The sequence below is a fragment of the Actinoplanes flavus genome, assembly GCF_017592555.1.
GTDB classification, from domain to species: Bacteria; Actinomycetota; Actinomycetes; order Mycobacteriales; family Micromonosporaceae; genus Actinoplanes; species Actinoplanes flavus.
The window spans coordinates 56,109-111,757 of sequence record NZ_JAGFNS010000005.1; the positions used below are offsets into that span (position 1 = coordinate 56,109).

Below are 55,649 nucleotides of genomic sequence, written 5' to 3' on the forward strand. Positions count from 1 at the left end.
CAGCCCGGAGCGCTGCGCCGCGCGCAAAAGATTGCCGACGCCACGGTGTGGCCGCTACTGCTCGGGGGCTGCCGCACCAGCCGCGACACCGTCGCGGCCATCACCGCCGCCGGCTTCGCCCTCGACTGCCTCGACCGGTTTTCGTTCCCTCCGAACGGCCCGGCTAGCCCCGCCTCCCCGCACGTCAGGGGCGCCGCCACCCTGCCCGTCGGCGGCACGCCGTGAATCAGACCGAGGTGACCGTCTACAGCCGGCCCGGCTGCCCGTACTGCTACCTGCTGCGCCGCGGACTGCGCCACCGCGGCGTCACCTTCGCCGAGATCGACATCTGGCAGCACCCGGACGCTGCCGCCCAGGTCCGCGCCGTCGCCGACGGCAACGAAACTGTCCCCACCGTCCACGTCGCCGGCCGGTGGCTGGTCAACCCTCGCGCCGCCCACGTCCAGCGCCTCGCCACCACAGCGGATTAGCGCGCGGGTCCGCCCACCGGCAGGCCGGCTGGCAACGGTCCTCCTGTCGCGGAGGCGCACCTCTCTAACGTCACCTGCCGGGGCGGACTCCGCCAGCAAGACCCACAACATTCGCGGCGGCAACCTCCGCAAGCCATCGTGCTGCGTCGGCAGTGCTTGACGCCATGCTTGGTAAGTCGTAACTTACCGTTCGTGGCAACTTACCAACCAGGTGATGGGTGGGACGTACTCGCCGACCCGTCGCGGCGCTCCATCGTCACGTGCCTGGCTGAACGGCCACGGGCCGTCGGTGAACTAGCCGACGAACTGCCGATCAGCCGACCCGCGGTGTCGCAGCATCTGAAGGTGCTCAAAGACGCCGGTCTGGTCACCGACGAAGCCGCCGGCACCCGCCGCGTCTACCGGCTCAACCCCGCAGGCGTCGCGGCGCTACGCGACCAACTGGACACCTTCTGGAACCGTGCGCTGCGCGGCTACCAGGAGATCGCCGCCCGACCGGATCCCGACAGCACAGCAGGCGAGGAGACGTCATGACCGAGGCAACGGCCGTCGTGGTGCGACGGCAGATCATCATTCCGGCACCGATCGAACGCGCCTTCACGGTGTTCACCGAGCGGTTCGGCGACTTCAAACCGCCGGAGCACAACCTCCTCGGCGCACCGATTGCCGAGACCGTATTCGAGCCGAAGGTCGGCGGCCACATCTACGACCGCGCCACCGACGGCACCGAATGCCGCTGGGCTCGCGTCCTGGCCTACGAGCCGCCGGACCGGCTCGTGTTCAGCTGGGACATCAGCCCGCGATGGCAGGTCGAAACCAACCCGGACAACACCAGCGAGGTCGAGGTCCGCTTCACCGCCGAAGCTCCCGACCGTACTCGCGTAGAACTCGAACACCGCCACCTCGACCGGCACGGCCCCGGCTGGGAATCCGTCCGCGACGGCGTCGCCCACGACGAAGGGTGGCCTCTCTACCTGGACCGCTACGCCGCCCTGTTCACACAGGACAGCTGAGTCATGGCACCGATCACGGTCAGCACCGATATCGACCGCTGCGCACCGGAGGTCTTCGCCTACGCCACCGACCCGACCCGCTTCCACGAATGGCAGAGCGGCGTCGTCGACGGACACCTGGACTCGCCGGGCAACCCCGAGCCGGGCGCCCTCTGCCGCACCACCCGCCGCATCGGCGGCGCCAACCGGACCAGCACCTCCGAACTCACCCACATCAACCCGCCGGCGACCTGGGGCGTCCGCGGCATCGACGGCCCCATCCGCGCCATCGTCGACGTCACCGTGGAACCCCTGGGCACCACCGATCCCGGCTGACCATCACCGTCGACTTCGCCGGCCACGGCATCGGCAAGGTACTCGTCCCGCTGGTGGTACGCCCTGAGGCCCGCAAAGAGATGCCCGGCAACCTGGCGAAACTGAAACAGCATCTGGAAGCGGGCAGATAACAGACGTGATGGAACGCCTGCATGCCGTCGAACCCGCCGCTTGATCACCCGGACCGCCGTTGTCAGGTGGTGCTCGCGGTTCGGCCGAGCCCGGGCAGGAACCGGCCGGTATGGCGGGTGTACTCGGCGTACGCGGTGCCGTGCGTGGCCCGCAGGTAAGGCTCCTCGACGACGCGGACCTGCAGTTCGATCCCGGCGATCACGGCAGCCAGGGCCAGCAGTTGCGCCCAGGTCGGCGTCATGGCGGAGATTCCGGCCATGGCGGTGATGATGGCGGTGAAGACCGGGTTGCGGACCAGGCCGAAGACACCGGTAGTGACCAGGGCGGTGCGCTCTTCGGCGTCGACGCCGATGCGCCAGGAATTCCCCATCGCTTGTTGAGCGGCGAAGACGCCGAAGAATCCGATGAGGGCGACGACGGTGCCGATCACCTGGATGGGCGGGTGGTACAGGGCCAGCAGCGGGTCGAGGGTGCCGGTGGCGTCCAGTAGCGGGGCGATGAAACCGCCCAGGGTCCCTATGCCGAGTAGTGCCTGTGCCCACCAGGCGGCGCTGCCGGCGGGCGGATGGCTGTGCCGGTGGCCGCTGTCGCCGGTGCGGCGTTTGTGCAGCCAGGTGCGCAGGACGAAGGCGACGAGGATGCCGGTCAGGTAGAGGGTGAACGCGATCCAGGCCATGGCGCATCTCCTTCGGGAAGGCTTCGGCTGGCGACAGTACAGCATTCGATGTACTGTCAGGCAGTGGAGATCCTGACTCACGGCTCGGTGCTGGCCCGCTTCGGGCATGCCCTGTCGGACCCGACCCGGGCCCGGTTGCTGCTCGCCCTACGCGAGGGGCCGGGCTACCCGGCCGAACTGGCTGACCTGATGGGCTGCACCCGGCAGAAGTTGTCGAATCACCTGACCTGTCTGCGCGGCTGTGGTCTGGTGGTGACGGTGCCGGAGGGCCGTCGGGTCCGTTATGAGCTGGCCGATCCGCGGCTGGCGCACGCGCTGGGTGATCTGCTCGGGGTGGTGCTGGCCGTGGACCCTTTGGCGTGCCCGGACTCGGCCGAGAAGGGTTGCTGCTGATGGCCGGCCCGCTGATTCAGATCACTCCGGTGGGGCCGTCGCCGCAGCGCCGCAGCGTGCTCAGTCGCCGCGTGCGGCTGCTGGTGGCTGCGACGATCACCTACAACGTGATCGAGGCGATCGTTGCGATCACCGCGGGCACGATCGCGTCGTCGACCGCGTTGATCGGCTTCGGCCTCGACTCGATCATTGAGGTGTCCTCGGCCGCCGCCGTGGCGTGGCAGTTCGCCGGTAAGGATCCCGAGGCCCGCGAGAAGATCGCGCTGCGGATCATCGCCGTGTCGTTCTTCGCCCTGGCCGCCTACGTCACCGTCGAGTCGGTGCGTGCTCTGATCAGCGGCGCAGAAGCCGAGCACTCCAGCGTCGGCCTGGTTCTGCCCGCGCTGTCGCTGGCGATCATGCCGGGCCTGTCCTACGCCCAGCGACGTGCCGGGCGGGAACTCGGGTCGCGGTCGGCGGTCGCCGACTCGAAGCAGACGCTGCTGTGCACCTACCTGTCCGCGGTGCTGCTGGTGGGCCTTGCGGTCAACAGCCTGTTCGGCTGGTCCTGGGCTGACCCGATCGCCGCCCTGGTAATCGCCGCCGTCGCGGTGAAAGAAGGCCGTGAGGCATGGCGCGGCGACGCCTGCTGCGCCGTACCGATCACCGGTGCCTCAGCGCAACCGGCTGCCGTCGCCCACGGTGAGGTGGATGCGTGCGGATGCCAGCCCGGCTGCTCCTGCTGCTCTGGCGAAAAGTCGTGACCGGCTCCGCCGGCGGTGGGCGATGAGCGGGGACTGCTGCGGCGGTGACCGCAATGATGACGACGCCACCTCACCGCGAACCGTGTGGATCATCCTCGCCGTGGTGATGATCGGTGGCTGGGGAGCGCTGGCCGCGGTCCTGTTCTCCCGGTGATCCGCCCACGACTGGAGCTTTCACAGGAAACCGGCGTGCGGTTCGGGGGCTGCTGGCAGAACCTGCGGTAACGAACCACCGGCAGCAGGATCCACGGGTGGCGACCGGCATTCGGAATCAACACACCGACTCCTGCCGTCGGCTCTCGGATGTCCCGGCCGGGTGGCTTGTCACACGAACGGCGGGGCCGGTTCACCGCTGGCGCTGGTTAACTGGAGGGTATGACCGCGCGCCCGTACGGGATGGCCCGGCCCTGCCGTTCCTGGCCGGGCGGGCTCGTCGCCGTGGTCATGATCGTGGTGCTTGTCGCCGCAGCCGCCCTGTTCTCCGCCGCGAGCGCCCACCATGCCGGTGATCATGTGTACGCGGGGCATACGGCGGTCGCACCCGTCGTGGCGCACCACGATGAAACCGCGCATGAGCACCAGCACGGCAACGAGTGGACCCCGCATCCCGTCAAGCGTCTGCGGGTGGCTGCGGATGTCGTGGCCGTCGCCGTGCTCCCGGTCGTTGCGCCGCCACTCGATCGTGATGTCGTCAGGGCCGGGACGGTGGTCGCCTCGGATCCTGATCTCAGTCTTCTGGGTGTCCTGCGCATATAGGACTGCGTCTTTCCTCGTATCTCTTCGAGCACGTCATCGCGCCCGCGGCTTGACGCCGATGATGCGCGCCCGCGTATCCGCAGATCAGGAAGACGATTCACCGTGCCTCCGCAGCCGCCTCGCCGTACGACCCATGCGTACGGAACACCGAAGAACCTGCTCGTCTACGACCGCTGGGGCCGCTACGGCCGTCCCGTCGTGTTTCTGCACGGCCTCGGCTACGACCGCACGATGTGGTGGCCGGCCGCCGCCGATCTCGGTGGCGACGTCGCCGCCGTCGCCATCGACCTGCCCGGTCACGGCCAGTCCGCGGCCCGCCACGACTGCGGCCTGCCGTCGCTGGTCCACGACCTCATCATGCTGATCGGCGGGCTCGACCTGCGCCGGGCTCCGATCCTGGTCGGCCACGCCGAGGCAGCACTGCTCGCGGCGGCGTTCGCCGAGCGGTGCGCTACCCACGCGGTGCTCGCCGTCGACGAGGTCCCGGCCGGAACCGACGAGCCGGACCTGGCGGGAGTACCCGAGTGGTACCGGCCGTTCGCGATACGACGAACAGACCCGGCGCTGCAACAGGCCTACCAGAGCTGGCACACCGGCCCGTCAGCTCGGCGCGCGATCACGCCCGCCCCCGTCCTCGTCGGGACGGCGTCCCACGCCGGCAGCGAAAGGTGCCTGCCGCATTTGCGTGACCCCGCAGGCTTCGCCGGCCTGTTGCAAACCCTGCACGAAGCCCTGGGCCGGCGAGGAAAGGGACGTCCATGAGGACGGTCACGTCTCCACTCGGCGAGCCCGGATTCGGCCTCCGCCGTTGGCTGCTTCTGGCGCTGGGAGCGGTGGTCGTGGTGGGCGCCGGGCTGTTCGCTCTGCAGGACAGGAGACCGCCGGTCTCCGCAGCCGCAACCCCACTGTGCTCGGCCGGTCGAAGTCCGGCCGGGTCGGTGACGGTACTGCCGGTGTCGCACTGGGAGAACCGGTACCTGCAGACGTGGGACTTCGAACGCACCGAGGCCCTGCCGGCGAGCCGCAGCGCCGACAGTTGGGAGCACTACACGCTCTCCTACGCGGTGGACGCCAACACGGCGGTCTTCCGTGCCACCGGACGCACCCGGTACCTGGACCGGGCTCTGGAGTACCTGAACGGTGTCGTCGACACCGCCCGGGCGTCGAAGTCGCTGCCGACCAGCCAGTACCGCGACGGCTACCTGGGCTGGGTGTCGAACCGGAAGGATCTGCAGCCGACCGGGGTCGAGGTGTCTCTGTACGAGAGCTACTTCTGGCGGCACGCCACCACGACGCTGCGGATCATGCGGCAGACCCCGGCCGTCTACGACGATCTCGGCTACCGTGCCCGGTACGAGAAGCTGCTGGCCTTCGCCGAGACGCACGTCTTCGACAAGTGGCACAGCCGCGGAGCCAACGACACCATCTACCGCAGCCGTACGCACATGGCGTCGCACTGGGCGACCATTGCTCTCAACCTGGCCGCGATCACCGAGGACCCGGCCCGCCGGGACCGCTACCGCAAGGTCGTCGACGACATCGATCGCAAGCTGCCGAATTACCCCACCGGCCTGCGCGGTCAGCTGCAACCGCATCCGGTGGACGCGTCGGCGTACTTCTGGAACGACGAGTGGGGCAGCACGCGGCGCCCGGGGCAGGACGTCAGCCATGCCAACGGCGTCATGTCGTACGTCGTCGAAGCCGAAGGCCAGGGCGACTTCTGGACCGCCGCGGACATGACCCGGTTCGGCAACCTGCTGACGAAGGTCATCTGGCCCGGCGAACGCCGCTACGCCGCATTCGTCGACGGCAGCGGCAACGACAACGGCTGGTTCTCCGACGGCCTGGTCAAACTGGGCCGCTACGACCCCGCCGTACAGCAGCGGCTGGAACGGCACGAGGTGGTCAACGGCCAGTTCGCCGCGAACATGGCCCTCAACGCCATGCTCCTGCAGCAAGCCCCATCCGCGGAGTCGTCGTCTTGTCCGCCGTGACCGGGAGACAGTCGGCAGTCCAGACGATCACCTTCGCAACCTCCGGGCGCGGACTCCACCCAGGCCCAGGCCCTGGACCGGGCCTCCCGGCGCCCGCCACTACCGCTGCTCTGTCCGCCGGGGTACGGACTTTCGGCCCACATGAGGCGCCCTTAGGCAGGTGCTCGGCCCTGCATACGGGAGGACGGTGAGAGGTACAGCGTCACCGGCGGCAGCCCGCCCGTGCAGGACCAGAGGAGATCGCGATGATGTACAACGGCTACGGCATGGGCGGCTGGGGCATGGTCCTGATGACCGTGAGCAGTGTGCTGTTCTGGGCGGCGGTGATCGCCGGCATCGTCGCCGTGGTCCGCTACATCGGACGCGCCGCGCAGTGCAATCAGCCCGTGACGCATGGACCGACACTGCAGCAGTTGCTCGCCGCGCGGTTCGCCCGCGGCGACATCGACAACGAGCAGGACACCCGGGACCTGCAGGTGCTCAGCGCGACAGCACCGCCATACGGGCACGGCGACTGACACGAACACCGCCGTGGTCATGCCGCTCGCCACCGGCTTCTTCCGCCCGTGCGCCGGCCGCGGCCGGCACGGCGATCAGCCCGGACACCCGCGTTGCCGGGTGACGCTGTCCACCGAGACGCGCTCACCGGCCGTCCGGTCCGGTGCGTCTTGGGCGGCGTTCCGGGGTGACGCTACGGGCCTGGCCGAGGCTGCACGATCCTGACCGTCACCGCCCCTGCCGGGGAGCAGTGCAGGGGCTGCGGGCCCCTGTGAGGGTAGGTAACCGCTGCCCGATGCGTTTAACACCGCCGAAGATGGTTGTACCGTCGAACTTATTAGTTGTATCGTCGAACCATGTTGGAGGATGAGCTCGATCAGGCTGTTGCCCTGCAGGGGCGGATCACCGCGTTCGTGCGGGCCTTCGGATTGCATCAGCCTGACCGCACCCCGTGCGGGACGCCGGTGCCGAGCTCCGAGGCGCACGCGGTGGGCGAACTGGATCGAGACGGCCCGCTGACACAGACCGTGCTGGGTGAGCGGTTGCGGCTGGAGAAGAGCACGGTCAGCCGCATCGTCTCCCAACTGACCAGCCGTGGCTGGGTCTGCCGGGCCAACCGTGGTGGTGACGGGCGCCTGGTGTGGCTGGAGCTGACCCCGGACGGCCGCCGCGCTGCCGGCGAGCTGGCGGTTGCCCGTGCGGCGAGGTTCGCCGACCTGCTGCGCAACATTCCCGCTGAACAGCGCCCAGCAGTCATCGAGGCGTTGACGACCCTGGTCGACGCCGCCGGTGGGCAGCCGGCCACGGCCGAGGTGCGCGGAGCGGCACGTGACTGAGGCTCACGCAGTGTCTGCCGACGGTGCGGCGCGGCTGCGTCGTGAGGTGGCCGCGTTCTTCGATCCGTCGCGGTGGCGCAGTTCCCTGTCCGGCTTCGAGCACAGCGGATACGCCCTGGTCGAACAGGTCCGATCCTGGCAGCCGCGGTTCGTGGTCGACGTGGGATGCGGCGCCAACCCGTTCAAGGGCAAGATCGGCAACCTGATCGGGATCGAACTGGTCAACCCGGCCGCCGATCTGGTCTCGGACCTGCTCGACGCGCCCATCCGGCCCGGGTCAGTCGACGTGGTCTTCGCCCTGGGCTGCATCAACTTCGGCGGCCAGCAGGTCATCGAGCAGCAGTTGCGACACGTCGCGTCCTGGCTCACACCGCAGGGGCGCCTCGTCATGCGCGCCAACCCGGGCCTGCCCACGGGCCCCGGCCTGACCTTCTTCGCCTGGTCGCAGGCGAACCTGGACACGATAGGCGCTGTCGCCGGGCTGCACCGCGACGGACCGGTGCGCAACGACACGTACCGCAACCCCCACAGCGAGCCGGAGCCCCGCCTGGTGTGGCACTACCGGACCCGCCCTGAGACAGGCTCGCGGTGACCGCCTCATCGCCCGGCGCCACGCAGAACACGCCGCGTCGTCGCGCCGGCCGGTGGAGCGCCGGTGCGGTCCTCGGCGCGGCGATGGGCCTGGCCCCGCACCTGCTGCACCACATCGGACTGTTCGCCGGCGCGGCACTGCTGGCGGGGCTCGGTGGCACCGTGCTGTTCGCCGTCCTCGGGCTGGCCATGATGACACCGATGCTGCTGCGACTGCGCCGCCGGTTCGGCACCTGGTGGGCGCCCGGTATCGCGGTGCTGCTGTTCGCCGCCATGTTCGCCGGGTCGACCCTGGTGATCGGTCCCGCACTGCGCGGCGCCGTGAACGACCCGCCGCAGCCCGGCCCCACCCACTCGACCCCCGCCGGGGAACACACCCGCCACCACAGCTGACACCCGCCCAGCGCCACCAGCATGCGTGTGGCGGCGGTGACCGCGACGGCCGGGCGTCAGGCGGGCGGGCCGGCATCGTGCGTCGGCGGTAGCGCGAGGACCGACAGCACCGTAGCGGTGACGAGGTCGGCGGTGCTCGCCGGATCGAGACGGCCGAGGCGGGTCTCTTCCGCGGCTGCGCTGAGCAGGTAGCCGGACGCTCGCGTTGCGGTACGGCGTCAGCCGCACCAGGCTCGACGGGGGCGACGGCCGGCCTGTCCACCGTCGCAGCTCCCCGTCAACGAAAGTCGTGGCTTGGCCGTGAGGATTCTCTGGCGTTCCGGCCTTCGCTCCTCGTGATGGCGAATGTGAGCGACCACCGCGCGGTGGCCGCCGAACATACCCAACCAGTGGCATGCTCGGCGGCCGGCGACGGTGACCAGATGCGGTCGCGGTCGGGGCAAACCACGGCGTCGGTGAAGAGGTTTCGGTGTGACATCGGTGGCCATCACCACCCTTGCCATATACCCCTAGGGGGTATACCTTCGGGTATTGGAGGTGGTCGACATGCCGACCCACGACGAGCACGACAACACCCATTCTCACGGCCGCGAGCGCCACCAGGTCGCTGTGGCTCTCGACCACGCCGGCTCACACGACAACGTCCATCAGGCCACAGCCGGCCACGATCACCATGCGCGCGGACCCAGTGGCGGACCTCATGGCGGCCATGGGCACGAGGGTCACGACAAGCATGCCGGTCACGACCCGGAGGTCTTCCGTCGCAAGTTCTGGCTCAGCCTTGCTCTGACGATCCCGATCGTCGTGACCAGCCACATGATCATGGACTGGTTCGGCTACAGCCTCGACTTCCCCGGCATGGCCTGGGTCGGCCCCGTCCTCGGCACGGCGGTGTTCTTCTACGGCGGCTGGCCGTTCCTGGCCGGCGCGGTCAGCGAGGTCCGGGATCGGGCGCCCGGCATGATGCTGCTGATCTCGATGGCGATCACGGTCGCGTACGCGGCGTCGCTGGCCACCAGCCTCGGGCTGTTCGACCTGGACTTCTGGTGGGAACTGGCGGCGCTGGTGACCATCATGCTGCTCGGGCACTGGCAGGAGATGAAAGCGATCGGCCAGGCCCAGGGCGCGCTGGCAGCGCTGGCCGCGCTGCTGCCCGACGACGCCGAACGCGTCACCGGCACTGGCGGCGTCGAGAAGGTCGCATTGGCCGACCTGGCAGTCGGCGACACCGTGCTGGTGCGCTCCGGCGCCCGCGTTCCGGCCGACGGGCGAATCGTCGACGGAGCGGCCGAACTCGACGAGTCGATGATCACGGGCGAGTCACGGCCGGTGTCTCGCGGTGAGGGCGACCGGGTGGTGGCCGGGACGGTCGCAACCGACTCGGCGATCCGGGTGCGGGTCGAGGCGGTGGGGGAGAACACCGCCCTGGCCGGCATCGGCCGGCTGGTCGCGCAAGCGCAGGCCGCCGGCGGGCGGGCACAGGTGCTGGCCGACCGGTTCGCGGCGATGCTGTTCTACATCGCCTCCGCAGCCGCGGTGGTGACCTTTATCGTCTGGTGGCTGCTCGGCGACCTGGACCAGGCCGTCGTGCGGACGGTGACGGTGCTGGTGATCGCGTGCCCGCACGCTCTCGGTCTGGCGATCCCACTGGTGATCGCCCTGTCGACGGCGTTGTCGGCCAGAGCGGGCATCCTGGTCAAGGACCGGCTCGCCCTGGAGCGGATGCGCACCGTCGACACGGTGCTGTTCGACAAGACCGGCACCCTGACCAAGGGCGCGCACACCGTGACCGGCACCGCCGCCGCCGACGGGTTCACCGACACCGACGTGCTGCGCATCGCCGCAGCCGTCGAGGCCGACAGCGAACACCCGCTGGCGCGGGCGCTGACCGCGGTCGCCCACGACCGGGGCCTGCACGCCCGGGCCGCCGGGTTCCGGTCGCTGACCGGCCGTGGGGTGCAGGCGGTCGTCGATGCCCACACCTACGCCGTCGGCGGACCGGCTCTGCTGCGCGAGCTCGGCGCCGACGTTCCCGCCGGTCTGCAGGAGACGGCCGGGCAGTGGTCGGCGCGGGGCGCGGCGGTGCTGCACCTGCTGCGCGTACCCGACGGCGGCACGCCGGAGGTGATCGGCGTTTTCGCGTTGGAGGACGAGGTACGCCCGGAAGCCCGGCAGGCCATCGAACAGCTGCGCCGGGCCGGCATCAGCAAGATCGTGATGATCACCGGGGATGCCCGGCCGGTGGCCGAGGCCGTCGCAGCTGATCTCGGGTTCGTCCCTGGCGTCGATGAGGTGTTCGCCGAGGTGCTACCGGCCGACAAAAATCGCACGGTCGCGGAGTTGCAGGCCCGCGGGTTGCGGGTGGCGATGGTCGGTGACGGCGTCAACGACGCGCCGGCGCTGGCCCGCGCCGACGTCGGCCTGGCGATCGGGGCGGGCACGGACGTGGCGATCGAGTCCGCAGGTGTAGTGCTGGCCTCCTCCGACCCCCGCGCGGTGACCGGCGTGATCCGGCTATCGAAGGCCTCCTACCGCAAGATGATCCAGAACCTGGCCTGGGCGGCCGGCTACAACGTCGTCGCCATCCCCCTCGCGGCCGGGGTGCTGGCCTGGGCCGGGATCACGTTGAGCCCGGCTATCGGAGCGGTCCTCATGAGCGCCTCGACGATCGTGGTCGCGGTGAACGCCCAACTCTTGCGCCGGGTGAACCTGACCCCACAACAACAGTGACCACCAGCCCGCTGGCGCGGCCCCGGCAGCGAACGTTTGCCGGGGCCACGCCGGCGGTAACGGCGAGGCCGGTGGACAACGCACCACGACTACTCCCTACGACGCCGAAACCCGGCGGCCCCGGGCGCCGATCTCACGACCGTCGGCTTTGTCGGAAGGTGGTTGTCAGGGTGTCGGGTTCATCGGCGGCGGGTTACCTGCTGAGCGCGGCTGCGGTGCTCGGCCTGGCAGGTGCGGGCGCCGCGGCGGACATCGCCGGCGTGATCGGTTCCCCACCACCGGCCGCCACGGCGACGGCTCGCGACGCGGCGCCGGCCGGCACGTCGTTCGTCACCGTGATCCGTCACGAGTCCACCCCCTCCCCGGATGCCGGACACGAGAACGCCGGACCAGCGGATCCCGGCCCTGCAGCGTCGCGCCGGGCCGTCGCAGCGCCCTGTGCGGGCGGGCGGTGGCAGCGCGCCATCGAGGAGAACCTTGCGCAACTGGGTTCGATCGGCGCGGTGAGCGTCGACGGCCTGCAGTCACCGGCGGACTGCGCCGCCATCCGTGGCTTCCAGCAACGGTTCGGTATCGAACCCGCCGCCGGGCAGGCCGACGCGACGACCGCTGATGTCGCCCGCCGGATCGCCACGAGTTCCCAACCGGCGAATCTGGCTCGCTGCGCCACCGGTCAGGGGGTCACCGCCTGCGTCGATCTCACGTTGCAGACCGCATGGGTGATGCGCGACGGCGCCGTCGTGGCGGGGCCGACGGTCGCGCGGACCGGCTTCGCCGGCCACGCGACCCCGGCCGGTACCTACCGGATCAACAAGCGCGCCGAGAAGGAATGGTCGGATCCGTACGAGGTGTGGCTGCCGTACTGGCAGCGATTCATCGGCGGCATCGGTTTCCACGAGACGACCACGTATCTACACGACACCGCCCGCGGCTCGCACGGCTGCGTCAATCTGCTGCACCGTGACGCTGTGGCCATGTGGGACCACCTGGAGACCGGTGCCCGGGTGCATACCTTCGGGCGCCGTCCCGGGACCTGACCTGCCCGGCCAGGCATCGAGTTCCCGGGCCGGGCGCGAATATGGGGTCACCGCGGCGGTAGCAGCCCGGCCCAGGTGACCTCGAGCAGGCGCTCATGGCTGCCGGGTGACGGCAGCGCCGCCGCGGCGGCCAGCGCGTGCAGGCAGTAGGTGGCCAGTTCGTCGGTCGGTACGTCGGTGCGGGCGACACCCGCGTCGGCGGCACCGGCGATCACTGCGGTGACGAGCTCACGCAGCCGCTGGTGAGCTGCCGGCATGTGCGAAGCCTGATGCAGCGCTGTCGCGAGCTGCGCGGCCGGCCCGCCGCCGTGGTTGCCGTGCCCGGTATGCGTGCCGGTGCTGGACAGCCGTAGATAGGTGGACAGCACGGTGCGCAGCCGTTCGCCCGGATCCTGGTGCTGGGCGGCGACGCTGGTGAGGTGGTCGAGGTGGGCGGTGACCTGACGCTCGTGCCAGGCGGCCACGATGGCCTGCACGTCGGGGAAGTATTTGTACAGGGTGGCCCGGCCGATGCCGACGTGCGCGGCGATCTGCGACATGTTCACCGCCAGCCCGTGTTCGGCGATGAGCGCGGCGGTGGCGTCCAGGATGGCGGCGTGCACGGTGTGGCGGTGTTGTTCGACGGTCGAGTTCCACAACTTCGGCACCCCTGCATCGTACGCATTGCCCACCCCACGTCACTCTGTCACTATCAAAACACTCTGTATCGAAAAAGTTGGAGGTGGTGGAGTGATGTCACGTCGAGAGCCGATCCCGGAGGAAGGCATGCCACGCTGGGTGAAGGGTTTCCTGGTCGTCGGCGCGCTCCTGCTCGTGCTGATCGTGGCGGCGGCGCTGACCGGGCACGGCCCCGGCCGCCATCTGGGCTCCGAGTCGGTCCCGGCGGTCGTCCGCAGCGAGCGGGGATGACGCTGCCCGTGGGGTGGCGCCGGGCGGGGCTGCTGGTGCACATCGCCGCGTCCGTCGGATGGCTCGGCGCCGTCGCGGCCTCGCTCGTGCTGGCCGGCCTGGCCGTCACCGCCGCCGACCCGCGCACGGTCAACGCCGTCTACCTGATCCTGGAGCTGCTCGGCTGGTACGTGCTGGTCCCGTTCGGGATCGCGAGTCTGATCACCGGGCTGGCCCAGTCCATGATCACGGTGTGGGGCCTGGTCCGGCACTACTGGGTGGTCGTCAAACTCGTGCTCACCGCGTTCGCCGTCGCCGTCCTGCTGCTGTACACGCGGACTCTCGACGCTCTCGCCGATACCGCGCGCCTCGCCGCCGACGGTGGACCGCCGATGACCGCGACCGCGTCACCGCTGGTTCATGCGTCCGGTGCCGCGATCCTGCTGTTGATCGCATTGGCGCTCTCGGTGTACAAGCCCCGTGGGCTGACCCCGGCCGGACACCGCCGGCGCCGTTCCGCCGGGACCGGCTGAGGCGCGAAGAGTGGGGCATCGGTCCGGTCGTCGGCGACGGCCATCAGATCGCGCGCTACCGTGGACGCCGTGACGACGACAGCAGTGACAACGGTGGGCCGTACGGCCCGCCTTGCGCTGCTGCTGGCGACCGCACTCGGGCTGGCGCTCATGCACACCCTCGGCCACACCGGTGTCCGTGACGACCCGCACCCGGCGATCACCGGCATGAGCACGACTGCGGCGGGTGCCGCCGGGATGCTGTCCGCGGTGGCCACTGCGGTACAGCCGTGTCCGGACGGGCACTGCGACGGCCACGGCGGGCACGGCTCCGGCGCCTGGAGCGCCTGCCTGGCGATCCTCACCGGCCTTGCCGTGATCGTGATGCTGCTCTGGCTGCTCACCGTGGTCCGGGGCCACCGTCTGCTGCCCGTGCCCGCGGTGCTGCGGGCGATGTCCCCGCGGGCGCCGCCGGACCGCCCCACCGGGCTCACCCTCGCCTCGGCAGCGGTACTGCGCATATAGCAACGCCACCTCCACGACCGGCTACCGGTCGTGTCGAGGCGTTCGCGCGTACCTACCTCCTGCCGAAAGGTCATGAACCGCAATGATGCGTACTTCCCGCCTGCCCGCCACCGTGCTGCGCCGCGGCCTGCTCGCCGGCGCCGCCGTCACCGCCACCCTCGTGCTGTCGGCCTGCGGCGGCAGCGACCACTCGTCGTCCGGCACTGGCATGAACCACGGCGCCACCACCGCCGCGTCGCCGGCCGCGTCGGCGGTCGGCACGTTCAACGACGCCGACGTCACGTTCGCCCAGGCGATGATCCCGCACCACCAGCAGGCCGTGCAGATGGCCGATATGGCCGACGGCCGCGCCGCCGACGCCGAGGTCAAAGCACTCGCCGGCAAGATCCAGGCCGCGCAGCAGCCCGAGATCGACACCATGACCGGCTGGCTGACCGCCTGGGGCAAACCCGCCCCCGCACCGCACATGAGCAAGGGCTCCGGCATGGGCCACGGCTCGATGCCCGGCATGATGACCGACGCCGACATGAAAAAGCTCATGGACGCCAAGGGCGCGGCGTTCGACAAGCAGTTCCTGACCATGATGATCGGCCACCACGAGGGCGCGATCGAGATGGCCCAGACCGAGGTGGCGCAGGGCTCCAACCCGGAGGCCAAGGCCCTCGCCCAGAAGATCATCACCGATCAGCAGGCCGAGATCGCCACGATGAATACCATTCTCGAACGTCTCTGATCACGTCGATCCGGGGGGGGGGCCGGGGGGGGGCGCCAGGGCGCCCCCCCCCCCCCCGGGGGGGGGGGGGGGGGCCGGGGGGGGGCCCCCCCCCCCCCCCCCCGGCCCGCGTTCGGGGTCGCACACGGTGTGCGGGAGACGGCGTGGCGATTCCGCGAAACCCGGCGGAACGAAACGAGTCTTTGGTACTTTTGCCGCTCGGCTTTCTTGGAATGCTGAGCGGGAAGGGCCATGTTCCAGCTGATCGTGCGGATGACCACCATGGCGTTGCTGCTGCTCTGCGGCGTCATGCTGCATCACGTGCCGCAGCATGCGCACCACGGCCATCCTCCGACCGCAGCAGGCCCGACAGCGGTCGTCTCCGCATCGGGTCAGGACGCCGAGTGCACCGCGGTAACGGCGGACCAACAGCACCTCGCGCATCCCTGCACCCCGATGGCGCTGCTACAACAAACCTCCATCGACGATGTCGATCTGCCGCCGGCCCCGGCGCCGCCCACCGCCGACGACGCCCTCACCGCTGCCGCCGCTGCGGCTGACGCGGCCCATCCTCCCGGCAGACAACGGCACACCGTGCTGTCGCTGACGAGCGTGTACCGGAGCTGACAGGTCCCGCACACCGCCGCCCCGTGCCCGACCCTGCCGCTGCGCAGGATCCGGCTTCGGTCGGCGACGTGCCTTCGTGACCTCTGCTCACCTCCGCACCCGACGTCTGCTCGCCGTGGACGCCGGGCGGCGGACCACGTCTGCGAAAGCGGCTACGCACATGATCGACGTGACGTTTCCCCGGCTCCAGCGCCGGCCACTTCCCGCCCAACTCGTCTCCGCCTCCACCTGCCACCATCTCGACCAGCTCGTCGGCAACACCCCCGTCCTCTGGACGCCGGATATCACCGCCACCACCGACCGTGGGTTCTGGGCCAAACTCGAAGGCCACAACCCAGGCGGCATCAAAGACCGGCCCGGCCTGCACCTGATCCAGCGCGCCCGCGAACGCGGCGACCTGCCCGACGGCGCACCGATCGTGGAGTCCACCTCCGGCACCCTCGGCCTCGGCCTGGCCCTGGCCGGACTGATCCACGGCCATCCGGTCACCCTGGTCACCGACCCCGGCATGGAACCACCACTGAGAAACCTTTTGACCGCCTACGGCGCCCGCATCGACCTGGTCGACACCGCGCACCCGACAGGCGGCTGGCAACAGGCCCGCCGCGACCGCGTCAACCAGCTCCTGGACGAGCAGGGCGGGTTCTGCCCGGACCAGTACAACAACCCCGACAACATCGACGCCTACCAGAGCCTCGCCCTGGAGCTGGCCGCACAGCTCGGCCGCATCGACGTGCTGGTCTGCAGCGTCGGCACCGGCGGGCACAGCGCCGGCACCGCCCGGGTGCTGCGCGAGTTCTTCCCCGACCTGCGCCTGGTCGGCGTCGACGCGTGCGGCTCCACCATCTTCGGCCAGCCCGCCCGGACCCGGCTCATGCGCGGGCTCGGCAGCAGCATCCACCCCCGCAACGTCGACTACCCGGCCTTCGACGAAGTCCACTGGGTCGCCGCCCCGGAGTCGGTGTGGGCCTGCCGACGCCTGGCCGCCGCCAGCTATGTCAGCGGCGGGTGGAGCGTCGGCGCGGTCGCCCTGGTCGCCTCCTGGCTGTCGCGGACCCTGCCCGACGACACCCGCATCGCCGCGATCTTCCCCGACGGGCCGCACCGCTACGCCGACACCGTCTACAGCGACGACTACTGCCGTCACCACAACCTGCTCGGATCGGCTCCGGCTGCCGACCCCGACGAGATCAGTCATCCGCACGAGCGGGAGGTGCGGCGCTGGACGCGCTGCACCCGGGTGATCGACCCCACCATCGAGGGCACCCCGTGACCGGCACCCTGGGCCAGGTCCGGTCCTTCAACCGGCCGGTGCAACTGCTGCTGGTCAACCAGCTGACCATCAACATCGGCTTCTATATGCTCATGCCCTACCTGGCGGGCTACCTCACCGGCGACCTGGCCATGGCCGCCTGGGCGGTCGGTCTGATCCTGGGCGTGCGCAACCTCAGCCAGCAGGGCATGTTCCTGCTCGGTGGCACCCTCGCCGACCGGTACGGCTACAAACCGCTGATCCTGGCCGGCCTCGGCCTGCGCGTGGCCGGGTTCGCCCTGCTCGGCTTCGCAACGAGCCTGCCCGTGCTCATCGCCGCGTCGGTGCTGACCGGGCTGGCCGGAGCGTTGTTCAACCCTGCGGTCCGCGCGTATCTGGCCGCCGAATCAGGCGAACGCAAGACCGAGGCGTTCGCCGTGTTCAACGTCTTCTACCAGGCCGGCATCCTCGCCGGGCCCCTGATCGGTCTCGCCCTGCTGACCGCATCGTTCCGGTGGGTCTGTGCGGTCGCGGCGCTGCTGTTCCTGCTGCTGATGATCGCCCAGGCCCGGGCACTGCCCGCCAGACACGCCCCGGCCGGCCCGGACGACCGCGGCGCTGCGGCGGATTGGCGGCAGGTGCTGCGCCACCGCGGCTTCCTGCTGTTCTCCACCGCGATGATCGGCTCCTACGTGCTGAACTTCCAGGTCTACCTCGGCCTGCCGATCGAGGTCCGCCGGGCGACGGGCTCGGAGACTCCGGTGGCGATCCTGTTCGCCGTCTCCGGCCTGCTCACCGTGGCCGGGCAGGTCCGTGTCACCGCCTGGGCCAAACGCCGCTGGAGCCCACCACAGGCCATCGTCCGTGGCCTGGCATTGATGGCCGTCGCGTTCCTGCCGCTCGCCGCCACCGCCGCGATCAGCCCAGCGATCGGCGCGGGCCCGTGGCGCACGGCACTGGCGCTGACGCCGGCGTTGGTGAGCACGGTGCTGCTGACGGTCGCGACGATGATCGTGTACCCGTTCGAGATGGCCACCATCGTCGAGTTCGCCGGACAGCGCCTGGTCGGCACCTATTACGGCCTGTACAACACCCTCGCCGGTGTCGGCATCGCCGCCGGGAATCTGCTGACCGGGGCGGCCCTCGACACCGCCGTGACGTTGGGGTGGCCGGCGCTGCCGTGGCTGCTGCTGACCGTCACCGGATTGCTGGGTACCGCGGCGGTCGGCTACCTGTCCCATGCCGGACTGTTGACGACCACGACGGGCGCGGCGGCCGGCGACCGGCGCAGGACCGCGAAGGCGTAACCCTTCGATCGCCGCGGTCTCGGGTGGCGATGACGGCAGTGCGGGCCGGTTTGGAAGATGTGTGGAACTTTCCCGGGCCGGGTGACGACTTACCGATGCCGACCGGTGACCCCGTACGGTCTGCTTGTCGTCAGTGGTTGAGGTGGAGGTCCGGGCGCGATGGCGTTAGGCAAGCGTACGGTCGGTGCCCTGCCGACAGGGGTGGCGGCGGCCGCGCTGCTCGGAGCTCCGGCCTTCGCCCACGTGGAGGTGGAGGCCGACAAGGCGCAGGCCGGCGCCACCAACGTCACGCTGACCTTCCACGGCGAAGCCGAATCACAGAGCGCCGGCATCGTGTCGGAGCGGGTGGTGCTGCCGCAGGGCATCGCGCCGACTGACGTGACCTTGGTAAAGGCCCCCCGGGGCTGGACGTTCACCAGCAGCGCCGACGGGTTCACCATCGCCGGCCCGGCGCTGAAGGTGGGCCAAGACGCCGAATTCGCCGTCAAGGTGACGCAGCTGCCCACCGACGCCACCACGCTGTCGTTCAAGACGGTGGAGACCTACAGCGACGGCAAGGTGTCGCGTTGGATCGACCTACCTGAACAGGGCCAGCCCGAACCCGAGAGCCCCGCACCCACCATCAACCTCAAGCCCGCCGCCGCCAGCGCCGGTATCACGTCCACCAGCGCCCCGGGCGCCGCCGCGTCACCTGTCACCTCGGCGGCCACCCCGGCCACCAGTGCGGCGGCCGTGCCTGCCGCCGGCACCACCGGTTCCGGCGGCTCGAGCGTGGCCTGGTGGATCGCCCTGGCTGTGGCGGTCATCGCCGGCGCTGGTGGCCTGCTGCTCTGGCGACAGCGCAGCGGCAACCAGGCTCAGTGACCTTCGCTGGGTGACGCTGCGTCAGCGGTCGGCGCTCCGCCGGCACGGCAAGGGTCAACCGTCGGGCTTCTGCCTGCCAGGTCGCCGTCACGGAGGCGGCACGACGGCCCGTTCTGGTCCTGAACCGCGCCCGACCAACCGTGCAACTGACTACCGATGGAGAATCGTCAGCATGAAACGGCTCGTCGTTGTGGGTGCGGTGTTGGTTCTGACGATGGCCGGGTGCACCGGTACCGGCGGTTCTTCCCCCGTCGCCGGACCGGCCAGCGCGACTGTGGCGTCGTCGTCGGCTGAGGCGCAGCCGCTGCTGGCGCGCTATGGCCTGTCGGGCAAGAGCACGGTGGAGGTCATCGATCAGCTCGACCGGTTAGACCTGCACCAGCGCCCCGCCGGGCTGAAGGCGTCCGTGCGGGCTGGCGAGCTGCTGATCTCCGACGGCGGGCAGGAGTACAGCCTGCCCATCCCCGCCGACCGGTTCTACCTGTCGGCCGGCCCGTACCTGCAGCAGACCCACGACTGTTTCTTCCACGCGCCCACCGGCTGCAAAGGCGAACTGGCCGGCAAGCAGGTCCAGGTCAAGATCGTGAACGACGCCGACGGCACGGTCCTGGTGGACGAGCCGCGAACCACCTTCGCCAACGGCTTCGTCGGATTCTGGCTGCCGCGCGACATCACCGCCACCCTGCGGATCACCTCTGACGGCAAGACCGCCGAGTCGAAGATCAGCACCGGCGCAGACGCCCCGACCTGCCTGACCACGCTCCGGCTCGCCTGACCGGCACGTGGCCCGAGGCCGGCCTCGGACAACGTCCGCCCGCTGACCCGCCTCGCCGGCGAAAGTGTCGCCGACGCAGGCGACCGACCTTTCGGGCGTCGACGCCATCCGGATCCGGTCCGTGCGGCGTGCCCGTCGACGCGTTCGGCCAGGCGGGCATGGATCGCCACCGTCGCCGACGATGCGGACCCGGCTGACCATCGCGCCAACAGACGGTGGAACCGTACCGGTGCGCTGCCGGTTAGCCACCGGGCCGGCGGGAACCTCCATGAACGGGCACTTCGTGGTGCAACCGTCGTAAGCGTGCAGCGGGTCACCACCCCACCTCTTGATACCCTAGGGGGGTATGGGTATGGTTGGTCGTGGGCGGTGACGTCCCGCCGCTCACCACCAACGGCAAGGAGATCGTGATGGCTACCCAGACCTACACCGTCACCGGCATGACCTGCTCGCACTGCGTCAACTCCGTCAGCGCCGAAGTCGGCGCGATCCCCGGTGTCACCGACGTCCAGGTCGACCTCGCCTCCGGCACGGTCACCGTCACCAGTGACCAGCCCGTCGACGAGACCGCGGTGGCCGCGGCCGTCGACGAGGCCGGCTACGAACTCGCGAGGTAGTCATGAACACCGCCATCAAGCTGGGCGGCTTCGGGATCGCTCTGGCGGCCGTGTTCACGGCCGCCCTCGGCCTCGGCAGCCTCTTCCCGGCAGCCGCACCCACCACCCCGGCCGCCCACGACGGCGGCCACACCGGCACACCACCCGAGCAGAACACCCCGGCAGCGGTGCTGCCGGCCGGGCTGCAGATCAGCCAGGACGGCTACCGGCTCACCCCGCTCACCAGCAGCCTGTCGACCGGTGCACCGCAGCCGTTCCGGTTCCAGATCACCGGGCCCGGCGGCCGGCTGGTCACCGATTACACGACCAGCCACGACAAGGACCTGCACCTGATCGTGGTCCGCCGGGACCTGTCCGGGTTCCAGCATGTGCACCCCGAGCTCGGCAGCGACGGCACCTGGTCCATCCCCCTCGCCGTGGCCGCCGCCGGGCAGTACCGGGTCTTCGCCGACTTCCAGCCGGCCGGCCACGACGGTCTCACCCTCGGCGCCGACGTCCCCGCAGCCGGCGACTACCAGCCCGCGCCGCTACCGGCGACCGCCCGGACCGCGACGGTCGACGGCTACACGGTCACCCTCACCGGCGACCTCACGCCCGGCGCGTCGTCGAAGCTGACCCTGTCGGTCAGCAAGGACGGCGAGCCGGTCACCGACTTGCAGTCCTACCTCGGCGCGTACGGCCACCTGGTCGCGCTGCGCGACGGTGACCTGGCCTACCTGCACGTGCACCCGGACGGCGCCCCCGGCGACGGCCGCACCACGCCCGGCCCGGACGTCGCCTTCCACGCCGAGGTCCCGTCAACCGGCGCCTACCGGCTCTACCTGGACTTCCAGCACGACGGGAAGGTCCGTACCGCCGAGTTCACCGCCGTCGCCGGAACCGCCACCCCGCCGAGCCCCGCGCCGCCGGCCGCCTCCGCCGCGCCGAGCCCGTCCGGGCACGGCGCCGACGGCCACACCCACGACTAGGAGGAGCGTCATGGCAACCGTCGCCGGGCCGCTGCCCGTGGCCCCGAACCAGATCGAGCTGGCGATCGGCGGCATGACCTGCGCCTCCTGCGCCGCGCGGATCGAGAAGAAACTCAACCGCATGGACGGCGTGGTCGCGACCGTCAACTACGCCACCGAGAAGGCCAGCGTCGCCTATCCCGACGGGGTGAGCGCCGAGGACCTGATCGCCACCGTCGAGAAGACCGGCTACACCGCGAAGCTCCCGCCGCCACCGCAACAGCCCGGCGACGACCCGGCCGAGCAGACGCAGCCGGTCGACGAACTCCAGACTTTGCGGACCCGGCTGTTCACCTCGATCGTGCTCAGCGTGCCGGTGGTGCTGCTGGCGATGGTGCCGGCCTGGCAGTTCACCTACTGGCAGTGGCTGTCGCTGACCCTGGCCGCGCCGGTCGTGGTCTGGGGCGGGCTGCCGTTCCACAAGGCCGCGTGGACCAACCTGCGCCACGGCGCCGCGACCATGGACACCCTCATCTCCATGGGCACGATCGCCGCGTTCGGCTGGTCGCTGTGGGCACTGTTCTTCGGTACCGCCGGCATCCCGGGGATGACGCACCCGTTCAGCCTCGACATCGGCACCACCGCCGGCGCCGGCGCCATCTACCTGGAAGCCGCCGCCGGAGTCACCACCTTCATCCTCGCCGGCCGCTACTTCGAGGCCCGCTCCAAACGCCGGGCCGGCGCCGCCATGCGCGCACTGCTGGAACTCGGCGCCAAGGACGTCGCGGTGCTGCGCGACGGCACCGAACGGCGGATCCCAGTCACCGACCTGACCGTGGGGGACCGGTTCGTCGTGCGGCCGGGCGAGAAGATCGCCACCGACGGCGTCATCGAGGACGGCACCTCAGCCGTGGACGCGAGCATGCTCACCGGTGAGTCCGTGCCGGTCGAAGTCGCCCCCGGCGATCCGGTCGTCGGCGCGACCGTCAACGCCGGTGGCCGGCTGATCGTGCGTGCCACCCGGATCGGCGCCGACACCCAGCTCGCGCAGATGGCGAAACTCGTTGAGCAGGCTCAGACCGGTAAAGCCGCCGTTCAGCGGCTTGCGGACCGGATCTCCGGTGTGTTCGTGCCGATCGTGATCGCCCTCGCCGTCGCGACGCTCGGCTGGTGGGTGGGCACCGGTTCCGGCTGGACGGCCGCGTTCACCGCCGCGGTCGCCGTGCTGATCATCGCCTGCCCCTGCGCGCTCGGCCTGGCCACGCCGACGGCGCTGTTGGTCGGCACCGGCCGCGGCGCGCAGCTCGGGATCCTGATCAAAGGCCCCGAGACCCTCGAGTCGACCCGGACCGTGGACACCGTCGTGCTCGACAAGACCGGCACCGTCACCACCGGCCGGATGAGCCTGGTCGACGTCGTCCCCGCCGACGGCGTGAACCGTGACGAGTTGCTGCGCCTGGCCGGGGCAGTCGAGGCCGCCTCCGAGCACCCGATCGCCCAGGCCATCGCCGCAGCAGCCGCCGACGAAGCACCGCTGCCGCCGACCACCGGGTTCGCCAGCACCGAAGGACTCGGCGTCACCGGCACGGTCGACGGATACTCCGTGCACGTCGGCCGCCCGGCACTGCTGCGCCAGGCCGGGTTGGCCGTGCCCGCCGACGTCGAGCAGGCCGTCGCCACCGCGCACGCGGCGGGACAGACCGCCGTCGTCGCGGGCTGGGACGGTCAGGCCCGCGGCGTGCTGGCCGTCGCCGACACCGTGAAGCCGACCAGCCGCGCCGCCGTCGCCCAGCTACGGGCGCTGGGCCTGTCACCGGTGCTGCTCACCGGCGACAACGAGACCGTCGCCCGGGCCGTGGCCGCGCAGGTCGGCATCGACGAGGTGATCGCCGAGGTCCTGCCGGCCGACAAGGTCGACGTCGTCAAACGCCTGCAGGAACAGGGCAAGGTCGTGGCGATGGTCGGCGATGGCGTCAACGATGCCGCCGCGCTGGCCCAGGCCGACCTCGGGTTGGCCATGGGTACCGGCACCGACGCCGCCATCGAGGCGTCCGACCTGACCCTGGTCCGCGGTGACCTGATGGCCGCCGCCGACGCGATCCGCCTGTCGCGGCGAACTCTGCGCATCATCAAGAGCAACCTGTTCTGGGCGTTCGCCTACAACGTGGCCGCCCTCCCGCTGGCCGCTGCCGGACTGCTCAACCCGATGATCGCCGGAGCGGCGATGGCGTTCAGTTCGGTGTTCGTCGTCGCCAACAGCCTCCGGTTGCGCCGTTTCGCCAGCATCACGAAGTAGGCGTACGACAGCGCCGCCTGCACCCCCGCCAAGGACGGGTGCAGGCGGCGCTGCGTGGAGCCCTGACGCCAAGAGCGATCAGCAGGGGGAACCGACTCAGACCAGGCGCCGGACGACGTAGTTCTTGCTCCAGATCTTCTGCTTGGTGACCGTCTTGCCGGTCCGCGGCGACGCCCACATCTTGCCGCCGCCGGCGTAGATGCCGGCATGGGTGCCCTTGGTACCCTTGCGGATGACGATCAGGTCACCGGGGCGGGCGTTGGACTTGGCGACGGCCTTGCCGTACCGCTGCTGCAGATGGGCCTTGTGCGGAAGTTTCTTGCCCGCCGCCTTCTTGTAGACGTACATCGTGTAGCCCGAGCAGTCGAACCGTTTGGGCCCGGCCGCGCCGAACTTGTACTTCTTGCCCTTGTGCTTCGCCGCCTCGGTCAGCACACGGTTCGCGGCCGCCTTGGACCTGGCGGCCTGGGACGCTGCCGCCTTGACGGTGATGCCGGTCTGGCTGAACGCCACGCTGGTCTGCGAGGACACCTGTGTGGTGGCGACCGCCGAGGATGGCGGCGCGGCGGAGGCTGACTGCGGTGTGCCGAGTCCGCCGGTCAGAAGACCGAGACCCACGGACAGGGCGAGAGTGCCGACTCCCAGGGTACGGGCGGGCCGGCTCAGGGTGCTTACGCGCACGGTGAAGGAATCCCTCCGGCACGCCTGCGAGGTTAGCTGTCGGGTTCGGGCGCGAAGGTTGCCCGGCCGCACGCTGGCGGCTTCACCCCGAGGCCCTCATGTCCCGGCCACCGCAGTGCGGTGTGCCGGTCGAGGACCGATAGTGGTTCCCCCGTCCCTGCCCCCGATTGCCTCATGACTCGTCATGTGGGCGCGTGCCGCCGGACCGGGGCAGGGCTCGGCGTGGTCCAGGTCGGCACGACCGGCGAGCCTGTGCCCGCCGCCTCTCCTTGATAGCCCAGCCCGCGCCGACCCTCGACCCGCGAATTGCTCACCCACAGTGATGGCATCACGGGACGGAGTCCGGTTTGTAGGGCAGCTGCGAGGTTTGTCAATACCCTGTGCTGATATGTGATTGACGTGGAGTGATGTTGATCTGTGAAAGGGAACACGCGGACCCGAACGTGGTGGCTGTGCGTGGCCCGGCGGGGTCACCCGTTGCGTCGTGTCCACGGTGACTTCCGGCCCGCCGATCGTGACCGGATGTCCGCGCCTCATCGCCCGAACCGGCCACCTGCAGTCGAGGGTGACCGCATGCCGCGCGTCCCGCGCTGACCGGTTACGGCGGCGATGCAACGCAGACGCAACCGCAGGACTGATCAACCGGCCGTGCCGTCGAGCGATGAGGCAGACCCGACCGATGGCATCGCCGGTTGATGCCGTCGCATCTGACGGGTGGTCCAGCGGCGTTTCGGGAAGCGGTGAGGAGGCAGGCTGTGAGCAATCGTTTCGTCCTGGCTGCCCAAGGTTCGGGCAGTTCGTCTAGCGGCAGGCGTGCCGGAATCCTGATCGTCGCGCTCCTGGCGCTGACCCTTGCCGGGGGCGCGAGTGTCGGTGCCGGGCCCGCGTATGCGGGCGCCGCGTCGGCGCAGCGGAAGGCGATCACGGGTGCCTCCACCGTCACGCGAGGCTCCGGCAGCGGCTTGCTCCGCGTGGCGCCCGGCACTGATGCCACCACCGCGGCCTTTCAGGACCGGATGGAAGCCGCCGTGCAGCACCTGCTGGACACCGTGCTCGGCCCTGGCCGCTCGACGGTCGCCACCACCGTGGAGCTCGACCTCGACCAGGTCACGACATCCAGCAGCACCTACCGGCGGAGCCCGTTCGCCGGTGCCCTGTCCGAGCGGATCAGCGGGCGCTCCTACGTCGGTGACAACGGCGGCACCCGTTACGACAGCAGCAACGTGGCGCGCGTCAACGCCCTTGACGAACTGCACGAGACCCGCCGTAACGCACCCGGCGGCATCATCAAACTGAGCGTCGCCGTCCTCGTCGACGAAGCCGCCGCGACGAAAGTCGACCTGGCTCAGGTTCGTGAACTGGTCGCCGTGGCCGCCGGTATCGAGGCGGGCCGTGGTGATCGCGTGACGGTCGCCGCGATGCCGATGCGCATCGCTACGGCCATCCCCGCCGACACGGCTGTCGCGCAGCCCGATACCGAATCTGCAGTCCGGCTGCGGACCTCGCTCATCGCCGTGGTTCTGATCCTGCTGACCTGTGCCACGCTGCTGGCCATCCGGAGGCGACGGCGAGGGGCCGCAGTGGCCTCGGCGGCAGCCGACCACCGAGAGCTGCTCCGTGCCCAGCTGCACATCCAGCGCACTGCAGTCCCGGCTGCGGCCGTGCCGATCGCTACCGCACCTGACGAGGGCAGGCTGCGGCAGCGCGCGATCGGGTCGGTCGACCCGGCGCAGACCGCACAGCACTTGCGAGACTGGATCGGCTCCGGCCGGTAGGAACGGGCGGCCGGCTCAGGACTTCACGAGCCGGGCGATCGCTGCGCTCGCATCCTTGATCTTCGCGTCCACGTCGCCTTCGGCGGCGGCGTGGACCACGCAGTGGCGCAGATGATCCTCGAGCAGGCCGACGGCGACCGCGTGCAAGGCGCTCTTCGCGGCTGAGATCTGGGTCAGGATGTCGATGCAGTAGGTGTCCTCGTCGACCATCCGCTGCAGTCCGCGGATCTGCCCCTCGACCCGCTTCAGCCGGGCCATCAGCGCTTGTTTCTCCGCCGAGTACCCGTGCGGCCCGGCCGGTTTCGCCTCACTCATGCCGTGCAAGATACCCGGCACCGGTATCCACCGGCGGCGGCCGCGGCACACCTTTTCGGCGGCGCCGCGCCCGCCCGCGGTGACCACGCGGCCGTCGCACCTACGATGTCGTAACCTGGCCCGGTGATGCGACCCCACCAGCCGACGGCCTCATGGCTGCTGCGCTGGCTGCTGGTCGTGGTCACCCTGGCCGGCGTCGGGCTCGTGCAAAGCACACACTGCACCACCGGCCCGCACGAGACGAGCCTTGCCGCAGCTGCAGGCCATCACCACGAAAGCCCGGCAGCCGGGCAGCACCGTACGACGAGCCGGCCGGCAGACACCACAGCCGGGCACTGCGACGTGAACGCCCCCATCGCCGAACCCGCTGTACGGGCCGGCGTCGTCACGCTCCCGGCGATGACCGCCTGCGCCGACACCAGCGCCCCGGCCGCAGCGCTGCCGCTGATCGCGTTGCGGGCACCGGCCGTCACCTTGACCCAAATCGGTATAAGCCGCATATAGGACACCGGTCGTGAACACGTATCCCCGGGCACGGGGATACGCGTTCCTCGCAGCCGATGGCCACAACACACGTGAAGCGCCACGCCCGCCCGGCGATGGCGCCCACCTGTCTTCTGCGCGAAAGCCGAACCTTCGTGAACCGTCACGCCGTTATCACCAGTCAGTATCGATCGCACCGCGCGAGCGACCGCAGCCCTCTGCCGTACGCGAGGCCGCAGCCGTGACCGAGATCCTGCCGCCGTTACGCACCACCCACCGATTCGACGCCGCCGGTGGACGGTGGTGCTTCGATCTGTGGGCCGGGACCGGCCGGCCGGTCGTGCTCATCCCCGCGGTGTTGTTCGACCGGACCTGCTGGTGGCCGGCCGCCGCCGACCTGCGCCCGTACGCCACCGTCGTCGCCGTCGACCTGCCCGGCCACGGCGGCTCACCCGGCCGGGACCACTACGACCCCGGCGACCTCGTCGACGACCTGGCCACGCTCATCGCCAGCCTGCAACTGCGCCGCGCCCCCGTCGTCGTCGGGCACGGCCCGTCGGCGGCGCTGGCCGCCCTGTTCGCCGCGCGCTACGCCACCCACGCCGTGGTGGCCGTCGACCCGATTCCCACGGAGGGACTGTGCGTCGACGTCGACACCTATCTGCGGGACCTGCAGATCACCGAACTCCCCGAGCAGTACCGCGGCCTGGTGCGAACCTCCACCGACCCGCGCCTACTCTCCGGCTATGCAGCCGGGCTGCGGCACTGCCGCCCGGCAACCACCCCGTCCGGGGTCACGGCGGCCCGGCTCGCCGTCTACAGTCGGCCACCGTTCGGGCCCGAGACGCATCCGCAGGCCGCTGACAGGTGGAGGCAGGAGATCTACGACGTTCCGGGCCGATTCGCGGCCCTCGCCGCCGGCCGCCGGTTCATCACCGACCTGCGGACACTGCTGTGAGACGCCAGCGTGCGGTATGCCGGTCAGTCGTCATTCGTAGAACGCCTCGCCTCGCCGGAGACGACGGGGCCCTTGCGGGTGCGGGCGGGAACGGGCTGGATTCGGTACCCGGTGCCGTCGCGGTGCAGATGGCCGCCGGTGGGAAGGTGGCTGGCGAGCATCAGGGTGTTGGTGTCGGCGTAGCGGTCCAGGATGGCTCGCCGGGTCTGGCCGGCCTGGTCGGCGTCGGTGCACAGCGAGGTGCCGAGGTCGGGGCGGCGAAGCTGTAGCGGGTGGTGGATCAGGTCGCCGGCCAGTACGAGCCGCTCATCGTGGCTGGTGATCTCGACGAGGGTGTGGCCGGGGGTGTGTCCTGGCGCGGGCACGAGACGGACCTCGTCGTCGAGGCGATACCCGGGCGGGCAGCGGTGCAACTGGCCGGCGGCGTCGAGGGGCAGGACGCTGTCGTGGACGTGTCGCTGTGGCCGGGCGGTCGCATGGACGTACTCGGGCGCGGTGTTCAGATACTGCGCGGCGGGGAACGTCGGCCGGAGCCGGGTGCCGGTCATGGTGGTGTTCCATCCGACGTGGTCGTGATGCAGGTGGGTGTTGATGACGGTGTCGACGTCGGCCGGGTCGATGCCCGCCTGCGCCGCGGTGTGCAGCCAGCGGGAGTCCAGGCCCGGGCGAGGACGCGGGCGTCCGGGCTTGGGGCCGCCGAGTCCGGTGTCGACGATGATGATCCGGCCGGCCCCGAGGATGGCGAAGCCCTGCGAGGCCATGTGCAGGTAGGGCGTCGATGTGGCGGGGGAGCCGGTGGCGGCGAGCAAGGCGGTGAGGCTGTCGGCGTCCAGGCCGGGGTAGGTGGCCCGGGCGGGCAGTGCCGGCCCGACGGCCTCGACGAGCGCGACGACACGACGGCGGCCGACCCGGATCGCCTGCGGTTCGCCGACGGGAATGGTTAACGGTGGCGGACTCGGATGGGTCATGTGCCTGCTCCTGTTGACGGACAGTGCGTTCATTTCTGAACATCGTGTCCATCAGCGTGGCCCCCCTGATCGGCTGCGGCCAGGATCAGTCAGCGGCGACGCGTTCACAACGGGACAGTGCGGGAGCGGTTGTCCCGGAACGGGGAGTGATGATGGCCACGGTCGTTGATCGGCGGGTGCGGCGTACCCGGCCGGCCTTGCGGGCCGCGCTGCTGGACCTCATGGCCGAGCGTCGCTATGAGTCGGTGACCGTGCAGGACGTCATCGATCGCGCCGACGTGGGCCGGTCGACGTTCTACAACCACTACACCGACAAGGACGCGCTGCTGCGTGACTGCCTTGCCGGGCTGAACGCGATCATCACCGCGCTGCCCACCACGCAGGCGGAGCGTCGGCTGCTCGGGTTCGCCGTGCCCCTGCTGCGCCATGTCCACCAGCAGCGCAGCCTCGCTGCCGCACTGCTCGGTGAGAGTGGCAATACGGTGCTGCGCCAGATCGAGCGGATGCTCACCGACACGGTGCGTGACGCGTTCACGGTAGGGGAGGCTACGCCGCGGGTGCCGGTGTCGGCGCGAGCACGATTCGTCGTCGGCGCCTTCCTGGGGCTGGTCGACTGGTGGCTGTCCGAACAGCCCGAGTTGTCGCCGGAGCAGGTCGGCGTCATGTTCCACACCTTGGCCGGTAACTCGGACGACCGCCCGTGAATCGCGGGGCATGGCCGCGGGCTCTCCGGGTGCTCACCGGGCGGGCGTGACGGTGATCGGGGAACGCTCCGTAGCCATGGCCGCGTTCTGCGAGCCGAAGATCGGCTGCAAGTTCCCAGACGCTGACGGTGTCCTGCCGCCGGTGTAGTTGCCTGCCGGCCCGGCGAAAGGGGGGCACCCTTCCGCCGGGCCGCATCTCGTGCGGACGGCGGGCCCGCGGCTCCGGTCAGGTCAGCGCACGAGCTGGTAGCCGGCTGCGGCGACGGCCGCGGCCACGCTGTCGTCGTCGAGCGCCGCGGCGCTGGTCACCGTGACCGCGCCGGTGGCGACATCGACGCTGACGTCACGCACGCCGGGAACGTCGGTGAGCTGCTTACTGACCCGGCCGGCGCAGCCGCCGCAAGTCATCCCGGCGACCTGGTACACCGTTCGGGTGCCGTCCGGCGCCGACGCCGGCTCGGTGACGGGGGTCGTGGTGGCGCAGGCGCATGCGGTATCGCTGCCGCACATCGGCTTCTCCTTGCTGTCGGTGTTGACGGGGTGCTGCGCTGGGGGAGCGGGTCACGCCCGCACGAGGCGGGCGATGGCGTCGGAGGCCTCCTTCAGCTTCGCGTCGGCGTCGGGCCCGCCGTCGCGGGCCGCGTCGACGACGCAGTGCGCGAGGTGGTCGTCGAGCAGCCCGAGTGCCACGGTCTGCAGCGCCTTGGTCGCGGCGGACACCTGCGTGAGGATGTCGATGCAGTACGTCTCGTCGTCGACCATGCGTTGCAGTCCGCGGATCTGGCCCTCGATCCGGCGCAGCCGCTTCAGGTAGTCGTCCTTGTCCGTGATGTAGCCATGAGCCATGACCCGGCACCCTCCAGCCGTCGCTACCGTACCCCCCTAGGGTATCTCGGTAAAGCCGCACGTCCAATGCTGTGACGCGGAAGTCAATCGACACGCACCCTTGACCGCTTATACCCCCTGGGGGTAACAATGACGCCGAACGCAGATACCCCCTGGGGGTACTAAGGAGGTTCGGTCATGTCCCGCAGTCCGCACCGGTGGTGGGCGCTCGCGCTCATCGCCCTCGCCCAGTTCATGGTCATCATGGACACCTCGATCATCGGCGTCGCCCTGCCGAAGATGCAGAACGACCTCGGCTTCACCCCGAGCAATCTGTCCTGGGTCTTCAACGCCTACGTCGTCGCCTTCGGCGGCCTGCTGCTGCTCGGAGGGCGGCTGTCCGACCTGTACGGCGCCCGCCGCATCTTCGCCACCGGCTGGGCCGTCCTGCTCGCCGGCTCCGCCGCCGCCGGCCTCGCCGGCACCGTCGAACTCGAACTCGCCGCCCGCGCCGTCCAGGGCGCCGGCTCCGCCCTGATCGCGCCGTCAGCGCTGACACTGCTGATGATGCTGTTCGGCGACCGGCCTGCCGAGCTCACCAAGGCTCTGGCGCTGTACGGGGCGGCTGCCCCGGCCGGCGGCACCGCAGGAGTGTTCCTCGGTGGCGTGATCACCGAATACGTCAGCTGGCCGTGGGTGTTCTACCTCAACATCCCGATCGCCGTGCTGGCCCTGATCGCCACCCCGGCGCTCATGCCCGCCGGGGGCAACCGGCCCGGCAGTCTCGACCTGGCCGGCGCAGTGACGGTTACCGGCGGTCTGGCCGCCGCCGTCTACGCCATCGTCCGCGCCCCGGAGGCCGGCTGGAACAGCGCCTCCACCTGGCTCACGCTCGCCGGATCCGCGATCCTGCTCGCCGCCTTCCTGATCATCCAGGCCCGCCGCCGGCAGCCGCTGATGCGGCTGGGCATCTTCACCAGCCGCAACCTGTCCGCGGCGAACCTCGCCCAGTTGCTGCTCGGCGCGGCCTGGATTCCGATGTGGTTCTTCCTCAACCTCTACCTGCAGCAGGTCCTCGGCTTCAGCGCCTTCCCCAGCGGCGCCGCGCTGCTGCCGATGACCGTGCTCATCATGGCCGGCATGATCGTCCTCGCCCCGCGCGTCATCGCGCGGTTCGGCACCAAGACCACCCTGGTCGCGGGTCTGACGGTGCTGGCGGCCGGTCTGGGCTGGCTCGCCCTGATCCGCCCCGACGGCAGCTACCTGACCGACGTGCTGCCCGCCTCGCTGGTCGCCGCGCTCGGCATGGCGCTGGCCTTCATCCCGTCCCTGGGCACCGCTTTGTCCAGCGCCCGCCCGCAGGAGGGCGGACTCGCCTCCGGCATCGTCAACACCAGCTACCAGATCGGCTCCGCCCTCGGCCTGGCCGCCATGACGGCACTGGCCGCCGCCCACGGCGCCGATGAACTCGGCGACCCGGCGGCGCTCACCGGCGGCTACTCGGCAGCCCTGCTCGGCGCCGCCGGCGTAGCGCTCGCCGCCGCCGTCCTCGCCGCGATCACCCTCACCAACCGCACACCCGCCACCACGCCAACCGAGAACACCCCGGCCACCCGATGACCACCGGGTGCTGTCCCAGCGCTCCGCCGGAGCCGACCGGCCCCGGCAGAGCACCGGACCCGCCCACCCTCACCCGCTACGCACCATGAGAGAGGCGATCGAGATGCGCACGCTCCCGACCGACACCAGCGCCCACCCGGCCCACGTCACCGCATCCAGCAGCAGGGCGAGACGAGCCGCCCGCGCCGGACTGTGGGCCCTGCCGGCCTACGGATCACTACTCGGCTTGAGTACCTGGACCCATCAACCGCCGATCGATGACTTCGACGCCTACGCCCGCTACATCACCACCGACGTGTTCCTGATCAGCCACCTCGGCGCCAGCATCCTCGGCGCCGCCCTGGCCGTCCTCGGTGCCGTCGCCGTCACCGCGTTCCTCGTGCACGGCCGCGCCGCCCGCATGGCGATCACCGGCCTGGTGCTGACCACGATCACCAACGTGTTCCTGGCCTCGACCTTCGGCAGCGCCACCTTCGTCCAGCCGGGGATCGGCCGGGCCCACCTCGCCGGGACGCCGGGCATGCCGGCCCTCAACGCCGACACCGCCTACGGCCCGGCGTTCTTCGTCGTCGCCCTGACCGCCACGTTCTTCCTGATCGTGTCCGCGATCGTCCTCGGCACCGCGATCGCCCGCACCGACCGGCGGCTGCGCCGGCACGGCATCGCCTACGCCGTCCTGCTTCCGGCCTTCGCGATCACCGGCTTCGCCCTGCAAGCCGCACAACCGTGGACCGGCTTCGCCCTCGCCGCCGCCACCGCCGCCCTGGCCATGAAGCTGCCCCGCCTGAGCCGGTGACCCCGGCGCCCATGAGCCCGTCGCGCCGGATGGCGAGGCGGGCTTGGACGTTTCCTAACGCTGCGGCAGGCCGGTTCCTCCAGCCGGAACCGCCAGGATCGACTGCACCGTGGCGGTCACGACACCGGAAGCCCGCACCGGGTCGAGACGACCCAGACGGATCTCCTCCGCCGCACCGTGCAGGATGTACTGCACCGCGTTGACCAGCCACGTCACCGGCAGATCGGTCCGGAACGCGCCGTCGTCCTGCCCCCGGCCGATCAACTGCTGCACCCGGTCAGCGGCGCCGGTGTGCAACTCCCGCAGCCGCCCCTCGGGCAGCACCCGCTGCGCCGCCGACAGCAGCGCTGCCGACTCCGCGACCAGCGACCAGCTGGAGGCCAGCAGCCGGTTCATCGCCTGCCGCGCGTCACCGGTCAGATCCACGCCGGCGAGCGTCAGCTCACCGGCCCGCAACGCCTCGCCGAGGGCGGCCTCGACCAGCTCAGGCCGGGTGCGGAAATGCCCGTACACCGTCATCCGCCCGACCCCGGCCACCTTGGCGATGTCGTCCATGGTCGCGTCAGGATCGCGGCTGAGGCACTCCCGGGCGGCGGACACGATACGCGTGATGCTGCGCTCGGCGTCGGCGCGCCGCCGCGGGCGGGTGTCGGCGGAAACCATGCCACCCACTCTATCTCGTACGGGAATGTACGAGATAGCCTTCCGCTTGTAAGTCGTACACAGCAATACGAGTTAACGCGGAGGGTGTCATGACCACACACGAAACTCAGCAGGCCCTCACCAGCCATCCGCTGCGATGGCGCATCCTTGCCCTGCTCGGCATCGCCCAGCTGATGCTCATCCTCGACGTCACCGTCGTCGCCATCGCCCTGCCGCACATGGAGACCGACCTCGGCCTCAGCCGCGCCGCGATCACCTGGACCGTCAGCGCCTACACCCTCACCTTCGGCGGCCTCATGCTGCTCGGCGGGCGCATCGCCGACCTTATCGGCGCCAAACGCGTCGTACTCACCGGCCTTCTCATCTTCACCGCCGCGTCCCTGACGACCGGACTCGCCGGATCCGCCGAGATGCTCATCGGCGGCCGCATCGCCCAAGGCGTCGGCGCCGCCCTGCTGTCACCGGCCGCACTGTCCCTGGTCGTCACCCTGTTCACCGGCGACGAACGCAACAAAGCCCTCGGCGTCTGGTCCGCCCTCGGCGGCGGCGGCGCCGCCCTCGGCGTCCTGCTCGGCGGCCTCATCACCGCCGGCCCCGGCTGGCCCTGGGTGTTCTTCATCAACGTCCCGATCGGCTTGGCCGTGATCGCCGCGCTCACCGTCGTGCTGCCCGCCACCACCGGCCAGAACCCGCGCCCGCAACTCGACATCCTCGGCGCGGTCCTCGTCACCGCAGCGACAGCCACCCTCATCTACGCGCTCATCCGAGCCGGGGACCACGGCTGGCTCACCCTCACCACCGGCGGGCTCGTCCTGGCCGCCGCGATCGGCTACACCGCCTTCACCGCCTGGCAGAAGAAGGCCCGATCGCCCCTGATGGACGTCACGATGCTCGCCCGCCGCCCCGTCGCCGGCGGCGCGTTCCTCATCCTCATGGCCACCGCACTCATGGTCGCCGCCTTCTTCCTCGGCACCTTCTACTTCCAGCACGCCCGCGGCTACGGTGCCCTGCACACCGGACTGCTGTTCCTGCCCGTTGCCGTCATCACCATGCTCGGCGCCCACCTCACCGGCACCCTCATCGGCCGCCTCGGCGCCCGGCCCCTAGCCATCGCGGCCCTGCTCATCGCCGCCGCCGGAATGGCCGTCCCCGCCATCACCCTCCAGCCGCTCGCGGTCACCGCCGGTGTCTCCATCGCCGCCGCCGGAACCGGCGCCCTGTTCGTCGTCGCCTCCGCCACCGCCCTCGGCAACGTCGCCTGGCACGAGGCCGGTATCGCCTCCGGAATCGTGAGCACCTTCCACGAGTTCGGCGCCTCCATCGGCGCCGCCGTCGTCTCGAGCGTCGCCGCCGCGAGTTTCGCCAGCGACAGCCTCACCGGCTTCGGCAACGGCTTCCTCGTCGCCGCCATCGCCTCCGCCGTAGGCGCCGTCATCGCCGCTGTGCTGACACCCGGCCGCCCAGCCGACCACTGATCCGCGCCGTCACCGCACCCGCATCCGCGGCCGGCGCCAACACCGCAAGCCCCGTGCGACACCGGGGCTCGCGGACCCCCAGCAGCCAGAACGCTACCGGACCGGGCAAGGGCTACCCCCGATGAGCTCGACCACGTCCATCGCAACTGGGATCGTCAGGTGACCGTCGGCCTGGGCCTATCAGAGCCTCACCCCGGGCTCCAACTCAGAGCCGGGCGACATGTCCGGCTCCGGTTGTCACACGTTCGGCGGGACCGTCACGCCGCCGACCCTGATTTACTGGAGACGTGACCGCGGGCCCGTACGGGATCGCCCGTCCCGGCCGTATCCGGCCGGGCGGGTTCGTCGCCGTGGTCATGATCGTCCTGCTGCTCGCCGCGACCGTGCTGTTCTCCGCGGCCGCCGCTCACCACGCGGGCGATCCGCACACGCACGGCGACACGGTGGCGGGGGCGCCGGTGCTCGCCCACCATCACGAGGTCGTCCACGACCATCAGCACGGCAACGGCTGGGCGCCGCAACCGGCCCAGCGCATCCGGGTGCTGGCCGACACCGTCGCGGTAGCGGTGACCGCGATCATCGCGGCCCCGCCCGACACCGCCGTCGTCGTAGCCGGCACTGATGCCAGCACCGCCGGCACGCCGTTCAGTCTCCTGGGTGTCCTGCGCATATAGGACGTCGCTTTCTTCGCGTTCTCCCGAGCACGTCATCGCGCCCGCGGCTGCCTGCCGCCGGTGGCGCACTCGTGTACCCGCAGACCAGAGAGACGATCCAGCGTGCAACCACGCCGCATCACCCATGCCCATGGAACCCCGAAGAACCTGCTCGTCTACGACCGGTGGGGCCGTTTCGGCCGGCCCGTCGTGCTGCTGCACGGCCTCGGCCACGACCGCACTATGTGGTGGCCGGTCGCCGCCGACCTCGGCGACGACTGTGCCGCTGTCACGATCGACCTGCCCGGCCACGGCCAGTCCGCCGAACGCACCGACCACGACCTCGGCCGTCTGGCCCACGACCTGGCCATGCTGATCTCCGGCCTCAACCTCAACCGGGCACCGATCCTGGTCGGCCACGCCGAGGCGACGCTGCTCGCCGACGCGTTCGCCGGCCGGTACACAACCCACGCGGTGATCACCGTCGACCAGGCGGACACCGAACCTGACCTCGAAGCGCTGCCCGAGCTGTACCGCCAGTTCGCCGCCCGACAACCGGATCTCGACCTCCAGCCGATGCGGCACAGCTGGGCCGCCCATCTGCCGGCGCGGCGGCTCGCCGTCAATGCCTCACGCGTTCATGTCGGCGCCGCCTCCGCAGCGAACCCGGTGGGCGCCTGCCTGCCGCACCTGCGGGATCCGGCGGGCTTCGCGGACCTGCTGCGAGGCCTCACCTGAGCACCGGCCGTGTCGACAGGAGAGGAACGCCGACCGGGATGGACAACGCCCCGCCCCGCAGACCTGTAGTCATCCGCTACCGCTGGCAGCTGGCCGCGCTTGTAGCGGTGGCCGTCACGAGCACGACGACCCTGTTCGTGCTCACCGGCAGCAAACGCCCTGTCACCACGGCGGCGACCCCTGCCTGCTCGACAGTGCCGAGCCCGGCTGTGTCCGCGCAGGTGCCGGTGCTGCCGGTGTCGCACTGGGAGAAACGCTTCCTGGAGACGTGGGCGTTCGAGCGCACCGAGGCGCTGCCGGCCAGCCGGACCGGCGACAGTTGGAGACATTACGACCTGTCCTACTCCGTCGATGCCAACACCGCCATGTTCCGCGCCACCGGCAACCGCCGATACCTGGACCGGGCGCTGGAGTACATCACCGGCGTGACGGCCACCGCCAAACCGTCGAAGGACCTACCGACCTGCCAGTACCGCGACAACTGCCTAGGCTGGGTGTCGATGCGCGAGGATCTGCAACCGACCGGGGTCGAGGTGCCGCTCTACGAGAGCTACTTTTGGCGGCACGCCACCACGACCCTGCGGGTCATGCGGCAGACCCCGCGGGTGTACGACGATCCCGGCTACCGCAAGCAGTACGACACACTGCTCGCTTTCACGGAGAAGAACGTCTTCGACAAGTGGCACACCAGAGGCGCCAACGACAACATCTACCGCAGCCGTACGCACAGGGCGTCGCACTGGGCGGCCATCACCGTCAACCTGGCCGCGGTCACCGAGGACCCGGCACGCTACGACCCCGCGGTGCAGCAGCGCCTGGAACGACATCAGGTTGTCAACGGCCAGTTCGCCTCCGACCGCTACGACCTCACCGGCTCCGCCATCTGCCTGACGCCCTCGCTGTCATTATGTACACCCCGCGCTCCTGAGTCCGGTGGTGTACCCGGCCGAGAGCGCCACAACCTACCGGCTGCTGATCTCGGCGGAGCGGCCTGGTCAGGTGGCGGGCCATCACGAAGTGAGTTGTCAGCATCTCGGGACCAGGTGGTCCGAGGCTCAGCGCAGCTCGCGGGGCCTGACCGTTTCCTCAGTCTTGTAGAGGAAATAGTACGGCTGCTTCTCGATGTCACGTATCGCCTTGCGCCGTTCCTGGACCGCCTTCACCGCTGGTGCCGCCGCGGCAGCGCCGATCACGGCGGCGGCACCCATCCAGGTATCAACTCCGGCGGCGAAGCTGAGGCTGCCAAGTCCAGCGGCTGGTAACGCGGACTTGAGCGGGTCCACGACGCCGGCGGTGAACTTTGCGGTGAGCGCACGTAAGGACGCATCCTGCTGGATGCGTTCCTCGATTTCGTCGAGTGCGGGTTGCACCTCTTGAATCCAGCGGGCATTCAATACGGCGCTGAACTCGGCGTCTTCGGGAGGGACGTCGAGCCCCGAGGACAGACCGGACACTGCCTTTCGGAATCTGCCTAGCGGTGCACGCAGCTCCTGCCGGATGTCCAGAACCTCGGACATGTCCGCGAACGGGATGCTGGGGAGCCGGTCGATGAAGCCGGTTCCGGCCGCGGCGTTCTTGCTGCGGGCCAAGGTGGCTTCTGTCCTCGTGAAATAGCCTGCATCGATACCCAGGCGTGCGAGGTCTCCGGTGCTGGCGTCGAACAACGGGTAGTTCTGCCCGCCGGCCAGCGACCGGCGGACAATGTCGACGTATCTGCCGATTAGGACGTCCGTGGGAAGGTCGTCGAATTCCTCCTCGGCGTGGACCAAAGGTTCGAGTGTCAGAACGCCCTCCTGGATCGCGAGGATCAGTTCATCGCCACCGAGTTCTGAAATGCTTCGGCGAGCTGTCCCACGGAGGCCATCAAGGTCTTGGTCGAACCGCCGCAGAAGCGATGCCTTCTCGCGTCGCTGGGCAGGGTTCAGTTCATGGCGGCTGGGGAAGGCGTCCAGGACCTCACCGAGTTGGCGTGTGGATTCTGCGGCCTCCCGCATCGCGTCACCGCTGTCGCGAAGGGCGCGATTCATCACTTCTTGAAATGTCTGCGGCGTCACCGAAACGATGCCCAGCGCCGCCACCAGTGCAAACAGGCGCGGGCTCGCCAGAGTCACATGGTCCGCGTACAGCAAAGCCGATCGGCAGATGGCCAGTTCCTGATCGAGCTGGGCACCGCCGTGCCCGACGCCGAGTACGGCGACGATCTCCAGCTGGGGCGTCTTTGCTGCCGACGAGATCGGCCTACGATTGGCGCGCTTACCCACCCGCGTTGCCCTCCACCCCGGCGGCCCGGTAAACCCACCGCCTTAGGTCCGACATCCCGCGGCGATCGTAGCGACACTAAGAGCAGTCTGAGCACGTCCCGCGCATTGCTGGATAATCCGATCGAGTGACATCGACCGTCGCGGGCCCGGGAACTGAGATCCAAGGCGCACGGTGTCGCCTGCGCCGCTGACCTTCGGCCTAGGCGCGGTCCCGGCACCGGTGTGGACAGGTGAACGCTCTATGGATCTTGAAGTGAATAGCCTGGCCCGGAAAGCATGGCGACCTTCTCGCGTACGGCGAGGACCAGCGCGAGTACAGGGGTGAGTACCTCATCAGCGGCCAATTCGGCCTCGACCTTACCGAGCAGCGTCGGCCAGAGCAGCCGCGCAAGTTCAGTCTTGTCCTGGGCCACTCGCGACTGGCCCATAGGAACCTTGATGTCGTCGTGCCGCGAACGGGCAGCGGCGAGGCCGGCACGAAGCTGCGTCTGCCAGGCAGGGTCGTCCACGCCCAGCCGGTTCTGCTGGCGGGCAAGTTCGGTGATGGCCGGCACCAGCTCGTCATCGGTGAAATTGGCGAGTTCGTACTTGTCCTCGCCCCACACCCGTATCTCCACGAGATAGTCGAGATCCGCCTGCCCGATCCGGCCACCCTGCAGCCTGACTTCCTCCCGGATGGCGTTTTGCAGGTTGCGGCGTTCGGTGTCGCACTTCTCCTTGCTCGCGAACTTGTTCTCGGGATCCATCGCCAGGATCAGGGCTGTGGGAGTGCGGTCGATCAGTTGAGTGCCGTGGATCGTCTTGCCCAGCCGTGGCGCGATGCCGTAGCGGGCGATCAGATGCGCGTTGACCCGTGAGCCCTTGCCGAGTTGAACCCGTACCTGCTCGGGCCGCGACAGACCGAACTCGCTCAACAGCCGCGGCACGTGATCCAGTTCGGTCTCGCCCTCAACGATGAGCAGAACTCGGGGGTGCGGTGAGAGGCCGTAGGTGCCGAGAGCGCGTTCCAGAGAGTCGGCCTCTTCGGTGTGCGGGCCGATACGGTCGTGGAGCGGCTGCCACCATTCGGTGCCTTCAAGGCTCGGCAGCGGTTCCAGCTGACCGTCTGCGGCCAGGCTCTCGTGGGCGCGGAGTAGGACCTCGGCGCCGATGCGCAACCAGATGCAGTCGAGAGCGTCGCCCTTGAGTTTCGACCAGGCCCGGTAGCTGGCGTGCCGGACCAGCGGTAGCCAGTCGGCGAGTGGGTCTCGGTCTTTGGCGAGATGTAGCAGGGCTTCGGCTTCTCTGCGTAGATCGGCCGGGTCAAACCCTGCGAGTTGTAGCAGCTCCAGAGTGTTCGACTGGTGCCGGACCTGCCACAGCGTGTCTTCTTGAGAGCCCGGAGGCAGTCGGATCTGACCCAGGACGCCGGACAGAAACCGAGGGGACAACACCGCCAGGGCGTAGACGCGTCGGCGGGTCCGTTCGACGCGTTCCCGATCGGGGCCGTCTCGCCAGCCGGCCTTGATGATCTTGTACTGGTTGATGACCGAATGCAGATCGAGTAGCTGCCACGGCGAGTATGTGTACCCGTTCCACCAATGGCTGCCACTCCGGTGTGGGACGTCCGCCGGTCGGTGGTACGGCGGGACGTCAACGGTGTCATCCTTCTGCGGATCGCGCAGCTTGCCGTCCCGGGCCGCCTTGACAGTCCAGCCCCAGGGATTGTGGGCAGGCACCGGTGTTACCTCAATGCGCAGGTCCTCCCGCATGTCGTCGCATGCCCAGAACAGCGGAAGGAGCAACCCGAGCTCGTGATAGCGGCGAAGGCCGTCCACTGATACGTCGTGACCGCGTTGTTTCGCCTGCTTCACGAAGTCGTCGGTGCCGAGGAGTCCGTCTTGGGAGAAGACGAACGGAACCCGCAGCAACGCCAAAGGATCAGCGAGGGCCGGAGGTGCCTCGTCGGTGCTGGGCGGCGGAACATCGCTCATCAGGCTGCGAGGTTAGCAACACCTCAACCGGAAAGCGGCCCCATGGCCATCAAGTGCGCGACCAGACACCGGCTCAGGGCGCCGCCCCGGACGACCTGACCGCGAGCCCGTTGAGCGGCCCAGAAGCATTGCCGCCTGTTGGAGATTGCCGACTGGCTCAGCGACCGCCAGCTGTTCTGCGCCGTTCCGCCCTCCAACGGGGATGTAACGACCTGCCGCCGGCCCTTGAGCCAGTGCCACCCCGCCGGGTAGGGATGATCCGGGAGGTGGGGAGGTGACGGCCCTGCTGAACCGATGTCACCGTGAAGCCCAGGGCGCAGCCGTGCTTCGCCGTAGGCAGGCGGTCGGCCTCCAGAGTGTCACCGACGTCGCTGGGTGCCTGGATGGTTCGTCGACGGTCGCTGAACAGACGGAATCTGGAGTGGCGTTACCAACTCTCTACCCGCCTCGAACGTCCGTTCGATAGCCTGTTGAGCAGGGTTTTATGCCTGAGCTGACGCCTGACGTTACCGACTGTAGTGAGGTGAGTGCTGATTCGATTGTGCGCAAGGAGGCATTATGTACAACCATCGGATCATGCTCTCAGGGAGGACGCTAGATGGCTGGCCGTCACCACAGCGCGCCGGCAGTCTCCGTGAGCACTGATCCGCAGCTCACCATGGCAGCCGACGTTCTAGGCTGGCAGGGGCACCTGGTATCCGATGTCACGTTGCTGGGAACCGTCACCTCCATGGTGGTTTCGTTCGACCATCAAGCGCACGCGCGCCGACTAGAAACCGGTGCCGCCCAACCGGTCCTCGACGCCGACACGCTGGCTATGTGGGAGTGGCCGCAAGCCCAAGGAGACTTCCCGCCGAGCGTGACCTCAGTAGTCGGTGTGCTAGCCAATCATGGACAAGCCGTCACAGCCCGCGTCAGCACCGCCCGTAAATGGCGCGGCTTCAGCGCCAGCGCGATCCTGCTGCCGGCCCGCAAGGCGTTCTCCCGCCAGCAGCAGCTCGAATGTGCCTACTCCGGCATCGCCGTGCTGGCCCCCGCCCGCGGACACGTGGAGCTTCTACATCACGGCAATCCTGACCGACTACCGTCCTCGCGACGTTCGGTGGCGGACAGATGGGTCGAGGAGCATCTGTACGGGATGCTCCTGGCCCGCATGGAGTCAGCGGACGCGCTCCTTCCGGGCCACGGTCGATAGCGCCTCCTGCCACCGCCGAAGAAATTTCGGAGGCTCAAACCTGTCCGTTGTCGCTTCGACCTCCATGTGCCTGACCTGAGCCTGCTGGCAGTGAGCCTGCCAGCTCGCCAACCGCTGAGCGCGGGTGGACCCGGGTGTCAGAAGCTTCTCGCGAACCTTCAACAGGGCATTCACCGAGTGAACGAAGGCCAGTTCCTCTTGCCGTTCGTCAGCGTGCAGCGACAACAGGCTGATGGGAACGCGTAGGCACGCATCGCAGTCGCATTGCCAAAGAACATCGTCAGGATCGGCCTTCGCCGCAAAAAGGATCTTCTCCAAGTTGATGTAGGCCAGGCACTCCTTGATGACCGCCGCGATCATCGGCGACTCGTCGTGCCCACCACCACCGCCGCCTTCCTTGACGGGGTAGAGATGCCGCAATGCCGTGGTCGTGCCGACCGCGGCAGCGAGGGCTCCCGAACACAGCGAGCCCACTGCCGAGATGTCACACCGCAGCAGCAGCACCGGCGGCCCGGCCGAGATGATCTGCATCAGCGCCGCGGCCACCCCGACAAGACTGAACGGATCCTTCTCGTACTCCAGCACCAGCGCGACGGGGACCTCGACGTCGGCGAGCTTCGCGACCAGCATCTTCCTGGAGGCGGGATTGCGAAGCCACGACAAGTGCAACGGCAACAAGGCGATCGCATCACCAAGACCCGCGGCACGCTCCAGGATGCTGTCGATGCCGGCGCCGTCTCCTTCCGCCACGTATCCGGAATCGGTCAGCACAGGAAGCCCCAGCTCACGTTGACGCCCGATCCAGGTCGCGTCGAACTCGGCCGATGCCGGAATCCGGTTCTTTCCCGCATACCGCGAGGCATCCAGCAGCAGCGGACGCCCGAAGCCGAGCTTCTCCCGCAAGTGCCGCGCCGCACCGAACGCGTCGACCTGACCGGCATACCCGCGATGTCCCGCGGCCGTGATGACCAACCCGCAGTTGTCAGTGTCAGCAGTGTGCGCGGCGGGAAGCGCCTGCTGGCTCTCGCACTGGATCAACAACGCCTCATGCAAAGGCGCTACGAAGTCCGGAACCTGGCGTGCCTCGGCGGGGGAGTCGGAAGAAGTCACGCCACGGCACCTGCCGTGCTGGAGTCGCCCGCTCGGCGATGCCTCATGTAGTGGTGTTCGAACGGCTCCGGCAGCATCAGCGCCACACCGGCAACAGTCGGTACGGAACGCTGCAGTTTGTCGAGATGGGCGTCAACGGCGGTATCGATCAACTGTGGGTTCTCCTCGGGGAGGACGCCGGGCTCCACCAGGCGCCAGCCAAGCGTGTTCAGTCTCATCCGAAACGCCCGATGAGTTCCCTCATCGATGGTGCCAGAGCGTTTAGCGATCTCGATCAGGGCCGCTATCGACACACCCCAATGTAGTTTGAGGTTAATCAGCGGCCGAAAGTCACGTTCCGTCAATCCTGTCAGGAAGGGACGTATCGCGCTCTCGGGCGCGAGCAGTTCACGTGCGAAGTGATTCGCCTCGTCCTCGACGAGGTCCTCACCGGTTGACACCTGCCAGCCATGGAGGACCAGATGGCCGGCCTCATGCGCAACGCTGAAACGCTGCCGATCGACAGGCAACGCCGTGTTGATGACGATGATCGGTCGTCGACCCGGCACGCGCAAGCTCACACCATCCTGAGCATCCGTCCCGAGATCACGCCGGACAACGACGATACCGAAAGCCTCGACCAGCCGGATCACGTCCGGCACCGGCGCGTTGCGCCTGAGGCCGGCCTCTCCGCGGACACGCTGCGCCGCCTCCGCGGGATCGAATCTCTCCACCGGCAGATCCGGAAGCTCAACTTCCGGTGCGGAGGTCGCATCCTCCAGCAGGCGAGTAGCCGACAAGCTGACCAGCTGAGTTAATCCCTCTACGCGCCGTGCGCTTCCCGCGGTAAGTCGGCTGCGCCGGCGCCGATGATGCACGCACGAGACCCCCGTGCCGAAGTGCGGATCACGGACCGCAAGCAGGTCGACCGGCACCTCCAGCGCGGAGGCGACCGCAGTCAGTGCTTCGCCCTCGATCTCGGCCTGCCCACTCTCGACCTTGGACAGGTATCCCTGAGACAGCCCCGATGCCTCGGCGAGTCTGGCCTGAGTCCACGCTGTGCCTTTGGCCTGCCGTACCACCGCCAGTGTCGGTCCGCTCCCGCGCATATTCACCTCCTTGACGATCCCCTGTGGTCTGACTGAGAGTAACACGGCTTCCTTGAAATATTCCTAGATCATTCTCGCAGTATTCGTGGATCGACGCCTTCGCATCCGTGCGGCATCTCCAGCTCGTCAAACCGTCCGGGCCAGCCCAGCCCGAAACCCGCCGACGGCATGACCATCGAGCTTCCCGCCGGTGCGCCGTGCAGCGACTCCGCTGGAAGTTCCGTGAACAGACAACGCGAACGCCCGAGCCCACCGCACCTTGCAAAACGCTTCGGGCACTACCTGCACGACCGGAGGCCCATCAGAGGCTCGCGGACTCCCGGGATAAGCCGTTGGCCGTCAGGTGCGGCTTATGCTGCCGTCATGGACGAAGCACGGCGCCGGTTCATGATCACCGCTGAAGTGCTGGTCGAGGTCACCGATGCGGCTACCTTGCGCGGAGCAGCGCTCGATCGCGTTGCCGAGGCCGGGTTTGTCGCTGATGGCGACCGTAGCGCCGATCAGGTCCGTGCCGCTGAACGCGATAACGTGAATGCCGACGTTGCGGCGGCCCTGGACTGGATTGTCGACGCTGATGCGATCGTCGAGGACGCAGCGGGGGCCGAGGTGGTCGCCTCGACCGTATCGGTCGATGACCAAGGCGCAGTCGATGCCGGTGCTGAAGGAATGCCGGACTTCGCGGCCCTGTTTCCTGTCTGTCACTGCGGGGCGGACGACTGCGACGACTGCTCCGGTTATCAGATGACACCCCGGTCGGCGGCGATCCTGTGGGCCGTCGCCCACCTGCACGCCGATTTCGCTTACGACGACGTCCAGCAGTTCGGCGATACTCCGGTGTCAGAGAAGGACGGCGGGTGGGCGGCGTTCGCCGACTACCCGCGGATCACCTGGGGTCAGGATGCGGTGTGGCGGCGCCAGGCGGCCCGCGCCTTCGACGACCTGGCCGCGGACCTCGCCGCCGGCCAGCTGCCGCTGGCTACCTGCCCGGGCGAGGAGATGGCCATGCACCTGATGCTGCGGTCCGCGCAGGGAGCCGCGGCGGACGGCTGGGGCGTACCGCCCGAGAAGTTGAGCTTGTTGCCCGGTCATGAGGACGACTTCGATTGGGATCTTGCCGTGGATGTGCTGCTGCAGGACGAGGACATTCTGCATCTGTTCGACGAGCAGTTGGACGGTATCGAGGACCCGGAGTCGGAGGAGAATCAGCGCTTCCGGATCGGTGACTACCGGCCCGAGGCCTGGTTCAGGCCCTTCCAGAACGCCACGCCACGCGATGGGCGACGGCCCTTCCGCCGATAATCGGACCAACCCGCCTCGTACACGTCGCAGTATGCGGCCAGCCGATGGCGCTCACCGCAAAGCCCGGAGCGCGAGGCTTCCCGGTCGTCGGATTCTGTCGCGGTGCTGCTCTGCATGGCGATCGAGGGCAAACGTTATCCGCCATCGAGCAAGCAACATGATGCTGTGTTCTCGGGATCAGGTAGCCAAGACCCCGGCATCAAGCTGTCCTCACGTCGTCCGATCGAGTGACACGTAGCGCTCGATCCATCACGACCTATTGATCGCCTCGTTGGTCAAAGTGAAGACTCCTCTTATCTGGGAGTCGTTCTCGAAAGCCGAGGTGCGGATCATGTCCGATACCAGCGCGATCGTTCAAGACAAGGTGACAGGGACATTCGGGTTCCGTCTGGAACTCGGTCACGACAGCAACGGTGCCCGGATGCAGGCGCGGCGGACCGGGTTCGTCACAGAGAAGGCCGCGAAGACGGTGTACGACCGGTTGTGCCGGCAGCGTGATGCCCGGCAGGCCAGGCCGCGGCAGAACGACACCACGCAGATGGTGTGTGAGGGGTGGTTGCTGTCGCGGGAGCAGGAACTGGAGCCGAACACCAGCTACAACTATCGGTGGTTGCTGGGTTTGATCTACCCGTACATCGGCAAGGTGCGGGCGTGCCGGCTCAGCGCGCGGATGGTGGAGCGCGCCTACCGAGATCTGGAAGCCGACGGCTACTCCCGGACGACGTTGCGGACGTTGGACCTGGTGCTGGCGAAGGTGTTCACCGAACAACTCGGCCGGACGCTGGGGGCCCGCAAGCCCCGGGAGAGTGATGACGAGCGGCCCGTCTGGACGCTGGCCGAGGCGCGCCGGTTCGGTGACTACGTTCGCGGGAATCAACTGTTCCCGTTGTGGCGGCTGCTGCTGGTGACCGGGCTGCGGCGCGGGGAGTTGTGCGGGCTGCGGTGCGGTGATCTGGAACCGGTGCAGGGCACGCTGACGGTGCGCCGGCAGATCGTGGTGGAAGATCCGGGCAGCCGCATCCGGGTGAAGCCGCCCAAGTCGCACAACGGCAAACGCACCCTGGTCCTCGACCCGCTCACGCTGGGCCTCCTGACCGGGGTGGCGGCGAATCGTGGGACGGCTTCGCAATATCTGTTCACCGGCCGTACCGGTCGGCCGTTGCGGCCGGACAATCTCACCGACCGGTTCAACAAGCTCGCGGTGGCTGCCGGGGTACGCCCGATCGGGCCGCATCAGATCCGGCATCTGACGGCGTCGGCATTGTTCGACGCCGGGTACGGCGTTCATGAGGTCGCCGAACGCCTCGGCCATGATCCGGCCACTTTGATGCGCTACTACACCCGGGTCAGTGCCGCCCGCCGGTTGCAGGCCAGCGGCCGTATCGCTGAACTGGTCATGTCCGCGCCCTCGCCGGCGGTCGCCGACACGTGAACACGAAAAGGGGAGTAGCACGCTATTCTGGAAACCGGCGAGCGCTATCGGGAAGAGCCGGGCAAATGCTGGTGGGGGAGAAGCGGTCTTCTCATGACCTGTCAAGTGGCCATCGATTCCGCCGTTTCTGACGCCTCGATGCCGTTCCGGATTCGCGGTTCCGGACAGAAGTCGAATCCTCCCACGTCCGCGGTAGGGTGCCGTCGTTTTCGCGCGAATCGGCAATTGTTCCGGACCGGCTGGCAGGTGCCGCACTTGATTCGGCGTGGTCACATGCCTGGTCACAGCCTTGATCAACATCTCCGGGATTGGTTGAAATCGGACGGCATGGCGGTGTCGTTCTGTCCGGATCTGCGTATGAAATAGCACAGGTTGATGTTACTTAACACAATCGTTATATAGCTGGGGGTCAAGGGGTCGCAGGTTCAAATCCTGTTAGCCCGACGCAGGCCAGAGGGCATATCCGATCGATGGATATGCCCTCTCTGCTTTCTGGGTGACTAACTGAGTGACTAAGCCTCAGGGGTGTCACCAGGACCGATGATCCGGTCCATGGTTACCGCCCCGTTCAGTAGGACGGTCCGCAGTTGATGGCGGTGAACGGCTTCGGTGATCGAGGTGCCGGAATGCCCACAGAGGTCGGCGATTTCCTCGATGCTCATCCCGTTGTCCGACAACAGCGAGACGAGGCTGTGCCGCAATTCGCGTGCCGTCCAGTAGGCCCAACCTGCCTCCGGCGGGCAGGACCTGCCGGCCCTGTATCCGGGGAAGGCCTCCGGCGGCCAGAGTTACCCGCCCTGGACCCGGGCGGCTCTGGGATGCCCAACCCCAGCGACGACCCCTCGCACACCGGGAGGCGGGCAGACGCGGCACAGCAGGGCGTTGCCTGCGCGACGGGATGCCACTCCAGTCAGGAGACCCCAGCTTTGCTTCATTCGTGGCCCGGTCGATCGCGAAGATCATCGGGCGCAACCAGGGTGCAGCCCAGCCCAGAACCCTGTAAGACGAAGAAGATCGATGGCAACTCCCGGCGCACGCCAGACGGCCTTTCGGCCCCGTTCCCAGGTCGGTGCTTCCCCGCGTTCGGTTCGAGACGAACCATTGCACGAATGCCTGGTGTTGGCCCTGACCAGAGGTATGCGATCCTCCGTACCCGCACTCTGAGGGAGATCGCCATGCCAGTCATTCAGGACCGCGTCGTGCACAGCGCCTGGCGCCATCGCGGCCAGCCGGACCGGATTCACTTCATCGTCAAGCGGGCTGACGGCAGTAAGCGGCGACTCTGGGTGGGGGAGGGCCACTTCCTGTACGAGATTCTTGACAGCCACCTTCTTGCGCAGGGTTACACCGGACCTGCTGGCGAAGGCGTAGATCCTGATGAGACTGAGGCCGGAGAGCAGGCGGAGTAAGCGGTCGGCGGATATTCTGAGGTCGCTCGGCAGGTTTGGAGAAACCTCAGAATCATGTAGCCCACCGTCCTGCCCGGGAGTTTGTGCACCTGTGCTGGTCCCGAAACTCATTTGACGCTGCTGGGGGTCGAAGGGGTCGCAGGTTCAACCCCCTGTCGGCCGGCGGAGCAAAGGCCAGCCTATCTGAGCCTTTCTAATTGTCGATATTGATGCGTTCGGGGTCGACTTGACACGTGTCTTTGCGCGTGCGCGTGTACGGTTTGGGGTTGGAATTCCGGCCCCTCTTCGTGACTTTCCCGCGATTGGCGATTCTTAGCGCAATTCGTCCTCCTATCTGGATGATTGCGACGCTCCGCCGACATGAACGCCCGTGCGGTGACCTTGTGCGGTTCGCCGGTCCTCTCGGTGGCCGGTGACGTCATGATCGTGATTGGTGGCGGTAGTCCTTAAGTGGCTTCGGTTGTCCTGGGTTGTCCGCGTCCTTGCGGATCGCGACGATGGCGACTCCCGTGGCATCAGCCAGCCACTCCGCGACGCGACCGGGCGGATCGCCGCCACGATGTGGCCATCGACGATGATCGAGATGGAACTTCGGGAGCTCCCGTTGTCCTCGGGGAGTTCGAGATTCGCCGTTCAGGCTGGCGTCCGGGCCGCCTTTCGGCAGCGGGGGAACGCCGACGAACATGGCGCGGGGGTACGGCATCGCCGGGTCGCGTGCCCGGTGTGCGGTGCTTCCGGGTGGTTCAGCCGGCGCGTTTTGGGGTGGACCGCGCCCACCGTGACCAGGGAGGAGGGCTTCGTCGAGGGGGGCGAGCCGGTACCCATTACACTCCTTGATCGCGCCCAGCCTCCAGGTCACCGTGTCCGGGCGGGGCGACGCGAGGCTGGAGACGGAGAGGCACATGCGGACCGCCGGGCAGTACCGTTTGCAGCAGGCGCTGAGTACCTGTGAGGTCGGTGACGTCTGGTCGGGCGTCGGAGCGCGCGGAGAAGCCGTCACCGTGGCCGTGCTCAACGATTTGGCCTCGGCCGACGATCGCTGGCGCAAAGCGTTCGGGGCCGCGGCGGACGCGCTCGCCAACACCACCGCCGACCGTCTCCCGATCGTCGGCAGGGACTATCTGGGCCCGCGGCCATGGGTGGCCTGCGCGCCGGAACAGGGCAGCGGCGCCGCCCAGGTCTTCGAGGTGCTCGGACAGCGCCTGGTTCCGGTCGCCGCCCCGGAGGTGGCGCCCGCGCCTGCACCTACGCCCGCGCCTGCGCCTGGGCCTGCACCCGCGCCTACGCCCGCGCCTGCGCCTGGGCCTGCACCCACGCCTGCGCCTGGGCCTGCACCTACGCCCGCGCCTGCGCCGGGGCCTGCACCCGCGCCTACGCCCGCGCCGGGGCCTGGGCCCGCACCCACGCCTGCGCCTGGGCCTGCACCCACGCCTGCGCCTGGGCCTGCACCCACGCCTGCGCCTGGACCGGCGCCTGCGCCTGGGCCTGCGCCCACGCCTGCGCCTGGACCCGCGCCCACGCCCACGCCTGCACCCGCGCCGAGGCCTGTGGAAACCGAGGTGGTCGCCCGGGTCGGACCGTCGCCGCACGCTGAGCTGGACGACCGGCCCGTACCCCCGCTGCGGTTTCCGCCCAGGCCGCCCGTCAAGCGGCGGCGTGCCGGCCTGGTCGTCGCCCTGGCGGCCCTCGCCGGGCTGGTTGTCGGCGCCGGTGGCACGGCGGCCGGGATGTCGCTGCGTGACGAACCGGCTCCGGCTCCCCGGCCCAGCGTCACGCCGGCGCCGACCGACGAGCAGTTGCTGCTGGGCGATCCCACCGCGCCGGGGGTGGAGCCGCCGGTCGGCGGCGGCTGGCCGTCGTCCTGGCCGACCTTCGTGTCGACCGAGCCGACGAAGCCCATCAAGGGGCTGGACGGTGTCGGCTTCGACTTCCGCGTCCCGCCGGCGTGGAACTGTGAGCAGGTGGCCACGGCGGCGGCCGCGGCTCACTACCGGTGCGGCGGTGGGGACGCGGGCGGTGGCGACCTGACCGTGCGGACCTGCGAGACGCCGTGCACCGAGGAGCGGCGTACGGCTCTGCGGCAGCGCGAGGAGGCGTGGGGCCTGCAGTGGACCCGCAGCGGCCCGTTCGCCACCTGGGCGGAGACCACCCAGATCGACGGCAAGCGCATGTACGGTCTGGTCTACGTCGCGTTCTGGCGGTCCACCCCGGAGGGCCAGATCGATCGTCAGCTGGTGGTGCGCATGACCGCACCGCTCGCCACCAGTGATCACCTGAAGAAGGTCGTCAACTCGATCCGTGACGAGACGTTCACCCTCTGATGATCCTCTAAGGAGTGCTCGTGGCCACGACCCTGGCGGTACCCGGGGCCTATCCGACCATCGCCGACGCTCTCGAGGTGGCGCCCGACGGAGCGGTCATCTCGCTCGCGCCCGGCACGTACGCCGAGCGGTTGCGGGTCGCCGGGCGCCGGCTCACGGTGCGGGCCGCCGGCGAGGCCGGTTCGGCGGTGATCGAGGCGACCGCGCTGGACGGCCCGGCGCTCGCCGTCGTGTCCGGTGAGGTCACGGTCGAGGGCGTGGTGTTCACCAGCGGCGACTACCCGGCGGTCACCGCCACCGGCGGCCGGCTGCGGCTGCGCCGGTGTGAGCTGTCCGCCGGCTACGGCGCCGGCCTGCAGGCCGACGACGGCGCGATCGTCGAGGCCAGCGAGGTACGCGTGCTGCGCGGCCAGCATGGTCTCGTCTTCTCCGACGCGGGCGGAACGGTGGAGTCCTGCGAGGTGCGGGGCGTCACCGACGATGGCATCATCGTGCGCCTCGGCGCCGACCCGGTGGTGCGGAGCACGACTGTGGCGGACTGCGGTCACCGGGGCGTCTACGTCTACCAGTCCGGGCGGCCGACGATCGAACGGTGCGACATCTCGGGCACCGGTGACGCGGGCATCGTCGTGGCGAACGGCGGCGCGCCGACGATCGTGGAGAGCTGGATCCACGACACCCGGGGCGTCGGTATCGCCTTCGGCCCGGGCTGCGGTGGTGTCGTCGACCGGTGCCGGGTCGAGGCCACCGCGGCGCCCGGCGTCGACGTGGACCCGACGGCGAATCCGGCGGTCACCCTGGACGAGGGCGCGGCGCCGAAGGCCGGCGTGGGCGTCACCGACGGCGCCGGTGGCCGGAACGAGGCCGAGGTCGAGCAGTTGCTGGCCGAGCTGGATTCCATGATCGGTCTGGCCGGGGTGAAAGGGGAGGTCCGCTCGCTGATCGACGAGATCCAGGTGAACGAGTGGCGGCGCAGCGCGGGCCTGTCGGTGGGCGCCGCCAGTCACCACCTGATCTTCACGGGTGCTCCCGGAACCGGCAAGACGACCGTCGCGCGCATCTACGGCAAGCTGCTCAAGGCGCTGGGCGTTCTGCCCAACGGTGAGTTCCGGGAGGTGTCCCGGCGGGACCTGGTGGGCCAGTACATCGGGCACACCGCGGAGAAGACCACCAAGGTGTTCGAGGACGCGATGGGCGGCGTGCTGTTCATCGACGAGGCGTACACGCTGGCCCGCGCCGGTGGGGCGGCCGCCGACTTCGGGCAGGAGGCGATCGACACCCTGGTGAAGCTGATGGAGGACCACCGGGACCAGGTCGCGGTGATCGTCGCCGGCTACACCCGGGAGATGTCGGACTTCCTGGACGCCAACTCCGGTCTGGCGTCCCGGTTCGCCAAGACCCTGGAGTTCGAGAACTACGGGCCGGACGAGCTCGTGCGGATCGCCGACCGGATCGCCCGCAACGACGACTACACCTTCGCGCCGGGCTTGAGTGACGCACTCCACGAGTACTTCTCGCAACTGGAGCGCGACCGCAACTTCGGCAACGCCCGAGAAGCCCGCAAGCTGCTGGAAGGCATGCGGAAAGCGCAATCCGGACGGTTGCGGGCGCTCGGCCGGATGCCCAGCCGCGAGGATCTGTGCGCGTTCGTCCTCGATGATCTGCTCACCGCGATTCGCTGATTGCCGGTACGCTGGCCGATCCGAGAGACCGAGCTTCATGATCATCTAACCGGGCAGTGACAACCACGAATGTCAGGACGCTTACCGACCATGCGGGCCACGAGCACTGATCAGACGGCGATCATCGTCCGGGTGCCCCACCAGCTGACGGAACCGGCCGACGGGGGACCGGCGACCTGGCCGCCGTCGCCGGAGGACCACCCGGACGAGCCGGAGCCGCTCACCAATCCACGGCTGACCGTCCTGTCCTGGTTGGTCCCGTTCCTCGTCGCCGGTGGCCTGGGCTGGTGGAACCTGGCCAGACCCGGGCTCAGCGAGGACGAGCTGGCCACCTGGGGCATGGTCACGATCGGCTGGACCGAGTTCCGCGGTGTGCTGGAGAACGTGGACGCCAGTGTCGGCGCCTACTACGTCCTGTTGCGCCTGTGGGCCGCCGTCGCCGGCGACACCGACCTGCTCCTGCGACTGCCGTCGGTGCTGTTCGGAGCGGCTGCCGCGGCGGTGGTCGCGGGCATCGGGATCCGGCTGGCCGGGCGCCGTGCCGGGCTGACCGCCGGCCTGGTCTTCGCGCTGCTGCCCGGCTTCTCCCGCTACGCCCAGGACGCCCGCCCGTACGCGCTGGTCATGCTCGCCGCCGCGGTGTCGACCTACGTCCTGATCGGCCTGGTCGAGCGTCCCCGGGCCCGCGCCTACGTGGGGTATTCGTTCTCCGTGCTGGTCCTGGGCCTGTCGCACGTGGTGGCGCTGCTGCTGCTCGTCGCCCACCTGCTGCTGGTCGTCCGGGTGCGCCGTTCCTGGCGGCCGTTCCTCGCCTGGGCCTGCGCCGTCCTGGTGGGTGTCTCGCCGGCCCTGCCGGTGCTCTATCTGGGCCAGGTGCAGAGCGGCGGCCAGATCGGCTGGATCCCGCCGCTGACCTGGGACCGCCTCGCCGAGACGCCGGAGCGCCTGTTCGGCGCCACGATCGTCGCGGGTGCGGTGATCGCGCTCGCCCTGACCGCCCTGTCACTGCGCACGCGCGCGCACGCGCTGACCCTGTGGGCGCTGGCCCCGGTGGCCGCCCTGGCGGCTGTCGCCCAGCTCACCCCGCTGTGGGTGCCGCGCTACCTGTTGTTCGTCCTGCCCGCCTGGGCGCTGCTGGCCGGGCTGGCGCTGTGCCGGCTGAGCGTGCTGCGCGGCCTGGTGGCGGTGCTCGGGATCGGCCTGCTGGCGATCCCGGCGCAGGCTGACATCCGTACGGTGTACGGCCACGATTACGCCAGCCGCGACGTCGCCGAAGTGATCAAGGCGAACCAGGCGGCGGGCGACGCGGTGCTGTTCGGGCCGTTCGCCGACGGCGACCAGCGCACCAGCCGCGACGCGTTCATGCGCTACATGCCGGCGCAGCGGCCCGCCGACAAGCTCATGGTCCGTGCCCCGCGGACCGGGGGCACCCTCGGCGCCCAGGAGTGCCCGGACGCGGAGATCCCGTCCTGTTTCGGCAAGCCGTCCCGGGTGTGGGTGGTCCGCAAGGGCAGCTGGACCAACATCGTGCAGAACATCGGGGACGCCAAGGAGGCGCTGCTGCGCCAGGACTTCGTGCAGTCGGAGATCTGGCCGCTCAAGGGCTTCACCGTGGCGCTCTACATCCGCAAGCCGGTCGGCTGACGAGGCGACGACGGATGACGGCGACCCAACCCGACGACACGGTGATCATCGAGATACCGACGGCCCTGCTCCCGGTGATCGGGGATCGCGGCCGGCCGCGCACGCTGTCCGACCTCATCCCGCAGCAGCGCCGGCCGGGTGTGCGGGCGGTGGGCGTGGCGTCGCGCGACCGGGCGGCCGCCCCGCTGCTGTCGCCGCCGTCCGACGAGGAGACCGGCTTCTACGGCAAGCGGCGGCTGTGGGTGCTCACCGGCTTCTCGCTGATCAGCTTCGGGTCGCTGCTGGTCAGCCAGGTGTTGCTCCTGCGGATGTCACCGTGGCTGTACCTGCTGGTGCCGGCGCTCGGGTTCACCGTGCTCTACTACCTCATCTCGCTGGCGGTGAACGTCGGCACGCCCGGGTTCGACCTGCGCCGGCACCGCGAGCTGGTGGCGAACTGGAAACCGGAGCAGTACCCGTCGGTCGACGTCTTCCTGCCGGTCTGCGGCGAGGCCCTCGACGTGCTGCGCAACACCTGGCAGCACGTGGACATGATGGCCGACCACTACCCCGGCCGGGTCTGTGTGTACGTGCTCGACGACTCCGCCTCCTCCGAACGGCAGGAGATGGCGCTCGACTTCGGCTTCGTCTACCAGCGGCGGCCCAACCGCGGGTGGTTCAAGAAGGCCGGGAACATGCGGTACGCGTACCACCGCACGCTGGGTGACATGGTCCTGGTGCTCGACGCCGACTTCACGCCCCGCGCGGACATGCTCGACCAGATGCTGCCGTACCTGGACGCCTATCCCGACCTGGGTATCCTCCAGTCGCCGCAGTACTTCCGGGTGGAGCGCGGCCAGGGCTGGCTGGAGCGCGGCGCGGCAGCCGTGCAGGAGCTGTTCTACCGCTCGGTGCAGGTCTCCCGGCAGCACCACGAGGCCGCCATCTGTGTCGGCAGCTGCGCGATCTACCGCCGCGCCGCGCTCGACGACATCGGCGGGTCGACGCTGATCGAGCACTCGGAGGACGTGCACACCGGCTTCGACATGCGCCGCAAGGGCTGGCTGCTGCGGTACGTCCCGGTGCCGCTGGCGGCCGGCCTGTGCCCGGCCGACCTGAACTCCTTCTACACCCAGCAGTACCGCTGGTGCGCCGGCTCGATGAGCCTGCTCGGCTCGACGAAGTTCTGGAACCTGCGGATGCGGCTGCGCCAGCGTCTGTCGTACATCTCCGGCTTCTGTTATTACGCGCACACGGCTCTGTTCACGTTCGTCGGCCCGATGGTGCCGATCGTGATGCTCTTCTTCTTCCCGCAGTTCGTGAAGCTGCACCACTACCTGCTGATCGTGCCGAGCGCCCTCTACAACTTCGTGGTCTTCCCGCTCTGGCACCGCACGTCCTACCGGTTCGAGACGTGGACGGTGAAGCTGGTCTACGGCTGGGCGCACGCCTTCGCCATCTGGGACCTGCTGCGGGGACAGCCGATGGGCTGGCAACCGACCGGCAGCACGGCGAAGAAGTCGCGCACCCGCCGGCTGCGCACCGGCATCACGCTGTGGAGTCTGGGCACCGCGCTGGTCTGGACCCTGACCGCGGCGGCCCGGATGAGCACCATGGATCTGGCCACGTTCACCCCCGCGTTCCTGGCCGGGACGGTCTACCTCGCCACGGTGCTGCAGGCGCTGCTGGTCGACCCGGTACGC

Annotated in this window: 59 protein-coding genes, 1 pseudogene and 1 riboswitch (2 of these 61 cut by a window edge); of the genes and pseudogenes, 47 read left to right on the forward strand and 13 right to left on the reverse strand. The window is 69.4% G+C overall.

The window, feature by feature from the left end:
- The 5 genes from J5X75_RS09120 to J5X75_RS09140 form a co-directional block, all read left to right on the forward strand.
- Positions 1–225 carry the 3' portion of a class I SAM-dependent methyltransferase gene (locus tag J5X75_RS09120; RefSeq protein WP_238487622.1) on the forward strand. The gene continues 222 nt to the left of window position 1, outside the view, so 225 of the gene's 447 nt are visible here — the last part of the coding sequence; its start codon lies beyond the left edge, outside the window; its stop codon occupies positions 223–225.
- Positions 222–470: a glutaredoxin family protein gene (locus J5X75_RS09125; RefSeq protein ID WP_208466890.1), complete on the forward strand. Its 249-nt coding sequence runs from the start codon at positions 222–224 to the stop codon at positions 468–470. Before J5X75_RS09120 ends, J5X75_RS09125 begins: the two co-directional genes overlap by 4 nt.
- A 192-nt stretch (positions 471–662) precedes the next feature.
- A complete protein-coding gene (locus J5X75_RS09130; protein ID WP_208466891.1) occupies positions 663–1,004 on the forward strand; it encodes an ArsR/SmtB family transcription factor in 342 nt (113 codons plus the stop codon).
- A complete protein-coding gene (locus tag J5X75_RS09135; RefSeq protein WP_208466892.1) occupies positions 1,001–1,483 on the forward strand; it encodes an SRPBCC family protein in 483 nt (160 codons plus the stop codon). The genes J5X75_RS09130 and J5X75_RS09135 overlap by 4 nt, the downstream gene beginning before the upstream one ends.
- Before the next feature lie 3 nt (positions 1,484–1,486).
- Entirely contained in the window at positions 1,487–1,798 is a 312-nt protein-coding gene (locus tag J5X75_RS09140) for an SRPBCC family protein (protein WP_208466893.1), read from the forward strand.
- 193 nt (positions 1,799–1,991) lie between these two features.
- Here the strand turns inward: J5X75_RS09140 and J5X75_RS09145 are convergent, their stop codons facing one another.
- The gene (locus tag J5X75_RS09145; RefSeq protein ID WP_208466894.1) at positions 1,992–2,606 is read right to left on the reverse strand and encodes a methyltransferase family protein; all 615 of its coding nucleotides are present in this window, start codon (positions 2,604–2,606) and stop codon (positions 1,992–1,994) included.
- Positions 2,607–2,654: 48 nt separating this feature from the next.
- On the opposite strand from J5X75_RS09145, the gene J5X75_RS09150 reads away from it, so the two are divergent.
- From J5X75_RS09150 to J5X75_RS09200, 12 genes are all read left to right on the forward strand, one after another.
- Positions 2,655–2,999, forward strand: coding sequence for an ArsR/SmtB family transcription factor (locus tag J5X75_RS09150; protein ID WP_208466895.1), 345 nt, complete (start codon positions 2,655–2,657; stop codon positions 2,997–2,999).
- Entirely contained in the window at positions 2,999–3,742 is a 744-nt protein-coding gene (locus J5X75_RS09155; protein ID WP_208466896.1) for a cation efflux transmembrane domain-containing protein, read from the forward strand. The genes J5X75_RS09150 and J5X75_RS09155 overlap by 1 nt, the downstream gene beginning before the upstream one ends.
- Before the next feature lie 22 nt (positions 3,743–3,764).
- Positions 3,765–3,896 carry a hypothetical protein gene (locus J5X75_RS45385; RefSeq protein WP_274383482.1) on the forward strand — a complete coding sequence of 44 codons (132 nt, stop codon included), beginning with the start codon at positions 3,765–3,767 and terminating at the stop codon, positions 3,894–3,896.
- A gap of 221 nt (positions 3,897–4,117) precedes the next feature.
- Positions 4,118–4,498 carry a hypothetical protein gene (locus J5X75_RS09160; protein ID WP_208466897.1) on the forward strand — a complete coding sequence of 127 codons (381 nt, stop codon included), beginning with the start codon at positions 4,118–4,120 and terminating at the stop codon, positions 4,496–4,498.
- 102 nt (positions 4,499–4,600) lie between these two features.
- Positions 4,601–5,260: an alpha/beta fold hydrolase gene (locus J5X75_RS09165; protein ID WP_208466898.1), complete on the forward strand. Its 660-nt coding sequence runs from the start codon at positions 4,601–4,603 to the stop codon at positions 5,258–5,260.
- A complete protein-coding gene (locus J5X75_RS09170; protein ID WP_208466899.1) occupies positions 5,257–6,492 on the forward strand; it encodes a hypothetical protein in 1,236 nt (411 codons plus the stop codon). The genes J5X75_RS09165 and J5X75_RS09170 overlap by 4 nt, the downstream gene beginning before the upstream one ends.
- 245 nt (positions 6,493–6,737) lie before the next feature.
- Positions 6,738–7,010: an SHOCT domain-containing protein gene (locus J5X75_RS09175; RefSeq protein ID WP_208466900.1), complete on the forward strand. Its 273-nt coding sequence runs from the start codon at positions 6,738–6,740 to the stop codon at positions 7,008–7,010.
- 336 nt (positions 7,011–7,346) lie between these two features.
- Positions 7,347–7,826: a MarR family winged helix-turn-helix transcriptional regulator gene (locus J5X75_RS09180; RefSeq protein ID WP_208466901.1), complete on the forward strand. Its 480-nt coding sequence runs from the start codon at positions 7,347–7,349 to the stop codon at positions 7,824–7,826.
- Positions 7,827–7,836: 10 nt separating this feature from the next.
- Positions 7,837–8,418, forward strand: coding sequence for a class I SAM-dependent methyltransferase (locus tag J5X75_RS09185; protein ID WP_208466902.1), 582 nt, complete (start codon positions 7,837–7,839; stop codon positions 8,416–8,418).
- A complete protein-coding gene (locus J5X75_RS09190) occupies positions 8,415–8,810 on the forward strand; it encodes a hypothetical protein (RefSeq protein WP_208466903.1) in 396 nt (131 codons plus the stop codon). The genes J5X75_RS09185 and J5X75_RS09190 overlap by 4 nt, the downstream gene beginning before the upstream one ends.
- Before the next feature lie 546 nt (positions 8,811–9,356).
- On the forward strand, positions 9,357–11,540 hold the full coding sequence (locus tag J5X75_RS09195; protein WP_208466904.1) for a heavy metal translocating P-type ATPase: 2,184 nt from the start codon (positions 9,357–9,359) through the stop codon (positions 11,538–11,540).
- A 170-nt stretch (positions 11,541–11,710) separates the two neighbouring features.
- Complete coding sequence (locus tag J5X75_RS09200) at positions 11,711–12,577, forward strand: L,D-transpeptidase family protein (protein WP_307797999.1); 867 nt, start codon at positions 11,711–11,713, stop codon at positions 12,575–12,577.
- Between the two features lie 47 nt (positions 12,578–12,624).
- On the opposite strand, the gene J5X75_RS09205 is transcribed toward J5X75_RS09200, so the two are convergent.
- Entirely contained in the window at positions 12,625–13,224 is a 600-nt protein-coding gene (locus tag J5X75_RS09205) for a TetR/AcrR family transcriptional regulator (RefSeq protein WP_208466906.1), read from the reverse strand.
- 85 nt (positions 13,225–13,309) lie between these two features.
- Between J5X75_RS09205 and J5X75_RS09210 the strand changes: the two genes are divergently transcribed.
- The 12 genes from J5X75_RS09210 (at position 13,310) to J5X75_RS09265 (ending at position 23,899) form a co-directional block, all read left to right on the forward strand.
- Complete coding sequence (locus tag J5X75_RS09210) at positions 13,310–13,486, forward strand: hypothetical protein (RefSeq protein ID WP_208466907.1); 177 nt, start codon at positions 13,310–13,312, stop codon at positions 13,484–13,486.
- On the forward strand, positions 13,483–13,998 hold the full coding sequence (locus J5X75_RS09215; protein ID WP_208466908.1) for a DUF2269 domain-containing protein: 516 nt from the start codon (positions 13,483–13,485) through the stop codon (positions 13,996–13,998). Before J5X75_RS09210 ends, J5X75_RS09215 begins: the two co-directional genes overlap by 4 nt.
- A gap of 69 nt (positions 13,999–14,067) precedes the next feature.
- Complete coding sequence (locus J5X75_RS09220; protein ID WP_208466909.1) at positions 14,068–14,502, forward strand: DUF6153 family protein; 435 nt, start codon at positions 14,068–14,070, stop codon at positions 14,500–14,502.
- An 82-nt stretch (positions 14,503–14,584) separates the two neighbouring features.
- The gene (locus J5X75_RS09225) at positions 14,585–15,235 is read left to right on the forward strand and encodes a DUF305 domain-containing protein (RefSeq protein WP_208466910.1); all 651 of its coding nucleotides are present in this window, start codon (positions 14,585–14,587) and stop codon (positions 15,233–15,235) included.
- Between the two features lie 231 nt (positions 15,236–15,466).
- On the forward strand, positions 15,467–15,841 hold the full coding sequence (locus tag J5X75_RS09230) for a hypothetical protein (protein ID WP_208466911.1): 375 nt from the start codon (positions 15,467–15,469) through the stop codon (positions 15,839–15,841).
- Positions 15,842–15,917: 76 nt separating this feature from the next.
- On the forward strand, positions 15,918–17,114 hold the full coding sequence (locus J5X75_RS09235; RefSeq protein WP_307798000.1) for a PLP-dependent cysteine synthase family protein: 1,197 nt from the start codon (positions 15,918–15,920) through the stop codon (positions 17,112–17,114).
- The gene (locus tag J5X75_RS09240; RefSeq protein ID WP_307798001.1) at positions 17,111–18,400 is read left to right on the forward strand and encodes an MDR family MFS transporter; all 1,290 of its coding nucleotides are present in this window, start codon (positions 17,111–17,113) and stop codon (positions 18,398–18,400) included. The genes J5X75_RS09235 and J5X75_RS09240 overlap by 4 nt, the downstream gene beginning before the upstream one ends.
- A 159-nt stretch (positions 18,401–18,559) precedes the next feature.
- The gene (locus J5X75_RS09245) at positions 18,560–19,264 is read left to right on the forward strand and encodes a DUF1775 domain-containing protein (protein WP_208466912.1); all 705 of its coding nucleotides are present in this window, start codon (positions 18,560–18,562) and stop codon (positions 19,262–19,264) included.
- 172 nt (positions 19,265–19,436) lie between these two features.
- Entirely contained in the window at positions 19,437–20,039 is a 603-nt protein-coding gene (locus tag J5X75_RS09250; protein ID WP_208466913.1) for a CueP family metal-binding protein, read from the forward strand.
- A 410-nt stretch (positions 20,040–20,449) separates the two neighbouring features.
- Positions 20,450–20,656 carry a heavy-metal-associated domain-containing protein gene (locus tag J5X75_RS09255; protein ID WP_204299584.1) on the forward strand — a complete coding sequence of 69 codons (207 nt, stop codon included), beginning with the start codon at positions 20,450–20,452 and terminating at the stop codon, positions 20,654–20,656.
- A gap of 2 nt (positions 20,657–20,658) precedes the next feature.
- A complete protein-coding gene (locus J5X75_RS09260; protein ID WP_208466914.1) occupies positions 20,659–21,624 on the forward strand; it encodes a DUF8832 domain-containing protein in 966 nt (321 codons plus the stop codon).
- 10 nt (positions 21,625–21,634) lie between these two features.
- Positions 21,635–23,899 carry a heavy metal translocating P-type ATPase gene (locus tag J5X75_RS09265; RefSeq protein WP_208466915.1) on the forward strand — a complete coding sequence of 755 codons (2,265 nt, stop codon included), beginning with the start codon at positions 21,635–21,637 and terminating at the stop codon, positions 23,897–23,899.
- A gap of 96 nt (positions 23,900–23,995) precedes the next feature.
- Here J5X75_RS09265 and J5X75_RS09270 read toward each other — a convergent pair whose 3' ends face one another.
- Entirely contained in the window at positions 23,996–24,580 is a 585-nt protein-coding gene (locus J5X75_RS09270; RefSeq protein WP_208466916.1) for a C40 family peptidase, read from the reverse strand.
- A gap of 6 nt (positions 24,581–24,586) precedes the next feature.
- A riboswitch (cyclic di-AMP (ydaO/yuaA leader) is annotated at positions 24,587–24,763 on the reverse strand.
- A gap of 572 nt (positions 24,764–25,335) precedes the next feature.
- Between J5X75_RS09270 and J5X75_RS09275 the strand changes: the two genes are divergently transcribed.
- Positions 25,336–26,355 (forward strand): flagellar M-ring protein FliF C-terminal domain-containing protein, encoded by a 1,020-nt coding sequence (locus J5X75_RS09275; protein ID WP_208466917.1) that lies wholly within the window; start codon positions 25,336–25,338, stop codon positions 26,353–26,355.
- Positions 26,356–26,370: 15 nt separating this feature from the next.
- Here the strand turns inward: J5X75_RS09275 and J5X75_RS09280 are convergent, their stop codons facing one another.
- Positions 26,371–26,670 (reverse strand): metal-sensitive transcriptional regulator, encoded by a 300-nt coding sequence (locus J5X75_RS09280; protein WP_208466918.1) that lies wholly within the window; start codon positions 26,668–26,670, stop codon positions 26,371–26,373.
- A 123-nt stretch (positions 26,671–26,793) separates the two neighbouring features.
- Here J5X75_RS09280 and J5X75_RS09285 point away from each other — a divergent pair, with 123 nt between their 5' ends.
- Together J5X75_RS09285 and J5X75_RS09290 are read left to right on the forward strand one after the other, a co-directional pair.
- On the forward strand, positions 26,794–27,174 hold the full coding sequence (locus J5X75_RS09285; protein ID WP_208466919.1) for a hypothetical protein: 381 nt from the start codon (positions 26,794–26,796) through the stop codon (positions 27,172–27,174).
- A 220-nt stretch (positions 27,175–27,394) separates the two neighbouring features.
- On the forward strand, positions 27,395–28,111 hold the full coding sequence (locus J5X75_RS09290) for an alpha/beta fold hydrolase (protein WP_208466920.1): 717 nt from the start codon (positions 27,395–27,397) through the stop codon (positions 28,109–28,111).
- A gap of 23 nt (positions 28,112–28,134) precedes the next feature.
- Here the strand turns inward: J5X75_RS09290 and J5X75_RS09295 are convergent, their stop codons facing one another.
- Positions 28,135–29,079 carry an MBL fold metallo-hydrolase gene (locus tag J5X75_RS09295; RefSeq protein WP_208466921.1) on the reverse strand — a complete coding sequence of 315 codons (945 nt, stop codon included), beginning with the start codon at positions 29,077–29,079 and terminating at the stop codon, positions 28,135–28,137.
- 152 nt (positions 29,080–29,231) lie between these two features.
- Between J5X75_RS09295 and J5X75_RS09300 the strand changes: the two genes are divergently transcribed.
- Positions 29,232–29,783 carry a TetR/AcrR family transcriptional regulator gene (locus J5X75_RS09300; RefSeq protein ID WP_208466922.1) on the forward strand — a complete coding sequence of 184 codons (552 nt, stop codon included), beginning with the start codon at positions 29,232–29,234 and terminating at the stop codon, positions 29,781–29,783.
- A gap of 231 nt (positions 29,784–30,014) precedes the next feature.
- Here J5X75_RS09300 and J5X75_RS44080 read toward each other — a convergent pair whose 3' ends face one another.
- Positions 30,015–30,293 (reverse strand): heavy-metal-associated domain-containing protein, encoded by a 279-nt coding sequence (locus J5X75_RS44080; RefSeq protein WP_208466923.1) that lies wholly within the window; start codon positions 30,291–30,293, stop codon positions 30,015–30,017.
- Between the two features lie 51 nt (positions 30,294–30,344).
- A complete protein-coding gene (locus J5X75_RS09310; protein ID WP_203684610.1) occupies positions 30,345–30,629 on the reverse strand; it encodes a metal-sensitive transcriptional regulator in 285 nt (94 codons plus the stop codon).
- A 177-nt stretch (positions 30,630–30,806) separates the two neighbouring features.
- Here J5X75_RS09310 and J5X75_RS09315 point away from each other — a divergent pair, with 177 nt between their 5' ends.
- The gene (locus tag J5X75_RS09315) at positions 30,807–32,228 is read left to right on the forward strand and encodes an MFS transporter (RefSeq protein WP_208466924.1); all 1,422 of its coding nucleotides are present in this window, start codon (positions 30,807–30,809) and stop codon (positions 32,226–32,228) included.
- Between the two features lie 85 nt (positions 32,229–32,313).
- Entirely contained in the window at positions 32,314–33,024 is a 711-nt protein-coding gene (locus J5X75_RS09320; RefSeq protein WP_208466925.1) for a hypothetical protein, read from the forward strand.
- 54 nt (positions 33,025–33,078) lie between these two features.
- On the opposite strand, the gene J5X75_RS09325 is transcribed toward J5X75_RS09320, so the two are convergent.
- A complete protein-coding gene (locus J5X75_RS09325) occupies positions 33,079–33,687 on the reverse strand; it encodes a TetR/AcrR family transcriptional regulator (protein WP_208466926.1) in 609 nt (202 codons plus the stop codon).
- Positions 33,688–33,776: 89 nt separating this feature from the next.
- Between J5X75_RS09325 and J5X75_RS09330 the strand changes: the two genes are divergently transcribed.
- The 4 genes from J5X75_RS09330 to J5X75_RS09345 all read left to right on the forward strand — a co-directional run bounded on the left by J5X75_RS09330 (position 33,777) and on the right by J5X75_RS09345 (position 37,815).
- The gene (locus J5X75_RS09330; RefSeq protein WP_208466927.1) at positions 33,777–35,162 is read left to right on the forward strand and encodes an MFS transporter; all 1,386 of its coding nucleotides are present in this window, start codon (positions 33,777–33,779) and stop codon (positions 35,160–35,162) included.
- A 287-nt stretch (positions 35,163–35,449) separates the two neighbouring features.
- Positions 35,450–35,836: a hypothetical protein gene (locus J5X75_RS09335; protein ID WP_208466928.1), complete on the forward strand. Its 387-nt coding sequence runs from the start codon at positions 35,450–35,452 to the stop codon at positions 35,834–35,836.
- A 102-nt stretch (positions 35,837–35,938) separates the two neighbouring features.
- Positions 35,939–36,553, forward strand: a complete 615-nt coding sequence (locus J5X75_RS09340; RefSeq protein WP_208466929.1) for an alpha/beta fold hydrolase — start codon at positions 35,939–35,941, stop codon at positions 36,551–36,553.
- A gap of 38 nt (positions 36,554–36,591) precedes the next feature.
- Entirely contained in the window at positions 36,592–37,815 is a 1,224-nt protein-coding gene (locus tag J5X75_RS09345; protein WP_208466930.1) for a hypothetical protein, read from the forward strand.
- Between the two features lie 1,238 nt (positions 37,816–39,053).
- Here J5X75_RS09345 and J5X75_RS09350 read toward each other — a convergent pair.
- Entirely contained in the window at positions 39,054–40,787 is a 1,734-nt protein-coding gene (locus J5X75_RS09350) for a hypothetical protein (RefSeq protein ID WP_208466931.1), read from the reverse strand.
- Positions 40,788–41,421: 634 nt separating this feature from the next.
- Between J5X75_RS09350 and J5X75_RS09355 the strand changes: the two genes are divergently transcribed.
- Complete coding sequence (locus tag J5X75_RS09355; protein ID WP_208466932.1) at positions 41,422–41,982, forward strand: hypothetical protein; 561 nt, start codon at positions 41,422–41,424, stop codon at positions 41,980–41,982.
- Here J5X75_RS09355 and J5X75_RS09360 read toward each other — a convergent pair.
- Together J5X75_RS09360 and J5X75_RS09365 are read right to left on the reverse strand one after the other, a co-directional pair.
- Positions 41,947–43,092 carry a hypothetical protein gene (locus tag J5X75_RS09360; RefSeq protein WP_208466933.1) on the reverse strand — a complete coding sequence of 382 codons (1,146 nt, stop codon included), beginning with the start codon at positions 43,090–43,092 and terminating at the stop codon, positions 41,947–41,949. The two genes, J5X75_RS09355 and J5X75_RS09360, sit on opposite strands and share 36 nt — an antisense overlap.
- Positions 43,089–44,180: an ImmA/IrrE family metallo-endopeptidase gene (locus J5X75_RS09365; RefSeq protein ID WP_208466934.1), complete on the reverse strand. Its 1,092-nt coding sequence runs from the start codon at positions 44,178–44,180 to the stop codon at positions 43,089–43,091. The genes J5X75_RS09360 and J5X75_RS09365 overlap by 4 nt, the downstream gene beginning before the upstream one ends.
- A gap of 363 nt (positions 44,181–44,543) precedes the next feature.
- Between J5X75_RS09365 and J5X75_RS09370 the strand changes: the two genes are divergently transcribed.
- Both J5X75_RS09370 and J5X75_RS09375 read left to right on the forward strand, forming a co-directional pair.
- Positions 44,544–45,479, forward strand: coding sequence for a hypothetical protein (locus tag J5X75_RS09370; RefSeq protein WP_208466935.1), 936 nt, complete (start codon positions 44,544–44,546; stop codon positions 45,477–45,479).
- A gap of 331 nt (positions 45,480–45,810) precedes the next feature.
- The gene (locus J5X75_RS09375; protein ID WP_208466936.1) at positions 45,811–46,911 is read left to right on the forward strand and encodes a tyrosine-type recombinase/integrase; all 1,101 of its coding nucleotides are present in this window, start codon (positions 45,811–45,813) and stop codon (positions 46,909–46,911) included.
- A gap of 512 nt (positions 46,912–47,423) precedes the next feature.
- Here the strand turns inward: J5X75_RS09375 and J5X75_RS44085 are convergent.
- Positions 47,424–47,627, reverse strand: a pseudogene (locus tag J5X75_RS44085) (site-specific integrase); the annotation flags it as partial.
- Positions 47,628–48,086: 459 nt separating this feature from the next.
- Between J5X75_RS44085 and J5X75_RS09380 the strand changes: the two are divergent.
- Complete coding sequence (locus J5X75_RS09380) at positions 48,087–48,320, forward strand: hypothetical protein (protein ID WP_208466937.1); 234 nt, start codon at positions 48,087–48,089, stop codon at positions 48,318–48,320.
- A 1,371-nt stretch (positions 48,321–49,691) separates the two neighbouring features.
- Here J5X75_RS09380 and J5X75_RS09385 read toward each other — a convergent pair.
- Positions 49,692–49,853, reverse strand: a complete 162-nt coding sequence (locus tag J5X75_RS09385) for a hypothetical protein (RefSeq protein WP_208466938.1) — start codon at positions 49,851–49,853, stop codon at positions 49,692–49,694.
- Between the two features lie 14 nt (positions 49,854–49,867).
- On the opposite strand from J5X75_RS09385, the gene J5X75_RS09390 reads away from it, so the two are divergent.
- From J5X75_RS09390 to J5X75_RS09405, 4 genes are all read left to right on the forward strand, one after another.
- Positions 49,868–50,641, forward strand: a complete 774-nt coding sequence (locus J5X75_RS09390; RefSeq protein ID WP_208466939.1) for a hypothetical protein — start codon at positions 49,868–49,870, stop codon at positions 50,639–50,641.
- 20 nt (positions 50,642–50,661) lie between these two features.
- Entirely contained in the window at positions 50,662–52,323 is a 1,662-nt protein-coding gene (locus J5X75_RS09395) for a right-handed parallel beta-helix repeat-containing protein (RefSeq protein WP_208466940.1), read from the forward strand.
- 90 nt (positions 52,324–52,413) lie between these two features.
- Complete coding sequence (locus J5X75_RS09400; RefSeq protein WP_208466941.1) at positions 52,414–53,967, forward strand: glycosyltransferase family 39 protein; 1,554 nt, start codon at positions 52,414–52,416, stop codon at positions 53,965–53,967.
- Between the two features lie 14 nt (positions 53,968–53,981).
- Positions 53,982–55,649: the 5' portion of a glycosyltransferase family 2 protein gene (locus J5X75_RS09405; RefSeq protein ID WP_208466942.1), read on the forward strand. 27 nt of this gene lie beyond the right edge of the window; 1,668 of the gene's 1,695 nt are visible here — the first part of the coding sequence; it begins with the start codon at positions 53,982–53,984; its stop codon lies beyond the right edge, outside the window.

Bases quoted from the DNA above. Each gene is read 5' to 3' on its own strand.
- J5X75_RS09135 (WP_208466892.1), top strand. From the start codon at position 1,001: ATGACCGAGGCAACGGCCGTCGTGGTGCGACGGCAGATCATCATTCCG.
- J5X75_RS09140 (WP_208466893.1), top strand. From the start codon at position 1,487: ATGGCACCGATCACGGTCAGCACCGATATCGACCGCTGCGCACCGGAG.
- J5X75_RS09145 (WP_208466894.1), bottom strand. From the start codon at position 2,606: ATGGCCTGGATCGCGTTCACCCTCTACCTGACCGGCATCCTCGTCGCC.
- J5X75_RS09150 (WP_208466895.1), top strand. From the start codon at position 2,655: ATGTACTGTCAGGCAGTGGAGATCCTGACTCACGGCTCGGTGCTGGCC.
- J5X75_RS09155 (WP_208466896.1), top strand. From the start codon at position 2,999: ATGGCCGGCCCGCTGATTCAGATCACTCCGGTGGGGCCGTCGCCGCAG.
- J5X75_RS45385 (WP_274383482.1), top strand. From the start codon at position 3,765: ATGAGCGGGGACTGCTGCGGCGGTGACCGCAATGATGACGACGCCACC.
- J5X75_RS09160 (WP_208466897.1), top strand. From the start codon at position 4,118: ATGACCGCGCGCCCGTACGGGATGGCCCGGCCCTGCCGTTCCTGGCCG.
- J5X75_RS09170 (WP_208466899.1), top strand. From the start codon at position 5,257: ATGAGGACGGTCACGTCTCCACTCGGCGAGCCCGGATTCGGCCTCCGC.
- J5X75_RS09175 (WP_208466900.1), top strand. From the start codon at position 6,738: ATGATGTACAACGGCTACGGCATGGGCGGCTGGGGCATGGTCCTGATG.
- J5X75_RS09180 (WP_208466901.1), top strand. From the start codon at position 7,347: ATGTTGGAGGATGAGCTCGATCAGGCTGTTGCCCTGCAGGGGCGGATC.
- J5X75_RS09195 (WP_208466904.1), top strand. From the start codon at position 9,357: ATGCCGACCCACGACGAGCACGACAACACCCATTCTCACGGCCGCGAG.
- J5X75_RS09210 (WP_208466907.1), top strand. From the start codon at position 13,310: ATGTCACGTCGAGAGCCGATCCCGGAGGAAGGCATGCCACGCTGGGTG.
- J5X75_RS09215 (WP_208466908.1), top strand. From the start codon at position 13,483: ATGACGCTGCCCGTGGGGTGGCGCCGGGCGGGGCTGCTGGTGCACATC.
- J5X75_RS09225 (WP_208466910.1), top strand. From the start codon at position 14,585: ATGATGCGTACTTCCCGCCTGCCCGCCACCGTGCTGCGCCGCGGCCTG.
- J5X75_RS09230 (WP_208466911.1), top strand. From the start codon at position 15,467: ATGTTCCAGCTGATCGTGCGGATGACCACCATGGCGTTGCTGCTGCTC.
- J5X75_RS09245 (WP_208466912.1), top strand. From the start codon at position 18,560: ATGGCGTTAGGCAAGCGTACGGTCGGTGCCCTGCCGACAGGGGTGGCG.
- J5X75_RS09250 (WP_208466913.1), top strand. From the start codon at position 19,437: ATGAAACGGCTCGTCGTTGTGGGTGCGGTGTTGGTTCTGACGATGGCC.
- J5X75_RS09255 (WP_204299584.1), top strand. From the start codon at position 20,450: ATGGCTACCCAGACCTACACCGTCACCGGCATGACCTGCTCGCACTGC.
- J5X75_RS09260 (WP_208466914.1), top strand. From the start codon at position 20,659: ATGAACACCGCCATCAAGCTGGGCGGCTTCGGGATCGCTCTGGCGGCC.
- J5X75_RS09265 (WP_208466915.1), top strand. From the start codon at position 21,635: ATGGCAACCGTCGCCGGGCCGCTGCCCGTGGCCCCGAACCAGATCGAG.
- J5X75_RS09280 (WP_208466918.1), bottom strand. From the start codon at position 26,670: ATGAGTGAGGCGAAACCGGCCGGGCCGCACGGGTACTCGGCGGAGAAA.
- J5X75_RS09295 (WP_208466921.1), bottom strand. From the start codon at position 29,079: ATGACCCATCCGAGTCCGCCACCGTTAACCATTCCCGTCGGCGAACCG.
- J5X75_RS09300 (WP_208466922.1), top strand. From the start codon at position 29,232: ATGGCCACGGTCGTTGATCGGCGGGTGCGGCGTACCCGGCCGGCCTTG.
- J5X75_RS44080 (WP_208466923.1), bottom strand. From the start codon at position 30,293: ATGTGCGGCAGCGATACCGCATGCGCCTGCGCCACCACGACCCCCGTC.
- J5X75_RS09310 (WP_203684610.1), bottom strand. From the start codon at position 30,629: ATGGCTCATGGCTACATCACGGACAAGGACGACTACCTGAAGCGGCTG.
- J5X75_RS09315 (WP_208466924.1), top strand. From the start codon at position 30,807: ATGTCCCGCAGTCCGCACCGGTGGTGGGCGCTCGCGCTCATCGCCCTC.
- J5X75_RS09320 (WP_208466925.1), top strand. From the start codon at position 32,314: ATGAGAGAGGCGATCGAGATGCGCACGCTCCCGACCGACACCAGCGCC.
- J5X75_RS09325 (WP_208466926.1), bottom strand. From the start codon at position 33,687: ATGGTTTCCGCCGACACCCGCCCGCGGCGGCGCGCCGACGCCGAGCGC.
- J5X75_RS09330 (WP_208466927.1), top strand. From the start codon at position 33,777: ATGACCACACACGAAACTCAGCAGGCCCTCACCAGCCATCCGCTGCGA.
- J5X75_RS09345 (WP_208466930.1), top strand. From the start codon at position 36,592: ATGGACAACGCCCCGCCCCGCAGACCTGTAGTCATCCGCTACCGCTGG.
- J5X75_RS09350 (WP_208466931.1), bottom strand. From the start codon at position 40,787: ATGAGCGATGTTCCGCCGCCCAGCACCGACGAGGCACCTCCGGCCCTC.
- J5X75_RS09365 (WP_208466934.1), bottom strand. From the start codon at position 44,180: ATGCGCGGGAGCGGACCGACACTGGCGGTGGTACGGCAGGCCAAAGGC.
- J5X75_RS09370 (WP_208466935.1), top strand. From the start codon at position 44,544: ATGGACGAAGCACGGCGCCGGTTCATGATCACCGCTGAAGTGCTGGTC.
- J5X75_RS09375 (WP_208466936.1), top strand. From the start codon at position 45,811: ATGTCCGATACCAGCGCGATCGTTCAAGACAAGGTGACAGGGACATTC.
- J5X75_RS09380 (WP_208466937.1), top strand. From the start codon at position 48,087: ATGCCAGTCATTCAGGACCGCGTCGTGCACAGCGCCTGGCGCCATCGC.
- J5X75_RS09400 (WP_208466941.1), top strand. From the start codon at position 52,414: ATGCGGGCCACGAGCACTGATCAGACGGCGATCATCGTCCGGGTGCCC.